This is a genomic window from Shewanella sp. P1-14-1 (assembly GCF_001401775.1).
Taxonomy (GTDB): Bacteria; Pseudomonadota; Gammaproteobacteria; order Enterobacterales; family Shewanellaceae; genus Shewanella; species Shewanella japonica.
On the sequence record NZ_LKTL01000014.1, the window covers coordinates 1 to 57,671 of the forward strand.

Genomic DNA, 57,671 nt, shown 5'->3' on the forward strand with positions numbered 1-57,671 from the left:
AGCAATCAAGATAATGGAGCGTAGCGACATTGCAGCGTAGCTGCTCAAACGTCTTCTACGTATCGAGTGATTGAGTTCGCTGCGCTCACGATGCTGCATATCAAGTAAAACTTGATATGGATTAGATGATAGCTTGAGTGTTAGTTGAGGAGTGAATCTAACTAAGATACTAGGGGTAAAATCTCAAGGTTTTGCTTTTCGTATTTGATGGATGAATCAATAACATTGAGCGACTGACTCTTTTGCTGAGCTTCGTGATACTCACTTTCAAGCTCTTCACTACTAAGAAGCTTTTTGGCATCAAACTTAAGATTACTTTTATAGACTGCTTGCAACTTGTTTTTATCAGCAGCTCTTTTACTCTTACTTTGGCGAACTAGAAAAGAATGAAAACTTTTATTTTTTACTTTTCCGATGTAGGGCTCTACAAGCCACTGAACTTTCGTTGGTGAAACTTGGTAACGATAATAGCACTTACTAAATCTGCGCTTGTACTCGCTACTTACGAGTGTATTCACTTCAAGTAACTCTTCATCTGACAGTGCTTGAATCAGACTTCTTTTCTTTCTTTTTATTACTATTTCTAGTTTTTCAATAGACACGTTATTTCCTTGGTGTTTGTGAGGAATAAATAGGATAACCCGAGATTTTCATTTTATAAACAAACTAGGAAATTAATTTAATACTACGCAATAACCTTACAGTTTAAGCAGGGTAAAATCTTGCTTAGTCGGCGCAGACTCGTGGACACCGACCGTATCAAACACATCGAATAATGCCTTAGTTAAACCATCATTCGGTAGCTTGATATATTCATTACTTCTCGTAGACGCTAGTAGATGTGTTCCGTTCTCAGCCTGATAATTCTCTATAACAAAGAATGAGCCTATCAGTGTTGGAATAATCAAGTACCAACGATTTATTGATTCATTAAATTGTGCGGTTAATCCATATTGTCTCATTAGCGATTTCAACACATTTGAGCTTGGTTCATTAATCATGTTTAGTTTCCTTGTAAGTAGTTTGTTGAGCTGTTCCGTATTTTGCGAGTATCTGAGCAGTTGTGCCGTAGAACACTGTTGTGCCGTCGTTCACGCGCTCGTAGCCGTTAGAATCGAGTCTGCTTACTGCTTTACGTGCAGCTTTACGTTTAAGTGCTTTGCGTGCTGCTCTATTCATTAGCCGACTCCGCCTGCTCGTCAGCTTCAATCAATTCAATATTTGCTTGGAACTTTGCCATTTCTATTTCTATAGCCGCATTCTTTTTTGCTTCGATTAGCTCAAGTTCGTGCTGGAATTTCTGTTGCTGTAGAAAAGCATCTTTATAAACATCTTTCGCCATTTCGATTGGCAGCTTTGCTTTGAGGTCAAAGCTGCTCACTAGAGACTCCATTGCATTGTTCTTAATGACTGTATTTCTCTTGCGTTGCTCGACTCCACGAGCCTGAGCTGCTTTTGCATTATCTTTTGTAAATGCCATACATTCTCCAAATAACAGACGGCAGAGCGCCGCCTACTAATTTATTAGTTGGTGTAAATCTGTGTAAAACGGTGTTATTTAAGCGTAATCGACGGAGTTGCAAGACTTGATTTTGTGCGCGATAGCGGAGTTAACTTGCTCAATTTTAAATGTATCGTAAAGACCAGCGTTAAGAGTTGCATAACCACCAGCATCACCGAATTCCTCTGCTAGCTGTTTATAGGAGACAAAGCGGGGTTTATGATTAGTACCGACCAACAAAAAACTTTCACCAGAATTTGTATTTGTGACACACCATTTACCCACTAGCGATTCTCGATAAGCCGCTTCTAATAGCTTTTGGTTAATCATTCTTTCCTCGAATTTTTGCTTATTTTCGACCCGAGTTCGGTAACGTTCACATGCTTTATCAAACTGAGATTTCGTACAACTTTGTCCAAGCTCTGAGTGCAGGAAATTCGATAAAAGAGAATTACCAGATAAAACAACCATCCGCGTTATCGCTGTGACATCGTAGTGCCAAACATCTTTTTTAAATGCTTTTGCATTGTTCAGCTCAATATTCATCGTAGCGCTCCAGCAATCATATCGGCAGTGGATACGTTTATAGCTGTATCAAACGTAACTCCTGACTCCTGCAAAGCTGCGGTAGCTAAGGCTGCGGCACTCTTATGACTCGGACTAGCATTGCTATTCGTTATCGGCTTACGCACAGTGACCTGCGGTTGAGTGATGGTAACGGCGTTATCAACCGCATCTCCATCTTCAATCGCTAGCATCCGAGTTAAATCAATTAACTCTCTCGCCTTCATTGTGGATATATCAATCTCAGCATATGGTGCGAAAGGAGTGTCGTTGACGAATTCGCTATCGCTTTCGTCACCGACAAATGTCACATCAAAGTCGGATACAGATTCGTACTCAGGTTCTAGCGCGTAAACGTTTCCATCAACCGAGACCATTCCTACTGTATGGAAATGGTCTAACGCGTTGGTTGTTACGACCAACTCCATTGCATCGTCGAGGTAATTGTCCATAAAATCTTTATGTGGCACTCGAACCATTTCATTTTCATAATCAATATCATTTTCCTTGTCGATAACATGACCAATAGCACTTTCGCTGACCGAGACCGCGCTAGAGTTCAACGTCGAGCCGTCAGCCATGCCTACAATGTAATAGTTGTTATTACTATCTACCTTAGACAATTTAAACCCGACCCCTGCACTCTCCAATGCGCGGTGCTTCAAACCGACACCGTGGTCGTTTAAAAAAGATATTTTATTGTTTTCAAACCGACCAACCACATTGATTAATTTTAAAGATTTTGCGGACTCGGCATCTTGAAATACTAGATTAGAATGTGTTTGTTTCATTAGTTCAGATACTCCCAAAAGCCTTGAACGTGTTCTGAATTCAGAATGTTTTCACGCTGGTTTTTAGTCAGCTTGAACTGCTCAATATATTCACTCCAGTGTACGTAAAGCGAGATTCCGTCGTAGTCCCAAATTAGAGTAACCGACTCAAGTAATTGAATCTCGGCTAGCGTATGGTCGATGCCCAGAGAATTTTTAATGGTGCTCACTAATTCCAATGCGAACACCAACTCGCCTTCACTCAGCGCAACCATTATTTCCGTTAGTTCGAAAGCATTGTCGAAAATGTCTTTCTCGACGTACGGCATTTGCTCTGAAAGCTTTCCGTATAGGTTTAGGTTTTTGTTCATTCTTTTAAGTCCAATGCAGTTATTGTGGTATCGGATAAGTCTTGCGTAATTAAGTGATTTACAAACACCGCTGCCACTTTGTTTGGCTTAGTAAGTGTTAGCAATTCCGAATCTTTGACGCTGTGATTTTTCTTGAATGCTTTCCATTCGGTGATTAATCTATGTGTTTTCACGTCTTTTAATTTGGCGCTGATTTGAGTTAGAAATCTGGATTCTTCCGCTGTAGCATCGTTGGCTAGAATTGTCATGAATTCGGAATACGTCTTTAAGCTTTCTACTTTCTGCTTTGTATTTTCGCGATGCACTTTGCTCAACTCCGCTGAAGTTTTACGAGTCTTTGTTGTCATAATTGAAATCTCTATTAGGTTATGCGGCTATGCTTTAATCACGCGCCGTTCCGTGAGCTAGTTTTTCAGGAAACACTTACTAGCAAGTGCTGCTTTTTCACAAAGCTGTCATCACACGGAGAAGTGTCAATCTTCTCTCTCTGATTACAACTCTATTTATACGTGCTTTTCTGACGTGCTTTTGCTGATTTACAGGTATAAAAAAAGCACTCATTTGAGTGCTTTGATGTTGCCCTGTCCTTGCTGTGCCTATGCGCCCGAGATGGTTTCTTTCATTTTCTTACTTGCTCTCGAGATAGTAGCGACCGAATAACCCAGTTTCGCAGCGGTCTTTCGAATGGATAATCCCTGCTCCAGCTCTACTTTAATTGCTTCATAATCAACAGTTGACTTTCTGCCCGAGTATTTCCCTTTTAGTTGAGCCTTTTGAATCCCCTCTTTTTGACGCTCCAGCATCATCTCGCGCTCAAATTGGTAAACTGAACCAAGTAGATTAAGCATTAATGAGTTCATTGGGTTTTTCTTATCGGCAGTAAATGTCATCTGCTCTTTTCTAAACTGAACATCCACACCTTTATCATTAAAAAAATCTATAAGCTCAATCAAATTCTTAATATTACGAGCCAAACGAGAAATATCATGGACTGTCACTACATCACCCTTTCGAGCGAAATCCTTTAAACTTTCAAGCTCAGCTCTGTTTGTAGCCGAACCACTTACCTTATCAATATAAGTTTTATCAGCATCAATCTGCTGACGGTCTATGTTCTGCTCTACTGTAGATATTCGAATGTAGTTAATTATCATTTAATTGCTCTCATTAGACTCTAGAGATTATGATAACACTGGTATCTTTAGGCAGAAACCACTTTATTGAATACAGTTTTTGATATGTTCGAATGCTGTCTTTAGGCTATGGTCTATTGATAACACAAAATATCCCTATCCATTTCAAATATAAAGCACCGATATAGCTCCCTTGATATTTCAATAAAAATCAAAGATAAGTTGGCTTAAATGAAAAAAAGCGTTAATATTTTGTAATTATTATTACATTCCCTTTCTAGAATCGCTATGGGGGGTTATGATTCAATGGACTGAAATCAGAAAGTAAATGTTAAGAATGGCAACTCAAGCACACGTAAACCCAATGTTAATCAGCTGGGCTAGAAATAGGTCTGGTCTAAGCGAAACTGTGCTTGCTGATAAAATGAAAGTAAAGCTCGAAAAAGTAATGGATTGGGAGCACGGAAGAGCTAAACCAACTTTTAAGCAAGCTCAGAAGCTTGCGAAATGCACTCACACTCCATTCGGTTATTTTTTTCTCCCAAAACCTCCAATTGAAAATTTTCCAATACCAGACCTTCGCACTGTTGAAGGGAGGGAACTTAGCCAGCCTAGCCCTGAGCTAAGAGATGTAATAACCCAGGTGCTTACAAAGCAAAATTGGTACAAAGATTATTTAATATCCAATGAAGCTGAACAAGTACCCTACGTTGGCAGTTTACCTATACAAACTCCAATACCTAAAGCTGCTAAAGCTATTAGAGATGCTATAGGCGTTCCTACGCCAGAACGTGGCAGCTGGGAAGAATATTATAAGGCTCTGATTGAAGGAGCTGAGGCTGCTGGTATTCTGGTTATGCGAAGCGGCATCGTTGGTAATAACACTCATAGAAAGCTTCAAGTTTCCGAGTTTAGAGGTTTTGCAATTTGTGACCCTTACGCCCCTGTTATCTTTATTAATAGTTCGGACGCACCTTCCGCTCGCTTATTCACCTTTATACATGAATTAGCTCATATTTGGCTAGGAAGTAGCGGAATATCCAATCTTGAGCGAAGTGATGCAGCCGAAGAAAAGTACTGTAATTCAGTAGCTGGGGAGTTTTTAGTTCCTGAAAATCAAATTTTGAAACTATGGTCAAAAAATGAAAGCCTAATAACAAACTTAACCATACTTGCTAGTCAGTTTCATGTAAGCAAAGTCGTTATAGCTAAACGAGCTTTTGACTCTGGAATTATTAGTTATGAGGCATACTCCGACTTCTACAAAAGCGAACTTGACAAGTTTAAAAACAAAGATGGTGGAGGTGGTAATTTCTACCGCTCTGCTGGGGCAAAGAATAGTGTCAAATTAGCTCAAGCTGTTGTAACAGAGGCTAGAAGCGGTAGATTGCTATTAAGAGATGCTGGCCGAGTTCTAGGAATCACCCCGAGTTCAATAGGAAAATTTGCGAGTACATTACCATTATGAAGTTTTTACTAGATGCTAATACCTTTATCGAAGCAAAAGGGCGCTACTACGGCATGACTATTTGCCCCGCATACTGGGAGTGGCTGCTTAAAGCTCACGAAAAAGGTGAAATCATAAGTATTGAAATGGTAAAAGATGAACTGCTAAATGGTAATGACTTATTAGAAGAATGGGTTAGAAACAACCAGCATATTTTTATGCCTGAAAGTGACTCGCAGATTCAGACTAATTTTGGTGTGGTAGTTCAGACTGTTTTTGGCATGACGCAGATGAAGCAAGGCACACATGAAGAGTTTATGTCTGGAGCCGACCCTTGGCTTATAGCTACAGCAATGACTACCGGTGCAACAATCGTCACTCAGGAAGTTTACAAAAGAGATATTAAAAAGAAGATACATATACCTAATGTCTGTGAAATTCTCGGGGTTAAGTACATGAACACGTTTGAAATGTTACATGAACTACAAGCGGAATTTGTATTGCCAGCTGCATAATTTATTGAAATATTATACGGCCTGTACGAGGTGGATAAGCTCTTTCTCAAGTTTGAAAATAAAAAAGCCGACAATTATAGTCGGCTTTTTTATTTTTGTAATGATTTGGTGTATTTCAGAAGATATATCTCGTCAAAATTGGGTAGACAATTCAAAGTTAAGCCACTGTAAAATAATTTTTTAATCAGCTTATTGTTTATATTTTTATTGAGTTAAAACTCCAAACACTGAGACATACTATAACCGATAAAAAGTTACTATCTTTTTGTATTAGATTAAACATATAATTAAAGTGCTGTACAGAACCTAAGTTAAAGTTCGGCTGGCTACTTATTGATAGTTGCAATGCCTAATGCAGCAAGCAGTGACCTCAAATACAAGCATAAGAAGTGACAGTCATAATGGTACTTGCCCACCTTCCCTATATCGCCCTTTGCCAACCTGAGTGCATTTATGAGTAAAGTTTTTATTATTGGTTTGCCACGTACTGGCACCACCAGCGTCAGTGTTGCATTATTAGATTACGGGTTTAAAGTCGCCCATATTGGGCTCACTAAACGTGCCTTTGAAGTTGCCGATGTGGTATCAGATGTACCTTGCTTTTGTGATTATCCCCAATTAGACAAGCTGTTTCCTGATGCCAAATTTGTTTATATCGATAGGCCGCTTGATAAGTGGGTATCCTCAATTCAAATGTTACTCACTAAAATGAAACCTAACTTGCTAGAAAAAACTGGCACGTTTCATCCAATATTAAAACGTAGCTTTAAACAAACTTTTGGGGATATTAACGCTGACAACTTACTCGATGAAGCACGGCTTAAAGCATGCTATCTAAGGCATCAGCAAGGTGTATTAAATTATTTTGCGCAACGTGATGATTTACTCACAATTACACTAAGCGAACCAGATAGCCTAACGCAACTACTGCGTTTTATTGGAGTAAGCGAAAATCGTATTAATGCCAGCCTTAACCACAGTTTTCCTGTGTTAAATGTCGGCACGCATGTGGCTAGTTGGGGCGAGCATAAGCACCCTAATAAGGTTAATACTAATTTGGCAGGTCCAGAACATAGAAAGTTCTTTGATTATAAAAAGCTAAGTTTGAGTCATTAATCGCTAAATAACAATTTTGTCATTATGTAACTATCGCAAGATTTGCTATAACTTAACCAGAGCTTTTATGCATTAATACAAGGTACAAGCTGCGTTAGCTACCCTTGCCTAAATGGGAATACTATGACCTCTAAGCCACTTTTCACTACACTCGTTATCACACTATTTTTATCACTCGTCAGCCCTATGTCTTTTGCTGCCAGCATATTGAAATTACCTAGCAGTGCCGAAGTCAAAGTATTGAATGGCCAGACGTTTGATGGCGGCCGTGAAGTCACTTTAGTAGAAGGCACTAACCAAATCGTGTTTCGCTACGTTATCAATTACCGCGATAGTGGCATGCAAACCCAGTTTAACTCAGACCCTGTCATTTTAACCTTTGATGCCAATAACGCTGAATATGAATTATCGCTACCTAGCATTCGCAATAAAAATGCAGCGAATAAGTTCAATAACACCCCATCAGTCACTCTGAGGAGTAATCAAAGTAATTCAGTGGCATATCAAGCCGACATTTTACGTAAAGATGGATTACAGCTAGGTCGAGATTATCAAGAAGAATTACTCACCTACAATCAAACACAACAGCTTGCCTCGGTTGCTGCATTTGCACCAACGAACACAGTACCGACTAACGTAGCGTCAGCCAGTACAGTTGCGCCAGCTCAACCACAGGTGATTACCCCAAAAACAATTGCTGAAGACCAAGCTGAAATCAGTGAAATGCTGGATTACTGGTACAACAAAGCCAATGCAGAAACCAAAGCGAAGTTTAAAGCCAAAATAAGTCAGTAACGTAACCCGCCTTCTTCGAAACCGTTAGCTTTACCCAAAAGTGAGGCTAACTGATTCTTTCTACTTTGCTTTTTTACACACTATATTCAAAAATCACTTTTAACAATTCGATAACCTTGGTTATGATAGACAGGTTCACTTTACTGGGTAAGAAATCATGTCTTTTAGCCTTAACCGGGTTTTACAATCTAAGTTCACCAAATATTCACTAGCCATAGTGTTATTGCTAGTCGGTATTATCATTCTGGCTATTTATAGCACCCTGCGTTTAAGCATGCCCTCGTTATCAGCCACGGTAGTGAGTGACGACATTTCAGCTCCACTAACCATTGAACGAGACACATTAGGCACCGCAATCATTACCGCCAGTAACCGCAAAGATGCAGCCTATGCTTTGGGGTATGCACATAGCCAAGATCGATTTTTTCAAATGGACTTATTGCGCCGAAATGCCGCTGGCGAATTGGCTGAAATATTTGGCAAAGCCGCACTTAAATTGGATAAAAACAAACGTTTTCATCAATTAAGAATGCGAGCACAAAACATTTTTGAGCAACTACCACAGCAAGATAAAGCCATGCTTAGTGCATATACCCAAGGGGTAAATCATGCATTAGCAGAACAAACTGTGCGCTCATTTGAGTACTTGCTGACACAGTCTAGCCCACGAGAATGGCATGAAACTGACAGCTTGTTAGTGATTTATAGTATGTACCTAGATTTACAAGGTAATACAATTAAACGTGATATGGCGTTAACCCAATTGCAGCAAGCCTTTGGCAACGAAATGGTCGATTTTTTAATCCAGCCAAGTCATCACCAAGCCGCCTTAGATGAAAGCCAAATACCGCTGTATCAAGGAGATATTCCCGCTCTCGAGGACGATATTTTACTGAGTGCGATAACTCAGGCGATTGAAGAACCAGTAGAAGTAGGCAGTAACAATTGGGCAGTAACGGGGCAATTAACCGATTCCGGCCGCGCAATGTTGTCCGATGACATGCATTTATCCTTTGCGGTACCCATTATTTGGTATCGTGCACAACTCAATTACCAAACAAGTGCAGCTCAAGATTCAGCAAAATCTAATCCACCTGTTTCAGATAAATCATCACACCAAATCACAGGAGTAAGCCTTCCGGGCGCACCTGCGATAGTCGTTGGTTCTAATGGCAAACTCGCTTGGGGCTTTACCAACAGTTACATCGACACGGCTGACTGGATTGAAATTAGCCCTGATACAGCAATCGATATTGAATATGAACCTATCGAACTGCCTAACGATCAAGTGAACTATACGATTCAAGTTAGTGAATTTGGTCCAGTAAAAACAGTAGCCGGTGTTAATTATGCACTATCTTGGGTGGGGCATGCTGATTACGCGGTTAACATGGCGTTATTGTCATTAGAAACCGCAGAGACTGTTGAGCAAGCCAGCGCACTTGCAACAGAAATTGGGATCCCAGCACAAAATATGTTGCTGGCAGATAATCAAGGTAATGCAGGCTGGACAATCGCAGGGGCAGTTCCCGCTCGTGACAACCCTTCGAATACAGCCCAGTCACCAAGCAATTTTCAATCTTCAAAATGGCAACTGCAACAAGCCGTTATGCCTGAGGTGATAAATCCTGATAACCAACGTATATGGACAGCAAACTCTCGCGTTTTATCTAGCGAAGAGCAATTACGCTTTGGAGATGGCGGTTATGCGCTTGGCGCTCGCGGCGTACAGATACGTGATCGCCTATTAGCAAGTTCAAACTTTAGCGAAGCCGATTTTTATCAGTTACAGCTCGATAATGAAGCACTTTTTTTAGCACCTTGGCAGCAATATTTACTGCAAATATTGAGTGAATACCCTGTTGAATATGCCGAAGACATAAAACTGATTGCCAATTGGGGCCACTGCGCTTGTGCTGATTCAGTGGGCTACACATTAGTCAGACACTTTAGAACGGCGCTAATAGATCAAACATTTGCCCCTATCGAAACAGAGCTCAAAGAAAGAGAAAGCGGCTTGTCAGTGATAAAACGATACCTTGAAACCCCAATGTGGCAAATCATCGAGCAGCAACCAGCCAGTTGGCTACCTAAAGCTCAACCTCATTGGCAGGCCTTTGCACTAAGCGCATATAACGATGCCAAACAGGCTTTATTCGCCAAGTATAGTAAGCATCAAAAGCTATCAGATCTACGCTGGGGAAAGGTCAACCAACTGCTAATCCAACACCCTTTTTCAAAACAGATCCCTCAACTCAGTCGTTGGTTAGATATGCCAAGTGTTGATGGTTTTGGTGATAGCTTTATGCCTGCAGTTCAAGGTAAATCGTTTGGTGCTTCACAGCGCTTTATTGTGCAGCCAGGTGCTGAGCAAGATGCAATTATGACCATACCTGGGGGGCAATCGGGTCATCCTTTGTCGCCTTACTACCGAAGTGGTTATCAGCAATATGTGACACATCAAAATACACCATTATTACCTACTGAGATTGAGCACACCTTGATGATTGAGCCATTAAAAGATAATCATGGTTCATTAACTGAAACCGATATAACTGAGGCTCAATCAGATACCCAAAATAGTGAAGCCGTTAAGTCAACGGCAGATTAAACCGTTAAATGACGCTGGCTGTTAAAAAAGTACGCATATCTGATTGCCACATAACTCACCGCTAGCGTAGCAATGGTTAGCTCAATCGTTGCCAGTAACTGTACTTGCTGAATATATTGACTGGCCATGCCAATGCTTTGCATCCATTCAATCATCTTAAATAACGCTGTCGCACCAATCACCATCGGGAAGGTAAAAGCCGCATAACCTGGGCTAAATGGGAGCTGCAGTAATTTGAAAAAAGCTAAGTAAATAATCGCTGTCATCAGTACGCCAATACCAAATAGTAAAGCAACAATAAGTGGTGATGGTGATGCTGTTACCGTTAAATATCCCGCTAACGATAAACTGGCAGGCGCGGCCAAAATGGCAATTGTTGGTTTCGCAGCATCTGGGACTTCATGGGTGAACATTAAGCGATAAATCATCATCGGCAGCATTACCGCATAAGCCAACATACCAAATATTAAGGCAGAGTTTGCCAATAAACTAAGCGCCCCTGTACCTGAAAACGATACGTCAGCAACGATAATTCCAACGGGTGGCACAAACCAACTTGGTACCATGTGGTGGAGCTCAAAATCCTTTGCGCGATGATAGATAAAGGTGACTAAAAAGACGACATGTAACCCAAGACCCACAAGCCATAAACTATCACCTAAAATCAGTGAGTAATGCCCCAACGCATTTGATACGACCATCAAGGCCATCGCAAAAGTTGGCACAACGCTGCCGACCACAGGATGAGCTAAATCAGCTTTAAGGGTGTCAGAATGAATTAAATATTTTACGGTCAACACCAGCAGCAACACACTGGCTAGCAAGGCGCCAAGTAACTGGCCATATCCTTGTATGTCTGCAAAATTTTCCCAGCACCAACCTAAACTCGCAATGCCAAGTGCAAGACCAGCCATAGGTGTTGGTGCTGCAAGCAATTTAACTTTGGTTGTTTGTAACATAATCACCTCAATGTCGTTGACCTACTTGCTCAAAAACCATTGGAGCAAACGAGCTGTCTTTTCAATTAAGTTGATCTTACGCTTGCTAAACGTTTATTTACATCTAACATTTTAAAACCTAGGTTAAGATATACTTAACGGTTAAGGTAACCGTTTATAATAAGGTTTATAAACCACTAAGGCTCACGTTATGTCAGCACATATCTCGTTTAAACAGCTCAATGTTTTCAATGCGATTACTCAGCACAAAACGCTCACCGCTGCTGCTGAAACATTATTTGTCTCAAAAGCAGCTGTCAGTTTGTCGTTAGCCGAACTAGAAAAACAACTCGGCCACCCGTTATTTGACCGAGTAAATAATCGCTTAATCTTGAATCAAGAAGGTAAAAAATTACTCCCCTTGGCCGATGAGTTAATTAACCGCCTACAACACATCAATCATGTGTTTGACCAAGACCAAGGCTTATCAGGCGTTTTACGGGTCGGAAGCAGTGACACCATAGGTAATCATTTATCGCCGAGTATATTAAGCGGATTTAAGCAAATAACACCTCAGCAAACCCAAAGTTTATTTGTCTCAAACTCTGCACATATTTGCCAAAAACTCATTGATTATGAACTCGATATTGGTCTTATTGAAGGTAAGCCACATCACCCTGACATCATTGCGGTGCCTTTTAGTGGCGATGCCATGTGTATTATTTGTGCTCCATCGCACCCATTTGCAGCAAAAGAACATGTTGCATTATCAGAACTTGAAAACAGTGAGTGGGTACTCAGAGAGCAAGGCTCAGGCTCTAGGGACAGTTTTATTCAAAACTTAGCCCCACACATTAAACAATGGCATCAAAGTATTGAACTTAATACCACAGAGGCACTGATCAATTCCGTGGCTGCAGGACTTGGGTTTGGCTGCTTATCGAATATCGCAGCCCAGCATGCATTAAAAAGCCAACGCGTCAGCAAGGTGAATGTCCCGATTGAAATGCCAAGAGAGTTTTGGGTATTACTTCACAAAGACAAATATCAGAGCCCGCTACTCAAACACTTTATTGAATATTGTGTCAATTGGGGCAAGTAACAACAAAAATAGAGTCATTGATATAAGGCTTTACCCTCTATGGAATAGGCTGAAAAGTATGGTTTTAGGCGAATGGTGATAGCGGTAGAGAGTCAAGAATAGAACTGCTGTTTTCAGTAAGTTATCGAAAAATAATATCCACTAAGGCAGCCCCAAACAGCAGTGTCATTGCTAAGCCCATCGTTAAAATGACTTTCTCTATCAATGATTGCTTAGGTTTATTTATTAATACAAAAATGGTGCGGTATAAGGTACTTGGAATCGCAATAAATAAACCGAATATAATCGGTAGCATTCCCACCATTGCCACAAATAATGCATTATCACTCGAAGATAATTGGGTATATAACATCATCCAAATTAATGATACTAAGAATATTATTGCCCCAATTGAAATAGAAAAAAGTGCCATCGTTAAACTCCCTTTTACTGACTACTATGCTTAATTTGTCGCTGTATGAGTTACATCCATGTCTTAATACACGCTACAAACTCATTTAAAATGAAAACGCCTTAGTGTAAAAACCGTTAATCTTATGCAAGATGAAATAGGTATGACGTTATTTATTGCCCATAAGCTATTTCACCTTGTTAGATTAAAGACTAGTGCTCAAGTGCTTTGTTAAAAGCTTTTATAAAAACATCATAATCTTCATATTGCGGCATATGACCTAACCCTTCAAGCTCAAACAATACTGAACCTTTAACTAGGTCGTTAGCCTGCTTACCCAGCGCTTTATATTCACCCAACGTCTTTGTTACCCCATCTTTAAGCCAACCTCTACCAGGGCCTGTGGTATCTCTAGTACCAATAATCAAAAATGTTTGACTGGTCACTTGTGAAAGCCTATCCACAATATTTTCAGAAAAAATCGGCCCGTAAGTTAATGCGTTATTCCAAGCAACCGCTTCCCAATCAGCCCCAGCTAGCATTCCTTTTAAAGGCACTAAGAGTTGTTCATATTCACTAGACCACTTGCCATCATAATAATTTTTTTTCTGGTAGTTTCTAGCCTTGTCTAACGTCTTTGCGAGTTCTCTTTTATAAAAAAAGTTTACGTCTTTAAATTGCGCATACTGACCATAATCCTCTAAACCAATTGGGTTTATCAAGATAAGCTTTTTCACTAATGTAGGGTAATTAACGGCAAACGTTGTCGCTAACATCCCTCCCATGGAATGGCCTACAAGTGTTATTTCTTCAACCCCTAAATGATCCAATATTAACTTCGTATTTAAGGCAAGCTGACCAAAACTATACTGATAAAACGCTGGTTTAGTTGATTTACCAAATCCAATTTGGTCTGGTATCACGACTCTATAGCCCTTCTCTAATAGGTCTTTAGCCACTCTTTCCCAGTAATAACCAGAAAAGTTTTTGCCATGTAATAACACAGCAACTTTCTTTGCACTCTTATTGCCTGTATCCATATAGCGCATTTGCAAATCTTGATTCTGAGAGTTGAAATCAAAAGTATTGACTTCAAATGGATACTCGAACCCATCAAGCTCTTTGTTATATGTCACTTGAGTGGCGGCATAAGCCTGTAAAGACACAGAAAAAGCAAACAGCATAGTAAGAAGGTACTTCATCATTTTAAACGCTTCCTTTATATGGTTTATAAGTAGGGGAATGCTATTTTTACATCATTTTCATACAATTTCAGAAAAAATGAGCTGTACAAGGTTAACTAACAACACGGCTAAAAAAAGGTGAATTTTCACCTATCAGCAACTTATCAATGTTGCTCACTTTAATGCCTAGTCTCGCCTTTTAGCAATGCAAATCAGCGTAAAAATTTAGCGAACGAGAACAAAACTCTGCCTCACGAGACTGCTTTATGGCAACTTATCACCTCATAATTTCGCACTGGTATAACAGTATTAAACAGACAAAGGTGTGAATTAGCTCAGTCTCAGAAGGATTAGGGGTTGGCAGCTTATTTACTATTACGGTTAAATTCACATTAGAAAGCCAAAGTGTCAGTAAGATAAACGTCCCGCTTGAAATGCCAAGAAAGTGTTAGGTATTGATCCACAAATATAAATACCCCCTTTGCTGAAGACATTTACGAGATTTTGTGTGGATTGGAAAAGAATGATTATTAGCTAATAATCTGATTTAAATTAAATCAACAATAAAGTTAAGAGATTGAATTAACGAAATAAATCATGATAAAAGGCCAAGCTAAAAGGCAAAAAATAGACTTTTACTCTAAAGGGAAAAGAACCGATAAGTATTATTATCAAACCCATATTTTAGTTAAAGGCTTATCTCAAATAGAAGTTATAGCTGAAAAAGCTTAAATCCAACTCCCCAGTTCAACGCAAATTAAAAGCCTCAACACTTTGTCGGCTGGTGCTTTAATTGGGGGAATACTAACAAGTTTCCATTTATCTAAACCAATAAAATCTAAAAGCCCGGATATGATAATATTTGAGCATTAACAAACTCCTCCTTTCTTAATCACCATCTCTAACTCCATAAGGAATAGGTTATCCCAAAGCATATTATTATCTTCGATGGCGTGTGCAACCTTTGCAATGGTACGGTTAGCTTTATCATTCAACGTGACCATAAAGATGTGTTTTTGTTCACCCCGATGCAAAGCCAAACAGCACAATCGCTAATCGCCAAACATCAGTTGGAGGGAGTCAGTAATGATTCATTTATTCTAATCAAAGGTGATAAGTTTTTTTTACGCAGTGATGCAGCGTTAGAGATAACAAAAGATCTATCTGGATTTTGGTATTTATGTAGGGGGTTTAGCGTGTTACCCAAGATAATTCGGGATTACGCCTATCGTTTAGTTGCCAAAAATCGATACCGCCTATTTGGTAAAAAACAGGCGTGTATGGTACCAACAGCTGCGTTACAGCATAAGTTTTTAGACCAATAGTTTACTGGCTATTACTGACTCTCTGTTGCTTTTACCGTTAACCGTTCTTGGTTTGATAATCGAATTTGAATACCATCAACTGTGGTGATGCGCTGGGCTTCAATGTCTTTTTTGCGAACTTGATAGCTAGCAGACATGGCTTCAACTGGAGAGGAAATTGTGACTTCAACGATGGTGTTATCGTCATACCAAGTCCAGCCCCAATATCCAGCAGAGGCCAACATGGATACCGCAATCATGGCGTAAATAACAACACGGCTGAAAAAAGGTGAATTTTCACCTGCCAGCAACTTATCATTGTTGCTCACTTTAGTGCCTCGACCACTGCGAATATAGGCAAAAGCCCCCGCTATAACTAATAACGTGACTAGTATTTTTGTCAGCACATCATCTTCCAATCAACATAACCTAGCTTTGATTATACTGTGTTTTGATTAATTTAACGTTATCTAGCACACAGCAATCAGTAATAAGCAAAAGCAGTGACCTCAAGCAAGGTTGACTCAATTAACGCTAAAGCATAAATCAAGACCTTGATAACGCCATTTCAATAAGCTGTTGTATTTGTTCAGGCTGATCTAGGCTTGCGTCATGGCCGCAGTGATCTACACGCAACAATTCAGTGTGATAAAATTTGGCTAATGCTTCACTACATTTAGGGTTGGCTAACTTATCTTGATTCGCCACAATAATACTCACTTTACAGTGACCAAACCAAGAACACTGATAGCGAGCAGCTGCATATATCTGCCTTGCGCCATTAAGTACACGGGTATGTAATTGACTACGCATGTTTCCCCAATCTTTAATGACTTTTTCATCATGGGCTTTAGTGACTGTGGTGTAGTTAAGCACGCAGGATTCTACAAAACTTAACTCTTTTGCTTTATGGCGATGCCAAATAGCATCCACTAACGGCATTAACTGAAAGCGCTGATACCACGGGGATAAGTTAGCTGCACTTGAATTAATCAATACAGCATGACGTACTTGTTTGTGACGTTGTCTTGCCATTTCTAATGCGATCATGCCACCCATCGACACGCCAACGACCACTAACTCTCGACTATAATCTGGGTTCTTAGCTAAGCCTTTATCTATTTGGTGCCAGATATCATCGCAATAATCTCGGATATTTAACGGACTATTTCTATCAGCAAGTTCCCCATTGCCAGTGGCATCAGGTGTCAGCAAATTAATGCCCGCTTGACGTAATTGCGTATCAAAGCCATACCAATGACGACTATCTCGCATTAACCCTCGCAGTAAAACCCACGTTGCCATCGACTACCTCAGTGTGAAATTTAACCTACCAACAAACTATAGTGACACTAATATATCGCTTAACGTTTTTTAGACCAATGCCTTTGTGCATCAGTTTGTAAACCTAAATATTGCTCGGCGCTGATTCCTTCAAGAGTCTGAGAAAAAGCCGCTTCAATCAAAAATTGCATCAATACAACATGACGGCGCAATATCCTGTGGTGACGGTGGGGTTTCTGCGGATTAAAATAACCCGAAAAATTAAATATTTGCCGTGGATTCTTTTTTACCCAAGCCCAGGAGCCCATCTCTAATGTCAATGGCACAAAAGGGACTTTACTGGGATGAGTTTTGGCAAGGTAATCCCAAATGTCACCGTGTGTCTGATAATAGTGACTTTGCGGTGCAACTTTATAATGCCCATGATGCGGATAACCACGGTCGAATAATTGCTTTAAGTGGTAGATATAGCCCATGCCTTCAAAGGGCCTGCGAGTATGAGCATAAGGGAACCAAATATGATCTGCTAAGCCAAAACCAGAGTGCGCATCTAGCGCGATGACACTGGTACTGGTGCCCTGTAACTCGCGCACATAATCCACTAATACTTGAGTTTCTGCCTCCATGCCATTTTGACCACGATACCAAGGCAACTTGCTACTGATGCGGTGTCCGCCGGCTAGGAAGGTGACTTTTTCTTCAGCATCGATGGGAGCATTACGCATCAAGTCAACATGATTACCATTACTGCGTGAGCCTTGTAAAAAGCCCACAGGGTTAGCCACTGGTACAAAAGCTAACCGCACTTGCTTTAACAAGATTTGTAAGTGCTTATCCCACGCTAATCGATTCAATAAACTGTCTAAAAATGACAATACGACTTGGGCGCCAATGCGCTCTACCCCATGAATACCACCAACAAACAACACTGTCGGGCAAGGTGACTCTTGATGTCCAAGCTCAATGGCGGTAATTGAAAGCGGCTTTCCTCGATAATGGGTATCAAATAATGATTGGTGACGAAATAGCCCTTGGTGTTTAGCAATCAGCCGCTGCAAAGTGTCTATTTCAAAAGAATGCTCAAACGAAAACTTTCCCATGCTCTATGCCTAATTAACTTACTTTTGTCACCTTGGCATAAGGTTATTGAGGCAGTAATACAACTTGATGACAAACACTGGTAATGCGTTGAATGTTTTATCGTTAAATGACTCATATCAGCGAGCAAAGTTACATTTCCCCCATACTCAGCTATAGTTGATTGCCATAACAAATTAAATTCACTAAATATTTTCATTTATTTTTTGCAACAGAATTTTCCAAAAGGACTCAACATGAAGATGGATTTTGAAAAAATTCAAATGCTGTATAGCCTTGAAAAAAGCTTATTAAAAACTGAGCTTAAACATCAACGCAAAGCCGCTTTTTTACTGGCCATTGCCATGTCTTTTTTTGCCTTAACCGTATTAGCGCTAAATGTCGCTATTTATCTGAGCATTGCTGACCTGGGCATATATGCACAAAAAGCATGGTGGTTAGTGGCCTTGAACGGCACATTTACAGTTATTCCTGGATTATTGCTTCTTGCCCATTCAAATCATCAACCTGATGCCGCTGCTATGGAAATTAGGGATGCACTTGCTGAGAGTCTCAAAACAGAACTCACGAACACTGCTGAAGATGTCACCATTACGGTAGAGCGAATGCAGCGCATTGGCAAAGATATTAAAGCCTTTAGTGAAGGAGGAATCGCCGCATTAGTTCCTATTGTTAAGCTGGCTTCTGAAGTGGTCTCAAGTAAAAAAGCCGATGCGCCAAAGTAACACCTTTAGCGCATACGACTAACGACAATATGCACATGCGCTTAGTAAGCGGCAATATCATGATAGCTTTAAGGGCTCATGAGCTTGCCGTTTATTGATGATGCTGGCGCGAATATGATCATAAGCATAATTGTAAACATAGGCATAGACTGTGATGAACAAGGTCACACTGATATCTAGCCAAAAAGCCTCTATCAGGCTAATTTTTAAAATATAGGCCATCACAGGAATGGTTAGTATCAATAAACCACTTTCAAACAAGGCAATTTGTATTACGCGCTGTTTTACGGTTCTCTTTTCACGAGCTCCAGTAAAGAAACGGTCAAACCCAAGATTAAATACAAAATTCCAGCCCATGGCGATTGTCGCAATAGCTATCATTGTTCCTGAAAGGGAAGCCAATTCATGTTCAGTAAACAACATCAATCCAATCACTGAACCAACAATGGCCAAAAACTCAAACAACACCGCATGAAACACACGCTCTAACGTAGACATATTAACCTCTGCTGATGCTATAGATTCGACTCTATAGCTGAAAACAAGCAAGATTATGGCAAGCTTAATCCATCAACAAAAGTTAACAGCCATCACGAATAGTGATACCTTAATAGGGTTGAGATAAAGATTGAGAGCGGGCAATGTATAGTTTCGAGCAACTAAGAATATTTATTACAGTATGTGAAACAGGGTCATTTTCAGCTGCCGCAAGAAAACTTAACCGAGCTCAATCAGGCATTAGCCAAGCGATCGCCAATTTAGAAATTAGTATCAATCAAACCTTATTTGACCGAAGTAGCAATATTCCAGAGCTGACATCTGAAGGTGAAGCCCTTTTACCTGTCGTAAAGGCATTGATGCTGCAACAACTCCATTTAGAACAAAAAATTGCCTCGCTTGAGCAGCAACATGAACATGAGCTAGTTATCGCCATTGAAGAAAGTCTAATTAGCCCTGCACTGCTGGGGCAACTGGCATTGCTTGCTGATGAGTTTCCTATCACCAATATAGAAATCATTGCTGAATCGACATTAGATATCGGCACACTCATTGAGGAAGGTAGCGCTCATATCGGCATTGTTTACGCGGATGGTAAAATCCACCATCAAGCTGACTTTACTACGGTGGGTTATACACGTTTTATCACGGTGGCGGCGCCTGAGCATCCGTTATCAAACATGCACGGCATTAAAGATATAGACCTTCGCCATCATCGTCAGGTAGTCCTTCGTGCTACTCAAGGGCAAGAGCTTTGGTTTAGCAATGGTATTAGCTCGCAACATTGGTATGCCAGCAATCACAACATCATTAATGAATTAACTCAGCAAGGCATTGGTTGGTCGATATTACCTGAGGAGATGGTGCAAAGCGCCATTGAACAAGGAAGGCTTATCAAACTCGATATTGATTACGAACCCAACGGCTGGATAAACACTGTCGATTGCCTGTCTAGTCGACGCCATCCATTAGGCCCAGTTTATGAACGTGCTATGGTGCTGATTAAGGACTATATGAACCAGCAAAACTTACACAATAACTTCCAAATTAACCACTAACTAAATAAACAATAATAGGAGAATCGCATTAGGCACATCGATTATCCGCTACCGGCTTTTTAAGTAACTTACGCTGCAATGTACGGCGATGCATCCCCAATACTCTGGCAGTTTCTGACACATTACCATTATTATTCGCCAGCACTTGCTGAATATGCTCCCACTCTAATCGCTTCGGACTTAATGGTTGATCTGTAAATTCAGCTTGAACCTCTGGTTCGACTTCTGCTGCAAGCGCATTTAGCAAGGTTTGCGTATCTACGGGTTTAGCTAAGTAATTATCCGCCCCTAACCTTATTGCCTCAACCGCTGTGGCAATACTGGCATATCCAGTAAGAAGTACCATTTTGACCTTTGGCAAGTACTGACGTAACGGTTTAATCAGGGTTAAGCCATTGTGATCAGCAATTTTCATATCAAGTAAAATATGGCTCGGCATAAACTGCCTCGCCATGAGTAACCCATTACTTGCATCATGACATTGAACGCATTCAAATCCCTGTTTAGTTAATCGCCTTGCCAAAGTTGATGATAATGCTTGGTCATCTTCAATAATCAGTAATTTGTTCATACTGCACACCACCTTATAAATTATTATTGGTCACAGGCAAGGTCACTGATGCAATCGTTCCGCCCTCTTGATGCTGACACAAACTAAACTGACCGCCCAAACGCTCAAAACTGGCATGGCTCAATAACACCCCTATTCCCATTCCTTTTGGATCGCTTACGACATTCTGTCCTAGTTCAGCCAACTGCTGTGCCCCCATTCCTTTGCCAAAGTCGCGAATATTAACGCACACCTCTTGTGGAGAAGAGCTCACAACAGTCAGCATCACTTTAGCAAGATTGATATTTTCAACACTCGCACGAGCTGCGTTGTCGATTAAGGCTAAAAAAGCAGGCAGTACACTGGCATCAGTATTGATTGTGGCTGAATGGAGCAATTCACTTTGCTCAATCACCAATTGCGTTTCTGGCATCAGTAATTGCACTCTATCGCGTAAATCTTCAACAAAATGATGAATAGGTGTGGCAACACGTTTTTGCTCTCTTATCGATTCTGTTGCATGACGCAAATCAGCCAATGTCGCCTCACATCGAAGTAAGGCTTGTTGCATATCAGGTTCGATATCAGTTGCGACACCTTCTTCAGCTAATTCATCAACAAGTAAGCGTAACGTAGCCAGAGGCGTAGCCATTTGGTGTGCGATTTGAGCAGAGGCTGTGCCGAGTGCAAGCAACTTTTCTTGTCTAAGTTGCGCCTCTCGCAAGTAGCTGAGCTGGGCATTTTTTTGCCTGACTCGCTTAGCGATATAACCGACAGTAATTGTGAGCACCAAGGCTGAAATAACAAAATTAAACCACATTCCAAGGTAATGTGAACTCATGTCCATACCATGATGACGGATACGGTTTTCAGGCATAGTAAACATCATCAAGGTATATAACCCAGTAGAGAGGAACGTCAATACCCACGGTGCCCAGCGAGAAAGGGTGACAGCACCTATAGCAATGGGTAATAGCAATAATGATACAAACGCATTCGTCGCACCACCTGTATAAAACAGCCAGATAGCCCAGAACAATGTATCTAACAGTAAGGTACTAAATAAAATGGAAGGTGTATTAATACATTGGAATCGATATCGAAAGCAAGCAACGACATAAATGAACTCGACTAAAAGTACATAGCTCAACTCTTTGGGCGGCCAAGTTAAATCGAATAACTCTGTGCCGAAAAAAATCAGCCCTAATTTCAATAACCAATTAATGAGTCTAAGTAGTGCGAGTTGCTCTTTGTTCCTTTCAAAGCCACTTGTTTTTTCAAACATCAATACTTCGATACCTTTGAATAGCATAGATAAGTACCAAAGATTTAATCACGAACCCAAAAATAAAAACGCTACTCAGTCGACTTTTATGCCTCATCAATTTAAAAAATCGTTACCTAACACCACAAAAACAACAAATATGTAATTTACATAACATACACAGGCAAGAGAAATAATTAAACTGACCGAAATCAAAGAATATTTTTTAATCAATTTTTATAATAAAAACCAATACTAAGCGTTAAAAACCAATTATCAGAATCGATTTTTATCAATTCTTTCTCAAGGTAATTTTTACGCAGTCGATAAAAACTTAACGTTTCTTTACCCCGAAACAAGCTTGCAAATATTGCATGCTAAACACCGCTCAGCACGTTTTTACAATTAGCTCCCCTGCTAAAGCCCACTCACAAGCAAAACAAACTAAACAACTAATTTTATTGGACTTTTAACCACTTAACATGTCACAAACAATTGTACTCACAATGCTTAAACTATATAATAACGCAATTAACCTTGTGCAACATGTCACTTACATGGCAATGCAATCCATCAAGAATATGAAGTTTGTTTATGACTAAATTATCTAAGTTTACCTTTACCATCGTCAGCTTTATTTGCATGCTGTACGTATTATTGGTGCTAAGTTTTAATCATGGATTGCAAGGTATTCATAGCAATATTTTCCATCATAAAATTACTCAAATCCCATTGAGTGAAGCCAGTAACCTACCCACTCATTGGCAAAAGTTATTATTTATTGATAACAATTTGGTTCAATCAGGCCAGTATTACTACGCCGTATTATCTAAAAAATCAGATGTACTAGAAGTCGTCAAAATTAAAGATGTACTGAGTGAGATGATGATGTTCAGCAATATTCCATTATTGTTATTGGCTTTTTTAGCTTATTTGATTCCCTTTTATATAAAATCACGTTCCGATCGTAAAAACAGTGCATCATTGAGTTTTATTAACAACGAAACCAATAAATTACTCAAAAGTTACAATATCGCTCCGCCTGAAAATGACGGACAAAATACCCTCTCGCATATCAGTGTGGCTCTTAATGAATTAAACAAGCACGTTAAGCAGCAAACCACTCAGAATTTATTAGGAATATACCAAGATAAATTAACAGGGCTAATAGACCGTCACGCCTATCTAGAACACCTTGAGAAGCAATTAGCACTGGCAGAAAAAAAGCAGAAGAAACAAGCCCTACTATTTATCGATCTTGATGGTTTTAAACAGGTTAATGACTCTTTTGGTCACAGCTTTGGTGATGAAATCTTAATTCAGGTCGCTCAGCGTTTAGCCACGGTTGTTCGCAATCAAGGCTTAAGTCAAATCAGTGAAACCGTAAAACTCGAGCTCAATTTATCACGACTTGGCGGTGATGAGTTTTCCATTTTTATCGAAGACTTTGAAGATGAAAATCGTGCCATTGATGTTGCCCAAAATGTATTACATGAGATTGAACGTGACTTTGTACTCGGTAATAAGGTGATTAAAATTGGCGCCAGTATCGGTATTGCTACATACCCTGATAGTGCTTCTAGCCCTAACACCCTATTACAAATGGCTGATGTTGCCATGTACCGTGCTAAAACGGATGGCCGAGGTATTTTTAGAGTTTACTCGCCAGAAATGGGTAATAAAATTAGACGTTACCATTACTTGATTGAAGAGCTGCGCCTTGCTATTGCCAGTCAAAGTTTTACTTTGTCGTTCCAACCGATTGTGAATGTGGATGATTTCAGCATTGATTACTTCGAGTCACTAGCTCGTTGGAATCATCCTGTTGAAGGCCCGATCTCACCTGCCGAATTCATTCCTATCGCTGAAGACTCTAACCTCATTATTGAGTTAGGTAATTGGATCTTGTTTGAAGCCTGCCGCCAAATGTCCGCGTGGCATAATGCAGGCATGAATAAAGTCAAAATGTCTGTCAACATTTCTGGGATTCAATTAAAACATTTACCCGTTTATGAATGGGTGATGGACACGTTAGCGAAAACAGGCTTACCTCCAACCGCTCTTCTATTGGAAATCACTGAGTCTTGTTTGATTCATGCTTCAGAAAAAATCATTGATGATTTAGAACGCCTTCGCCAACAAGGCGTGCAGATAGCCATTGATGACTTCGGTACCGGCTTTAGCTCATTATCTGCGTTAGGTAATCTCCCCGTAGATATTATTAAGATTGATAAACTATTTATCGATCAAGCGACTATCAACCCAAAATATGAAAAGATCCTTAATTCCATTAGTGACTTAGGCAAGCAATTAGATTTAAAAATAGTTGCAGAAGGTGTCGAGGTCGCATCGCAATTTGAACTAGTTAAAAATCTAGGCATTCATTGCGTGCAAGGATTTTTAATTAGCCGACCAGAATCATCTTACAATGTCGGCTCCAAGGTTATTCGCAATAATTTAAATCATATTGCGCTCACAGGAACTGGAGTTTGTACTCCTAAATCACCTACAGAAGCGGCCTAAGCCACTTTATTTAGTAATTCCTGCACAACAACCTAAACTCACTTTATCGTCCCACAGCCTTACTTGAGGCTGTGGTAACTTGCTTTAACACTTCACTAGCGCTTTAAAACAACCTCTCTACTGATTTTTTTACTGACCAAGTCTGCTAGATTAATCACTAGCACAACAACGATACACCATAAATCCATCTTCAAGGAGGAGAGGAACCATGAGTTTTACAGCCAGCCCCGCTAAAAAAAGAAAAGGCATCTATAAATTTGTGGTCCATGAAGATGTGGTATTCCACGCAACCACAATTAAGCAAGCATTCAGCCAAAAAGACACGTTTTTAGAGATCAATACCGCTGGCGATATCACTGTAAAGGGAAGCCGTGAAAAGGGTTATGCTTGGGATGGTTGCACACCAAAAGTGAATTGTTTTGATTTATGCTTACTGGGTGTACCAGATGGTCGAAAACTGGTTAATACAGGTAAACCTATCACCTATTACGCTTCGATGGTTCATGACGTTTTGTGCCAGTACCGGCATGAGATTCCGATTACTCGAAAACAAGCTGATGACGTGTTTTTGTATTATTTGGGGGACTTTCAGCTTAGATACCTTTATTACGGATTCGTCAGATTATTTAGCATATTTTCTGATATGAGCGAACGTCTCAAAGCGCTCATCAGCAATAAAACGTAAAATGACTTCTAGTGCGAACAAATACAAAAAAGGACTGCAATTGCAGTCCTTTTTGTTTTTCTTACCGAGGTTATTCAGTCACAGGTTTACGCTTATTATGGGCAATGATTAACCCAATTAAACAAACGATACCGGTGGCAATCCCGACAGGTTGACTTAATGATTGTGGTAAACCAAAACCAATACCCGCAGTCATAATATAAGATACGGTGACACAAGTACCGACAATCGCAGGCAAGCTCACAATCCAGTGGAAAGTTCCACGGTCAAATAAGTACTTAGTCGCCAACCATAAAACACTGGTAGAAAGCAGCATATTTGAGAAGGCGAAGTAACGCCAAATCAGCGAGAAGTCAATCTTAGTCATGAAGTAAGCAATCACTAAAATTGGCAATGCCACAAGTAAACGGTTACGTATACTTTGCGGGATTTTAAATGCATCAATAATGGTTAATCGTAATGAACGGAATGCTGTATCACCAGACGTGATAGGGAAAATAGCAACAGCAATAATTGCCATAATACCACCCGCAACACCTAAGTAGCTGGTTGCAACTTGATTAACAACAAGTCCAGGACCACCAGCATCCAGAATACTCTTAAGCTCTGCATAACCACCAGGGAAAGCCGCAATACCAGCAGTTGCCCATACACAAGCAACAATACCTTCTGACATCATTGCACCGTAGTAAACTGGGCGCACGTATTTTTCGTTGGTTAAACAACGCGCCATGATAGGGGCTTGAGTCGAGTGGAAACCACTAATTGCACCACAAGTAATGGTCACAAACAGCAATGGCCATACAGGTAGTCCATCTGGGTTTGGCTCTAATAAATCATTGTTGTAATGGCTATGGTCAAAGTAAGCGAAAATATCGCCCATTTCTGGTAACTGAGGAGCACTAATTAATAACGCCACCGCAATAGATGTCGTCATCACAATCATTAATAAACCAAATAACGGGTAAAGTTTAGTAATGATTTTATCGATAGGCAGTAAGGTCGCTAAGAAGTAGTAACCTAAAATCACTAATACCCAAAAGACGTTATTGGCTAAAATAGTGCCTTCAAAGTAATCAAGGTTACTTAATAATCCTGCTGGGCTCATAATAAATACGACACCCACGAAGAACAATAACATTGCCGTGAATATCAGCATGACACCTTTAAAGTAGACATTAAAATAATGTCCAGCAATTTCAGGTAAACTCTTACCATCTTCTTTGATACTTAATACACCAGAGAAGTAGTCATGAACCGCCCCACCAATGATATTACCCAGTACAATCCAAACAAGTGCGATTGGGCCATATAAGGCACCTAAGATGGGACCAAAAATTGGACCAACACCTGCAACGTTCAAGAATTGAATTAAGTACGCTTTAACAGGGTGAACTTCAACATAGTCGACACCATCTTCAAAACGTTGTTGTGGGGTTTTTGCGTTGGGATTAATGCCTGCTTGGCGTTCTACAAAAGGGCTGTAAAACTTGTAAGCGAGGATCAATAACGCAATACAAAGGAGGAAAATTAGCATTTTATTGAGCCATCCGTAACTGTGTAGGGTATTAGAATAGCTTTGAGTGTCATGCACTACGTGCCATTGGTCAAGTAGCTAGACCTTATACTAAAGTAGGGGTTGTCAGGCTATATGCCTTATCCGAAGGCGAATGTTAGTCAATTGTAAATTCATCAAACCTTAAATATATTACCAAACTAGCCAATGCTAGGCACATGCACTAGCCACAAGGCTTTTACTAGCAAAAGTGCCATACCCGCCTCGTCTAGCACGATTGCAAGTGCCAAAAATGTTAATTAAATTTTCTTTCAAAACAGTTAATTCTGTCACACTCGGTTAGGGCGAAAATACGTACAACTAATGTCCAAAAATTAGATCAAGCTCTAATAAAAAATGATTAATCCAGCGCCGTATTATTTCAAAATGAACTAACTCACCCGCTAAACGATTATCTCATCAGTGATAACAGCAAACTGGATACACTAGCGATTTGACGCTTAATCAAAGTCGAGCGATTTGACGCTTAATCAAAGTCGAGCGATTTGACGCTTAATCAAAGTCGAGCGATTTTCGCTTAACGCTTTCTTCCGCACTATCAAGCTCAACATTGTCACTCTAAACCTTACCAGATTGTGAATATGCAGAAACTTTCCTGATTAACAGTTAAAGAACCGTTCAAAAGCACAAACCTACCTTACCAATTTAACTTCCAAAGCAAAATAAGCAATCACTTATATAGTTATTCTAAAATGATATAAGAACCAGCTATGTAAATAACAAGGCTATAAAAAATATACACCCCCTTAAAAATCAGAAACCTAGCACGTAAAAACAATATAAAACCTATTCAATCCACTTTGAATTATAACCAATTTGCGTTATTTAGATATAAATAAGTTTTACAAATTGGTAACAAGATCATATAACCAGTAATACCTAATGCTTCAAATAGTGTATTACATTACTGAGGTCATTTTATGTATTAGGTAGCAACAACTTATTCAGTTGTATTCGCTTTCATACAATGATCTGATCTAACTGCTGAGATAAAGTAAGAGATTTTACTGAATAAGTTGTTAACTCAAATGGGGAAACGACCTAAGGTACAAAAATGATAAAACATCATAAAAAGCATAAACTTGCCATTACCCTGGCGACAGCACTTATTAGCACTTTCAGCTGCGGTTTTGTTCACACTGAAACCATCAACATTAACAACCCTAGCTTTGAAAATAGCTTTGATGGCTGGACCGATATCGATCCTTCATCCGTCTCTGGTGTGGCTTATCAAGGCAGTAAATCAGCAAAAATGTCTGGAAATAACGGCAGGGTTGAACAAAACGTCACTGTCGATGCTAATAGTAACTATACCCTTACAGCGTACGTGTCTGGTGGCGGAAAGCTAGGGGTTTCAGGCAGCGGTGTCAGTGAATCAACTACGGTAAGCACAAGTGAATGGCAACAAGTCAGTGTGTCATTTAATAGTGGCTCAGCAAATACTATCACTATTTATGGAGAGTATTTTGGTAGTGAAGGTCGCTTTGACTCATTTGGATTAGAAAAAACATCAAACAGCACAGAGCCTACAGAACCCACAGAGCCAATCACACCAGTCACCTGCACAGGTAGCAGTGCGTTAACCATTGCCTCAGCAACCGATAATGGTAGCAACGATGGCCATGGACCTGCGAATACCATCGACAATAATTTTGACACCGAATCACGCTGGTCATCCAATGGTGAGGGCAAAACCATTATTTATGATTTAGGTGTCCAATCAGAAGTTAAATCTGTCTCTGTAGCATGGTTTAAAGGTAATGAACGCTCATCTTACTTTGATATTGAAACATCATCAGATGGCAATAACTGGATTTCCGTCTTAGCTTCAGGGGAGTCTAGCGGAAGTAATTCTGGCCTTGAAGAATATGATGTTACTGATACAAGCGCGCAGTATGTCCAAATCATAGGCTACGGCAACTCTTCAAATACATGGAACAGCATTGTTGAAACCAAAATCAATGGTTGTTCTGATGGCAGTGCGCCAACTGAGCCTACAGAACCCAGCAACCCTGTAGGAAGTTTAGACCCTGACTTACCACCTTCAGGTAACTTCGAGTTAGTGGATTGGACATTGGGTGTGCCTGTTGATGAAAACAACGATGGTAAGTCAGACACCATTAAAGAAATTGAATTATCCAGTGGATATACTCGAAGCCCATACTTTTACACCGCAGCAGATGGCGGCATGGTGTTCAGATGCCCTATTGATGCACCAAAAACCTCTACCAACACCAGTTATGCTCGTACTGAGTTACGTGAAATGCTACGCCGCGGAGATACCAGTTATAGCACTCAAGGTGTCGGAGGCAATAACTGGGTGTTCAGCAGCGCTCCTTCATCAGATCAAAGCGAAGCAGGTGGTGTCGACGGTACATTAGAAGCAACGCTTGCCGTCAACCATGTCACCACCACCGGAGATAGTAGCCAAGTTGGACGTGTGATTGTTGGGCAGATCCATGCTAACGATGACGAACCTCTTCGCCTTTATTACCGTAAGTTGCCATCGAATAGCAAAGGCTCAATTTACATTGCCCATGAACCCATTACTGGATCTGAGCAATACTACGAAATGATTGGTTCTCGTAGCAGCTCAGCTTCAAACCCAGCTGATGGTATCAGCCTTGATGAAAAGTTCAGTTACCGAGTCAAAGTGGTGGGTAATATCTTAACCGTAACAATTATGCGCGAAGGTAAAGCTGATGTTGTTGAAGAAGTCGATATGAGTGCTAGCTCTTACGATGCTGGCAATCAATACATGTACTTCAAAGCGGGTGTTTATAACCAAAACAATACTGGTGACGCAGATGATTATGTTCAAGCGACATTTTATAGTTTGAGCAATAAGCATGATGGATATGCCTATTAATCAATAACAGATTGAAAGCTGACTCATTAGCATATAAGCAAGAGGAAACTCATTTAAACAATTCAAACGGTCTGCTCTACCTGACTTAGGTTGATTGTTTTACTATTGATTTTATTGAGTCCAGCGGTCTACGTTGTATCTGACTTAAAAGCCAACAAAAAATCATTTGTTGGCTTTTATTACATTCACGCCTCAAGAAAACGCAAAAAGACGATGTTTGATATACACTTATTGGTAACATCAACATTGGTGTCTGCATCAACAATACTCAAACGTTCAGCTTGGTCAACGTTTTAGCCGATCCACATCGCAAAAGGAAATAATTTCACCAGGCGAGATTACTAACATTTTCTCAACATGATAAAGTAAAATGTAACAGCCGCACACAATGCGCCATGAAGTAATTCGTGCATATATAGACTGTCGGAGATGAAATATTGAGAACACATTTACCTTTTTTAATGCCTCTAGTGATTTTGTCACCAATGACTTATGCCGCAGGCTCCCTCGATGATTTAGATTTAGAGTCACTGATGGCGATGGACATTCAAGTGACATCGGCAATGAAACGATCTCAATCCGCATTTGACACTGCCACCTCAATTTATGTCCTCAGTAAAGAACGAATTACCCACTCTGGCGCAACCTCTATTCCAGAAGCATTAAAAATGGTACCCGGCCTAGTTGTACGTCAACTTGATAACAATCAGTGGGCAATATCAGCGCGCGGAGTTGCATCAAGATTCTCCAGTAAAATGTTAGTGATGATTGATGGTCAAAGCCTTTACACGCCACAGTTTTCTGCGGTGTACTGGGAAACACTAAACGTACCGCTTTATGATATTGAACGCATTGAAGTCATTCGTGGCCAAGGTGGACAGCTTTGGAGCAGTAACGCCAACAATGGTGTGATTAATATCATTACCAAAAACAGTTTAGATACACGAGGCTTATATGCTGATGCCGCCAGTGGCAGCCAAGTTAATATTGATGCAAATATCCGTTATGGCAATGACATCAGTGATATAGGCAGCTATCGGGTTTATGGTCATGTAAAAGATGGTGACGCATCTGAAAAAGGCTTGGTACTAGAGCCTAATGATGTCACTCAGCAGTACTCGTTTGGTGGGAGGATGGATTTTTCAACCAGCGACCATTGGTCAGGTTTCGTGCAAGGCGATATAACTGAATCAAAATTGGGGCAAAATTATCGTGGTGTGATTGATGACACTAACCGAAACATCACTTTTACCGACAAACTAGAGCGAACAGACTCACGGGTCATGGCGCGACTTGAAAACAGAATGTCGGACTCAGCGAATCAAATGCTACAAGTATCCTGGCTTAATCAATCTGGCTCGCAAACCTACCTACAAGAAGAGTTCGAATCATTTGATGTCGACTATCAGATGAACTTTATTTATCAAGCATTACAACTCGATTGGGGTTTAAATTACCGCTACAGTACCATTTCTTTTGAAGACAGTTTATTCCTGCATAGCGACAAAGAGTTCGATAACCTGCAGCAATATGGTGGCTTTATACAAGCTCAGTTTGCTCTTATTCCAGAGGAGCTTGACCTTGTTCTCGGCACAAGAGCCGAGCACAATGACTTAACTGATTGGGAATACCAACCATTAGCAAGGTTATTATGGAAACCGCAGGAAAACCAAGTGTTATGGAGCGCAGTATCTCAAAGCGTTCGTATTCCATCTTTAATTGAATTTAATGACAATTACGCGATTAATGGTCAAAAAGTCAGTGAGGTTTTACCTTTTTCTACAGGCATAGAAGCGATTGATGAATACCATATTAAAACCTATTTAAACGGTAACGATGACGTTGAAGCTGAAACATCGTTATCCTACGAGTTAGGTTATCGATTATCACAGCAATCATGGAACCTTGATGTCTCGCTGTATCATACCGAGACTGAAGATGTTGCCGTTATAGATATCAACCCTAATGTTGAACAGTTTTACCCGGCCCTTGCCCTATTTCAATCGGGCCAGCTACAGCAAGCATTACAAGCCTTAACGCAAACGACAATTCAATTTGATATTGTGTCGACTGCCGATCTAACTACCCAAGGTGGTGATATCGTTTTATCTTGGGTACCTGCAGATATGTTTAACGCTGAACTTGGTTATAGCTATAACACCTTTGAGTACGACCTTCCTGAAAATACGTTTCCGGCCATTGGCAGAGACTCTACGACTCGACAGATTTTTGCTAAAGCCGATGTTCACCTATTTGACAGCCATAATATCTTTGCCACTGTCAGAGTAGAAAATAGCGATGCATACCTTACGGAAAACTACACCTTGTTAGATTTAACTTGGAATTGGGCAGTAAGTCAGCATTGGGGAGTCTCAGTCACTGGGAAGAATTTATTTGCTGGTAGTCATCTTGAATATGCAAACCGACAAGAAACCTACACAATCCCCAACTACATAGATGAAAGTGTGCTGTTCAAAGTCACAGCTAATTTTTAAATGAATTAATGCATAAAATCACTCAGCTTCTGCATGTATTACTATTCTCATTTTTGCTATTCACTAGCCAAAGTGCAGTTGCTGCTGAGCAAGAATACGCACTTAAAGCGGGCTTTTTATATAATTTTGCCCGTTACGGTGAATGGCATGACAGCGCATTAAGTCCTGATAAATTTGTCATATGTAGCCCAGATGCATCATTTACAGAAACCGCCAAGTCAGTATTAAACCAACGCTCAGTCGATAAACGCCCGATAACTATTCGACATATTCAATTTGAATTAGAACAAGTGAATCAATGCCAATTACTTTTCATTTCATCTGCGTCGCTTTCTGATTGGTTAAGCTGGCAAAAACAGCAAGACTATATTGCTGAAAACACAATGGTTGTGGGCGAATCAAAGGGGTTAATTGAGGCTGGCGGACATATTCGTTTTTTCATTGCTAGCGGTAAAGTTAGGTTTGAAGTCTCCCCGCAGCAATTACAGCAATCCGGCATCACTATGAGTTCTAAAGTATTGCGACTTGGTCGCGTGCTGGAAAGGTGATGTGATGACTAAATTATTCTCAATGAACACCATCAGCAAAAAATTACTCATGATTTTAATGGGGGTGTCTTTCGCCTCCATTATCACAGTCACTTTTGTGTTCAGTGCTTACGAATTAACAACCGCAAAACGAGAACAAATTGATGGGCTAAGTACATTAGCTAAGATGATGTCTCCTAATATTACTGCGGCGGTATTATTTGATGATCAAGATGCCATCAATGAATTAATTACCCCTATCTTGCTTCGTGGTGACATTGTTTCAGTGACAGTGACAGATAATCAAGGCAACGTCATTGCTTTTGTCAGCCAAGAAACCGATGACTCCAATAGCATACTCAGCACTGCGCTAAATGTGACACAAATTAGTAATGCGCTGACCTTAGATGGACAAGAATATGGCCAAATTCAAATATTAGCCGATGACAGCTACATCAACACCCGAGTGAAGTTTTACGGTCAATTTATTATTATTTTATTGATATTCGCACTCGGGATCAGTTTTTCAATATCGTTAATTTTACGTCGACGCTTTTTAAGCCCTATTTTACATCTAGCCACCATTGCAGAGCGAGTGTCTGACTCAAACGACTATAGCTTACGAGCGAAGGAGCTATCCGATGACGAGGTCGGAAAATTAAGCTCGCACTTTAACGACATGCTTGAAACCATTGAACAACGGGACAAACGCCTAGAAAGCCAAGTAAAAAGTCGCACTGAAGAACTTGAAAGCGCCAATGAAAAGTTACACCAATATGCTTATCAAGATGGCTTAACAGACCTACCTAATCGACGTTATTTTTATGAGAAACTTCAGTCCTTAATTGACACTGACAATATGATTTTCGCATTAATCTTTATTGACCTTGATGGCTTTAAAGAGATTAACGATACCCTTGGTCATGACTATGGCGACTTACTATTACAGCAAGTCGCTAAGCGCTTGAAAAACTGTGTAAGAGTCCATGACACTGTCGCTCGCCTAGGTGGCGATGAATTCACATTAATTGTTGAAGGCATCAATGATCAGCGCCGCGCTAGCGAAATTGCAGAAGTCATTAAAAACAGCTTAGTGCAGCCAATCACCATTAAAGATGAGCAGGTTTATATTACCAGCAGTATCGGATTAACCTTCTATCCAAGCGATGGGGAAACCATAGAAGATGTGGTCAAACATGCCGATCAAGCCATGTATTTATCAAAAAATAAAGGCCGTAATCGTTATGAGTTTTTCTCATTCGCCATGGAAGAACAAGCTCTTGGTAAAAGACGATTAACTGAGGAGTTAAGGCAAGCTGTAAAAGAAGAGCAATTCCTATTAATGTATCAGCCTATTCTTGATATTAATGGCTCTGTAGTCAAAAAAGTCGAAGCCTTAATCCGCTGGCAGCACCCTGAACTCGGCACAATAGAACCCGATGATTTTATTCCTCTAGCTGAAGAGAACGGTTTAATTGTCGACATAGGCAATTGGGTGCGTAAGCAAGTCATTGCCGATGCAATTGAGTTTTATCAAACCAGTGGGAACGTCATTCAAATTAGTGTCAATACATCCCCTATTGAAATAGATCGTTCTGGCACATGGATTGACCAATGGATTTTAGACTGTAACAAGTCCAAGCTTCCCCATGGCTCGTTTCTCATTGAAGTCACTGAAAATACCTTAATGACACCGGACTCATCAATAAAGCAGCAATTAAAACTGCTCAATAACAACGGCATCAAAGTCGCTATTGACGATTTTGGCATAGGTTATTCGTCGTTAGCCTATTTACAAGAACTCGATATCGACATCATTAAAATTGATCGTTCATTTATCACCAACATCACCACCAATGAGAGCAGTGCAGCCCTAGTCAGAGCAATCACGACAATGGCACATAACATAGGTGTTAAAGTCGTCGCCGAGGGCATTGAAACACCTGCTCAGCAACAGTTATTAAAACAGCTGTCATGTGATTATCTACAAGGGTTTATGTTTTCAAAACCGCTCACTAAAGCAGAGTTTTACCGCCTCTATGTAAAAGGCAATGAAGATATCGCTTCAACTAGCAATAACCTTTCATCCCATTAAATAGTTTCCCAGCCATCACAGTAGTGGGGACGTTAATTGACAAACCACAGTGTCATCACGGTATACACTGGGATCCCAATCATCACATTAAACGGAAACGTAATCCCCAAAGAGGCACTAATGGATAAACTATGATTTGCTTGTGGCAATGCGACTCGCATCGCCGCGGGTACGGCAATATATGACGCGCTTGCCCCCAAGACTGCAATTAAAATCGCCCCGCCACTTGAAAGCCCCATCAAAACTCCTAAACCACAACCTAACACACCGCCAATGAGCGGCATTACCATGCTATAGGCTAAAATAAAGCTTCCAGCTCGCTTAATATCTTCTAAACGACTTGCTGCAACCATGCCCATTTCCAGTAAAAACAATGCCAACACACCATTAAATAAACTAAAAAATACTGGTGTAATTGATTTAATCTCATCGGCAGCCACAAACCCAATCACTAAACTGCCCACCATCAATACTATCCCTTGATTGAAAAACATTTCATGTAATAAGGCTTTACTAGCGTGTTTATCATTTTCCTCTTGGACTATTGATTTTTTCTGCCTAAACAAACTCGGTTTTGCCAGCATAATACCCACCACAATTGCAGGCATTTCAAGTAGGACGACAAATAACGGGATGTAAGCTTCATAGCGTATTTGCTGACTTTCTAAATACGCCACGGCGACAGCATATGTGCCAACACTCACCGAGCCATAATGTGCAGCGATTGATGCGGCGTCATGGCGTTCAAACAAACCGATATAATACAAAATAGCAAAGGCAATAAACGGTAGTATCAAGCCAAAAGCTAATATGTATAAAGACTGAGTAAATAATGTCCATGACGCATGCTCAGCCAATGCCACGCCCCCTTTTAACCCAATGGCAATCATTAAAAACAGCATTAAGGCTTGATAGAAACTTTTAGGGAAAGCGATTTTGGTTCCTGACAAAACAGCAAAAACACCCAACAGAAAAAAACCAATGTTAATTAACATAATTCGTTTTTATCCTTTATAACGGACTGAGCTACATCAGGTGTTTTTAGCTTATCTCGGTCTAAATATGCAGTAAAAAAACTCAATAGAAACAAGCCAAATCCAGCAGCCATTAACCCTAGACCAGCAGCGTCTGTTTTTGCGACCCAAGCACCAAGCAACATCATTAACACTGCCACCACCATACAAAACACCCATTGCCTATCCATCATGTCCACCTCTGCTCAATGATATTTATGACGGCATTATGACAACAGACACGAATAGATAAAAATTGATATTACCTATAGGTTAAATAGACTATTATCTATATTAGATTTTAAAGTAAGCTCACAAAGCAAATTGAATCGAAAAGTAATCGTTCACATCTAAGAGTCGTTAACATGCAATCAAGATTACATGCCCACATTGGCACCATCAGGCAATTAGAAATTCTGTTAGCTGTTCATGATAAAGGTGGCATAAACGAAGCCGCTAAAGCATTATTTCTGACTCAGCCAACCGTCTCAATTCAAATGAAAAAGCTTGCTGATGCTGTCGGTGAACCCATTTACCGCTTATCAAATAGAAAGCTTGTCTTTACCGATGTTGGCCTAGAAATGGTCAAAACAGCGGTAGAAGTATTAGACAGTTTTGCCAGACTCGATATGTCGTTAGGTAATTTACGTGAATGTAAAACGGGGACGCTACGTATTGCCGTTGTCACGACATCCAAATATTTTATTCCGCATTTGTTGGGCCCTTTTTGCGAGCAGTTTCCTGAAATTGATATTCAATTAAATGTGGGTAACCGTGAACAAACCATTGAGCGTTTAAAGCAAGGTATTGATGACTTTTACGTATTCAGTCACCCACCAATCGATGCTGACTTTAACAGTATTGAGTTATTACAAAACCCACTGGTCGCCATTGCACATCAAGATCATCCATTAGCAAAACAGCCACACGTTAGCTTAACGCAATTATGCCAAGCCCCCTTTTTAATTCGAGAAACAGGTTCGGGTACGCGTCATGCTATTGAAGGGTTCTTTAAGGAGCATGATGTGACTCCCAATGTAAAGATGACCATTGAAAGTAATGAAGCAATTAAACATTGTGTGATGGCAAAGCTAGGTATTTCTATATTGTCTGCCCATACCCTGACATACGGCGGACAACATGGCTTGGTTCGTCTTCCTGTCAGCGCTTTACCCATTAATGCAAAATGGTTTTTTGTTTGGTCTAAATCAAAAAGACAAACCTTAATCGCGGATCAATTCTTAAATCATGTGCAAACCAACGGCAAACAATTACTTGAAGATGAGCTTCAACGAAACGGCATTGATACGTAATCGAGTTAATGCCGTTAATTGACACTGTAACCTTTACCTTCTAAACACGCCGCTCGTGCTTGATAAAAGTTATCTTCTCCAACAGTACTAGCTGCTTGTGCTTGCTGCTCAGCAGCTTGCTGTTGTTCGGCTTGTTGGATTGATGCGCGGCGGCTTTGTCTTCTTGCCGCCACTGCGCCTATTGCAGCACCGTTTTGTGCGGCATTGCTGCGGTCATCGTCTCCTAGTTCAGCAATCATCGCCCCTGTTGCTGCCCCAGCTATCGCACCACGCATACCCGACCCTCGCTCAGCTGTTGGTTCAACTACTTGAGCCGCTTGTGTCGTCGAGGCGGCTGCATTTGGCTCAAAGCCTGTTTGAATCGTCGCCCAAGTATCACAGCTGGCTTCATCCGCCGCTTGCTGTTCTGTGCTTTGGTTTTGCTGAGGAAATACATATTGGGCGGCCATACTGTGATTTACCGTTGATAAGTTAATCGCGGTGGCAAACGCAAAAGTCGACAATATTCCCGCAAGTGTAGTCAGCGACTTTTTGTAAGTAATAGGCATCTTATTTCCTTTTTGCGACGTATTTGATGAACAAATAATCACCTATTTATCACTGCAATAGTTATCAATTTACGCCAGATGAGCAATAACTATCTCAATAATCAATAAAGGAACAGAATCAGAATCAGCGAAAGAGGAAGAAAATAAATTTAAGTACAAGAAAAGACAGACATAAAAAAACGAACCTTAGTTCGTTTTCAACTTAATCCTTTCATAATTACACCCGTTAACAGAAAACCAATGCCGACCCCGCTGCAACATTTCTTATGGCAAGTATTTTTTTCCCGTGTACAAGGCAACATACATAATCTAGGCGTTTACACACACTTTCTTGTAATCTAGCTTTGATTTTATCAAGATCAATACTTTGTTCTTTATATCGATAAAACTTGTGTAAGTAGATTATTGCTAAACGTTTTTTGGAAACGGTTCCGACATGCACTTTATCAAGAGAACGAAAGTAATAAGATAAATACCTTCTCTTGCGCGCCGCTTGGTAAAAGCGTGCAGAATCAATATCACCTTCCCTGAATGCTAGAATAATGTCTTTTAATAAACCTATATCAGCCAATGCTCTTGCTATTCGGTGCCCAACACCAGGTAATCGATAACTGGCAATACAGCTTTTAAAGCTGGCTTTATGATTAGCATCAGGTTTGTATAAAGGATCATAAATGATGGTCAAAGGCGTTTTGCACTCACTCGCATTAAGATAGGACATATTGCCTTTTTGCAGTTGAAAATGCTTCTCCAGTTTTGGATCCCAAGGCGCTGCAGGCTGCCAATAGGTACTCACCGGCATTAACAGTAACGCTTTATCCAACTTTAGCTTGTCGGCATGAAAGGCGGTAGCAAAGCCACCTTTACTCACGCCATAGCCTATTCTTTTCGGGAATTGCTGCAGCGCGATTGACAATTTTTGAAGAAATTGCGCGAAAATAAAAGAATCAAAATAATGATCGTCCCCACCAATATGATTAAAGGCGATAATATTCATTTTCCGCTTGCTAAAAAATTGAAAGCTCCAAGCCTGCTTATCGGCATCAACTTGCTCTTATGTTAAAGCTTGGCAGTTAGGTGGGAAAGTCACCATCACGGGTTCATTCGTATCAAAAATATGATACTGCACTAGTACATTATCAACTTGTAAACGAACAGTTTGATGCTCAATAAGCATGGTGTTATTCCCAACTCAGCACACATCATCTCTATGAAAAAAACGAAGGAACAATATAATTTGTTGGCATGCTACAAGAGTAATTTGAGAATTAAAGCGTTATTATCTTTAATGTTAACCGAGGGTAAAATGTGTAAAAAAGCAGCGTAGGTAAAACAGTTTTTTGTTAAGTAGAGTAAAATTAAGCTCAATAAACAATCACATCTTATTAAGCTTAAAGACGCAAGCAATTAATTGAAATTAACATTTTAAAGTCTGCTTTTATGGCTTTTCTAAATATGGCTTTTTCTAGCCCAATGACGAAATAAGCCTAGCGATTATTAAGTCACTAGACTCATCAAATTGTTTATCCCTCTTTGCACCAAGCAATAAAAAAGCGAATAACGCCTAAGGCTAAAAATACCTGTACGAACATATTAAGTGAGGCGGTAATATCGAAGCTCGGGGTGAGATACAATGCACTCATGGTTAATACAACTAATAAATTCGCTCCAATCACTTTTTGAACCGCTAATTCAGGCGTTGAACATACCCGCCAAATAATCAGTAAATTTATAAAATAGAATGCTGCAAGCTGCCAGATTTCAGTCAGTGCAGGCATGATGAACGTATATTGTAGTAGCACTAACGTGCCTGATACACACATCCCTACCAAGGCTTGATTAACAATGAACTTTGGCATCGCAACAAGGTTTATGGCTAATACTGCCGCTAACATGGGGAACATATAGCCATTTGGCAGCGGCAAATATATCCATAAAGCAAAACTGGCCATTAGCGACACCATCACAATCGCCGAGTCTTTAAGCCGTATTGATAATGGTGTTGGATTATTCCATTGCTTAATAACATGTTGCCAATGACTCGTAACTTTAATCTTTTCGACTGCATCAAAAGAATGATTCAGTTGGCCTGCTGACTTGTGTAGCTCACGCCTTGCCTCTTGAATTAAACTAACCGTGTCACTGATTTCAATTAGCTGTTCATTCAATTCAATAATCACAGCTTCATTCGCAAGTTCACTAAGTAGAGTGCTCCCCTGTTGATGTTCAGAGTCAGATGGAAGCGATGTGTTATTCACTAATGGCGCCGCTTTGTCTAACCAAGCTTGTAATTTAACAATGGCTTCATAGCTAGCAAGAGTCAGTTTTCTCCAGTGCTTACGCTGTTGTGACAGCTGATAGCTACCTGCAGCAGGTAAATCTAAAATTAAACTGTGAGACTTAATATTATTCGACATTGCCAATAATCTTGCTTGATAGTCAGCTAATGTTTCTTGGGTGTAGGCTCTTTTACCACTGACACATTCGGTCAACTCCACCACCAAATCATGTAGACCCTTTGATGTACTTTTGTGCTGCTCGTAAAACTCTACCTCTGAATTCATTGGCCATAAAAATTGATATACCAATGAAAATACAACAACCCCTAGTATGGTTTCTTGTAGCCTTAAAAAGATAATCTTGACTGATATTGCATCATCAAAGCTGCCCATAAAGCTTATTAGTGCACAGACAATAAATGCGATTCTGAAAAAATAACCATTCTTACGGTCATAAGACATCGCAGTAAATATGCCAGCCAGCAGTATAAAACTGCCAATAAACAGGAATCGATCTTGAGCAAAAAAAGCAACCAAACCAATCGCCATACTGGCACCAACAAACGTACCTAAAATACGGTTATGCGCAGCTTTAATGGAGTGGCTAAATGACTCATTTGACGCTAAGGTCACTACTGTGATGGCCGCCCAATAGGGTTTGTCCCAGCCAAAAAATATTGCCAGTACAATTGCGCTGGTAAAGGCTAACGAAACCTTAATCGCTTCTTTCATTGCGCGACTTAACATTTTTTCATCCCCAATTTCAGTGAGTATCACAACCCACTCATGCAGCTCAATTCATCGATATAAACGGTTCGGTTAACCTGAAATTAAACACCGGTATATATTTGTACAGATGCCGTTGTCCCCACTCGCAGTTGCACACTCTCAGGCACTTGCTCTAGATGCACTTTGACAGGAATGCGCTGTGCGAGACGGATCCACTGAAAGTTAGGGTTCACGTTTGGTAATAATGTATTACCCGTGCTGCCATCTGATTTAGCGATACCGTAACCAATACTTTCTACTTGAGCATTAATAGGGCTATTTGGATTCATCATTAAGGTGACTTGAGCCTTGTCTCCAATATTGACGCCTTGTAAGTCCGTTTCTTTAAAGAAGCCTTCAATCCAAAAACTATTTTGATCAATCAAGGCTACAACAGGATTATTTGCCACAACCTGGGCCCCCTGTCTTAAATTCAGATTAGTAATAAAGCCATCGGTAGGTGCTGTGACATGGGTATAGGCCATATTGAGTTCAGCTTGCTCTACAACAGCATCTGCAGCGGCCAAATTAGCCTGTGCGGTTTGCACAGCATTTTGAAAGTTATTTAAATCAAGTTCTGAAACTGTTCCGTGCTTACGACTTTCAAGCGCCATAGCTCGGTGATTCTCATTTTTAGCTTTATCTAATAAAGCCATAGCCTGCAACTGTTTTGCTTTAGCATTGCTTAACTCTGCACGGTAAAGGCTAGGATCAATCTCAAACAGCAATTGCCCTTTCTTTACTTGGCTATTATCTTCCACTAATACCTGAGTCACAGGTCCCGTCACTCGCGGGGTTATCTGAATAATATGAGCTCTTACCTGACCATCTCGAGTCCACGGATTAGCACTGTAATCTTGGTATTGGCTTAACACTGCAACGGCAGCAATCGCAACCATCACCAGCGTAGTAATTATACGAAACATAACAAACTCCAAAAATCTGATGAATTAGGTAAATGCAATAAATCTGCTTAATAACACGGTGATAATCGCCACCAGACAAAGCTCGACTAAAGCAGGCATAACGATCACTCTTTGCCAACCGAGTTTGTTTGCAATAAACACCAACGCGACGGTTATAAAATAAGCCAACATCACAGTAATGAGCAGGGGCGGAAAATACACTTCTCCAATAGCAAATTCATGAGGCATCTGAGTCACCAATAAGGTTATATACGAAAGAGCAAAAACAGAGGACACAATGTCATTTCACTCATTAATGGCATTATTTTATGGGAGTATGGGACATTGCCGTAATCGCTTTGGGAGGACTTGACCCTTCAAGCTAAACGATGACCTTCTGCTGCTTATTAGTGAGGGATGCGTAACCTGATGTAACCAGTCTTTAAACAAGCTGCTTAACACCGCATTCACCCAGTTCACAAACCGATAAAGAATAGTCCGTTCACGGCATAGTGATAGCCAAACAGTATCATTTAGTCTCAAGCTTGATTACACTACAACGATGAGTAAAAACTTAATTAACTTTGTGTTTAATCTCGTAAAAAATAGCACAGCATCAACTTGTGTACTTAATTGATAAAGGAGCCAATAATCAATGAATTTTAGCTTAGAGCAGTTACGCGCTTTCGTTGCAGTATATGAGCAGCGCTCCTTTAGCAAAGCAGCTGTCAAACTTGAAAAACATCGCACCACTGTCGGTCAAGTTATCACTAACCTTGAAGATCAGGTTGCAGTAGAGTTATTTCATCGAATTGGTAGAAGTGTTGAAGCCACTGAAGATGGTGAGTTACTTTATCAATACGCTAAAACCACGGTACAACAAGCACTGACCTTTGATAAAGTCGCCTTGAGTTTATCTTATGGCGGGCTTGAATCTATCACTATTGCGTATTGCAGTTTTTTACCCCAAGGGATATTAGCTGGAATACGTAAAAGTCTTGATATCGAATTTCCAAATATGAAAGTCCACTTTGTTGTTCGAACCAAACCGGAAATTAAGAAAGGCATTGAAAATGGGACTATCCATGTTGCGATAGTCAACGTTTATAGCAGTAAAATCGTTAATAGCATCGACTTTACGTTTTTAAAAAATTTACAGTTTCTTCTCTATGCTGGTAAAGAACACCCACTAGCAACAACCCCAAAGAATAAAGCCTTATCTGTGATGAGATCATCACGACAGCTCGTGCTCAAGTCGATGATTGATGACGACATGAAAGAAAAAGTGGTTTTATCAGCCGATTATGAAGCCATTGATCAAATGGCATTGGTAATAAAATTTGTGCAACAGAATATTGGCTGGGCAGTGTTACCGAGTTCAGTCATCAACTCTCAACTTTTTAAAGAGAACCTCGTAACCTTTGAATGCGATGAAATACAAGACCATTTGAACGTCCCGATTGCAATGTGGTCCCCCCCCTCAAAACAAGTGGCACCGATTAAAAAGAATATCGTTAAGGTATTCGCCAATTACCAAGGTTAAGCTTTTCAGCACCATTTCTAGCACCATTTCTAGCACCAGCTTATTTTCGGATAAGCTGCAGTCTTTTTTTATCTAAATCCACTCTTTTTTTGTCATCTTCAATATTTATCTGGCTTTTTTTATATCTCTTAATGGATATATTTGAGTAAAAACTCTAAATATGTATTTTCGGCGACCTTACCAAGGTTAGAGACTTTATCTCTTATAATCATTAGCTTAAAAATCACTTCCAGTTGTTCAGCAAATTTACCAATAATTTATAGAGGGTTTGACCCTTCATATAAGATTAAACATGTTTAATTTATCCCCCTAACATTGTTGCCGAAACCACGCCCCTCACTTACAAGTTCAGTTCTTCGGTGAATTGGTTTGAGTTTCAACTAAATCAGTGAACATTCACTAAAGAACTATTAATTTTTAAGGCAGCAAATACTATGAGCATTATCGAACAACTATTTGCCATATCTCCTTATATCGCTTTATTTATAACACTCGCTCTAGGTTACCTCATTGGTAAAATCACTATCGGCCGCTTTGTGCTAGGTGGTGTGGCAGGAACCTTGATCATGGGAGTACTAATTGGCCAATTCGGAGTTCAAATAGATCCTGGTGTAAAAACCATCTTTTTCGCGTTATTTATCTACGCCGTCGGTTATCAAGGCGGGCCACAATTTTTCAGTGCGCTCAACTTTAGAACCATTAATATCCTCCTATCAGCAGTTGTCATGACTGTAACAGGCTTATTGTGTGTACTTGCTGCAGCAATGATGTTTGATCTTGATAGTGGCACCGCCGCAGGTCTTGCTGCAGGTGGTCTCACTCAATCAGCCATCATTGGTACCGCTGGTGATGCAATATCTCAGTTAGGTAATGTCACTGAAGAAGCCAAACAAATGATGCAGACCAATGTGGCTGTAGGTTATGCCGTTACCTACATTTTTGGTTCTTTAGGTCCAATTTTGATGGTGTCATGGTTAATTCCTACCTTTATGAAATGGGATATCCGTGGTGAAGCAATCAAACTAGCTGAATCAATGTCAGGGGGTAAACCTGAACTGGCACCTGGTGAGTTTAACGCCATCACTGATTTAGTTTCACGTGCTTATAAAGTTGATGAGAATAATCCATTTATTGGCAGAACGATTCAGCAAATCAATAAAGACATGCTTGCTATTGCTATCGAAATGATTGCTCGAGATGGCAGCGACATAGAGCTCGACAAAGCGGTTTCAATCAAGGCCGGTGACATAGTGATTGTTACGGGTCGCCGTGAAGCGATTGCGGGTCATATGGGTGCAGCCACTAGTGAAGTCGCTATTCCGACAGGCACAGTGTTAATCGAAGAAAATCGTCAACTGATTGCTAAAGATGCCAAATTGGTCGGTAAAACAATTGCGCAAATAAAAGCACAAGCCAATATCGATACATACCGTGGTGTGTATATCACCGATATTATCCGTGGTGGTCATTCACAAGTTATCAGTGCTGATTTCGTCGTAGCGAAAGACGACATCATCCAACTAACTGGTAACGCAAAAGACATTAACCGTGTTGAAAAATCTATCGGTAAACGTTTGGGTTCAGCCTTTGCTACAGACTTTATTTTCTTTGGTCTAGGTATGGTTGCAGGTCTGTTAATTGGCCTAATCAGCTTCGAAATTGCTGGCATTCCGGTCACCATCGGTTCTGGTGCAGGTTGTTTAATCTCAGGTTTATTCGTGGGTTGGTTACGTAGTCGTAAACCAGCAATAGGCTCTCTGCCTTTAGGTGCGTCTAACTTCTTACGTGATTTTGGTTTAGCAGTCTTTGTCGGTATTGTCGGCCTACAAGCGGGGCCAGAAGCCATTAATACCATTAAAGAGCATGGATTAACTTTATTGTTCTTGGGTATGGCGGTAACCATTATTCCGCAAATCATTTCATTCTTTATTTCTTACTACGTATTGAAAATTAAGAACCCAATTGAAGCATTAGCTTGTGTATCTGGTGGCAGAAGCGCAAACCCAGCATTCGCAGCCTTACTTGAAAAAGCAGGTAACGCAACACCGGTTTTTGCTTTCACCGTGACCTATGCCATTGCCAATGTATTGCTCACCCTTTGGGGCCCAATCATTGTCGGCATCATTTCAACTCAATAGTTTCTACTCATTAATTTCTACTCAATAGCATGAATTCGGCGAGTGAGTTCAACTCAACTTACTCGCCAACAGATTAATTTTATTAAATATAAACAGGTAAACATTATGAATAACCAACACACTGATACAGCAATGGCTATCGACTTCACCCAATTCGCTAACTTAAGCCCATTTGAACTAAAAGATAAGTTAATTGAAGTGGCACAAACAGTACCAGATCGCACCTTATTAGATGCAGGTCGTGGTAACCCAAACTTCCTAGCAACCCTGCCGCGTAAAGCATTTTTACGTTTAGGCGACTTTGCATTAGAAGAATCAGAGCGCAGCTACTCTTACTTAAATGAAGGCTTTGGTGGTATCCCTGATGGCGAAGGCGTTGTTGAACGTTTCGATACGTTTGCGAAAGCGAATCAAGGCAAAGAAGGCGTTGAGTTTTTACAAAAAGCCATCAGCTACGCAAAAGATCGTTTAGGCATTGAAAAGCAGTCTTTCTTACACGAATTTGTAAACGCATTTTTAGCCTGTAATTACCCTGTCCCTTCACGCATGCTAACCAACATCGAGAAAGTCGTAAAACAGTACATCGGTGAAGAAATGTATGGCGATATGCCAATGACCACTAACTTTGACCTGTTTGCTACCGAAGGTGGCACAGCATCAATGACTTATACTTTTGCGACAATGGCTAACAATGGCTTACTTAAGAAAGGCGATAAAATTGCGTTAATCACGCCAATCTTTACGCCTTACTTAGAGATCCCAGAGCTAGCTGAGTACGACCTTGAAATTGTTGAGATCCGTCTAGACGAAACCACTTGGCAGTTACCACAGTCAGAAATTGAAAAATTAGCGGATACTGACATCAAACTATTATGTGTTGTTAACCCAGCTAACCCAGCATCAGTTAAGTTTTCAAACGATACACTTAACCGTTTAACTGACTTTGTAAACACCCAACGTAGCGACTTATTCATCATTACTGATGACGTATATAGCACTTTTGCCGACAACTTTGTGTCTTTGTTTGCCAAACTGCCATACAACACTTTATGTGTTTACTCATTCTCAAAATACTTTGGTGCAACCGGCTGGCGCTTAGGCACCATTGGTATTCATCACAGCAATGTCTTTGATGATGCTATGCGCGCCTTACCTGAAGCACATCAACTAGAGTTGGATAACCGTTACAAAACAATCACGCCAGATCCACGTAGCATCAAATTCATCGATCGTATCGTTGCAGATAGCCGCGCGGTCGCGCTAAACCACACTGCCGGTTTAGCATTACCACAGCAAGTGCAAATGGCGTTATTCTCTCTAAACTGTTTAATGGACTTAGAAGATAACTACAAAGCGGCTTGTAAACGTATTATTCGTGAACGTTACATCACACTCTATAAAAACATGGGTGTTGAAGTTGAAGATAACGAAGATCGTGTTGATTACTACACCTTACTTGAGCTAGATACTTTAGGTGGCAAGCTCTATGGTGACGCGTTTGTCACCTGGTTTAAAGAACACGGTAAAGGTAAAGACTTCCTATTCCGTTTAGCCCATAAAACTGGCGTGATTTTACTACCAGGTAAAGGCTTTGATGTTGTTCATCCATCTGTACGTGTTTCTCTAGCTAACTTAACTCACTATGAATATGAGTTAATTGGCCGTGAAACTCGCTCAGTATTAGATGACTACTTCACTGAGTACCAAGCCGCTCAAGCTTAATTGATTTAATAGCTTAATTGATTTAATAAGTTAATCTATTAGCATGACGATAAAACGCCAATCATAAGATTGGCGTTTTATTACGTTTATTCATGCAGGTTTTGCCATGCACTCAGCGCTAAAGTTGGTGGTTTATGTGCAACTTAAACACTTCAAGATCACAGACTACTGTGTCTATTATTGATATATCCATACTAATATTGATATATCCATACTAAGCGACTATAAGCTAACGATGAATTAGCATCTTAAAAGCTAAAACTTATAACACGTAAAAAGCTCAGTCAGCACATCAGGCTGTGTATTAAGCTCGGTTCAAGCGATAACTGCATCAAACAACTCAATAAAAGTAGGTCATAAATGAAAGGCATTATTTCAATTCAATCTCATGTGGTATTTGGCCATGCTGGCAATAGCTCTGCAGTATTTCCGCTGCAACGCATGGGAATGGAAGTCTGGCCTATTCATACCGTACAATTTTCGAATCACACCCAGTATTCACAAGGGTGGAAAGGACGCGCTTTTTCAGCAGATGATATCAATCAGCTAGTCACTGGTATCGACAATATAGGCAAAATAGCAGACTGTCAGGCGGTATTATCAGGTTACCAAGGTAGCGCAGAACAATGCCAAGCTATTATTAACACGGTCAATACTGTCAAACAGCAAAATCCTACTGCACTTTATGTGTGCGATCCTGTGATGGGCGATCCTGAAAAGGGCTGCATTCTCGCAGATGGTATTACCGAACAATTGATAAATGAAGTGATGCCGATTGCAGATGTGATTGTGCCGAATCAATTTGAGTTAACTCAGTTTACCCAAATGGAAATCAACAACCTTGAGCAAGCCAAAGCCGCTTGTCAAAAAGCGTTATCGATGGGGCCTAAAATGGTGTTGGTAAAACATCTGCACTCTGTTGCTGATGACACTTTTACCATGATGCTCGCTACTGAATTAGGTTGTTATATTACCCAGCGCCCACAACTTGAATTTGATAAACAACCTGTTGGTGTCGGTGACTTAATCTCCGCTTTATTCACTGGTGGATTATTAAATGGCATGAGCGAAGTCGATGCATTTGAGCATGCAACTAATGCCTGTTACGGCGTATTAAAAGAGACTCACCAAAGACAAGAATGGGAACTGCAAACCATTGCTGCGCAAAATGAATTAGTTAATCCGAGCGAGAAGTTTCGCGCTAAAGCGGTATAAATAATGGCATAAAAAAGCAGGAATCTAATCGATTCCTGCAAACTAGGTGGGGGAGTGTCAACAACGACAGCTCACCTAAACTGCCGTTGGTTAGATGTTTACAACTTAGTAGTTAGCTTGGAATGTCAGCCATAATTTATCGGTATCATTTGAGAAATCATAACCTTCGTCAGCACCACTGAAGCTTGCATATTTAACGCCTAGGCTATAATGCTTCGCAAATGGGTATGTAGCAGCAACGCCCCACTCTGTACCCATATCGATATCACCATAATCAGACTCAAACTGGTGGTATTTAGCTAAAAGTTTAAGGCCGGCAATTTTACCCGTTACAATCACATGGGTATCAACTAAACCATTATCCCAGTTACCTTTACCGCCAAATAAAAACTTATCAGTCCAACCGTTAAAGGCATGTAATGTTGCTAATGGTGTAATAAAGCCAGCTTTGCCACTGTCAGAACCAAGTACTTCGTAGCCAATTTTTGCGCCAAAAGCATCAAAATCAATACCGGCACCTAATTTGTAATAATCAGCACTGTAACTGACTGGGTTATCACCGCCTTCAGACTGCTGAGCATATTCAGCTTCATAGCTCACTTTCAGTGCATCTAACTTAATATTACCCGTTGCACGAACACCAAAGGTATCAGTTGAGAATGCAGCAACATCTGTATTATCAATCAAATAGCCGTAACCACTTAAATTAACAAACTCGAGTCCTTTGTAATTGATATTGATTAAGCTGGTTTCGTTCTCGTGTTCTTCTTTACCTGAGCCTTCTGGGAAAATACGATTCACATTGGCCACATACGCATAATAGGCAGTGAGGTTTTCAATCGCCGTATTTTTAACAGATACCGCATCGTAAGTTTGTTCATTTTGACGGAAGCCAACCCCACCAACAAAACGCTGATTATCTAATAAAATGCGTTGACGGCCTAATTTAGCTAAGGTTTCAGCAGGCCCTTTGTAACCAATAAAGCCTTGGTTTATTTGAGTATATTTGTAATCACCAATTAAAGGTTCATTATCGGTTGAACGCACATCGTCAACTTCTGCTAAAGCAAATAGATTATAAATATCACCGGTTTGATAAGTTAAACGAGTACGTAATGTGGTTTGATTTTGCTGGTCAACATTCGCCACATCGACATCTTCATAGCGAAGTCTAAACTGCACATTCACTGAAGAGTCATCGATAAATGCTTTTTTTAATGGATCGACGCTTTCTGATTCAGCGTAAGCTGCAGATGTCGCTAATCCGGCAAGAACAGCTAATGTGAGGGTAGTTAATTTCATTTATTGTAATCCTTATATTTCATCATCTCGAGTGATGTTATATAGGTGAAATAAACTATAAATATTGATCTAAAACAATGTTACAAAAAGGCTACAATTACGTATCAATAATTGTGAGCAAGATCATTAACTAATACTAATTTAGCATACCTCGAAATAGGTATTTTCAGTGATACCTCATATATAATTTGCTAAATAACCAATATCGATTTTAGCTTTATGCTAACAAAATATGTAATCCGCATATAAACAGCCAAAAAAAAGCCTGAAATAAAAATTTCAGGCTTTATCATTTTCGATGAAGTTAACAACCCGTAACGGTTAAATCATAAAACGCAGGCTCTGCAGCATTCGCTGTCACGCTATAGCGTAAGTTACAATTACTATTGATATCGTATCCTTGTGGGAAAATGTACACACCAGAGTTGGGTACATCATAGATCCCCCAATCTTGAGTAAATGCTTCCGCTGGACTGGCTAACTCAGCAAAGTCCCCTTCTACAGCTTTAGGAATATTCACTTTAGATGCAGTAATGTAGCCAACTGTCGTTGCGATTTTTACGCCGTTAACCTCAACTTCACCTGACTCCAGACTTGTTTGCGAGTCGATAGCCGCTTTTGAATAAACCAGTGAATTCGCTGATTGTAAACTCGCTTGTAAGCTTTGTAAGTTGGCAGTCACTGCGTCTGTTTTCAGATTTAAAAACTTAGGTGCAGCCACAACGGCTAACACACCTAAAATAATAATGACGACCACAAGTTCTATTAACGTAAAGCCACGTTGTGAATAACTGCTTCTCATAATACTTCTCAAATAACATGATATTTCAATAGGTTTAAAACAAGCCAAACCCTATCAAAATCAATAAGATTAATAATAGCCGCAGCATATATGAAGTCCGTACACTCAGCCACTACATACGTAACAAAAAGGTTTTAAATTGTTGGTGGAATTACACTTTTGTTACACAAGTCGTACTTTTAAGCCATCAAACATCCAGCGTATTACAGTAGCTCTTGTTGAATTAACTTCAGCAAAAAGGTTTCACGCTCAATGGATAAGCCTTTCTTGTCACTATTGGCAATCGTATCAAGGTTATGTTGAATGGCTTGATCAATGTCCATCCAGACAGGCTTCATGCCATTATTAATTTCATGCTGCTCAAATTGGGTATCACCTAACTCTTGCTCTATTTCGCAGGTATAACAATAAGACAGCATATGCATGAGGTTTGCCCCATTCCTAGCCCAAGGGCGGTACTCTTCATATAAACCAAACTCGTTAATATTTCGAATATCACGCGCGCCCGTTTCCTCACTCAACTCACGGACCAAGCCTTGCTCAATATCTTCGTGATCATCAACACCACCGCCTGGCAATGAGTAATCATGATATCGGGCGGTATACAACATCAGTATTTTCTGACCTTGTAGCACAATCGCTCTAGCCGCTCGTCGAGTTAGCATGACGTTATTTGTATCGTTCACAAATTCAATGGGGGTATCTGGATGATGAGTGGTTTTTAAATGGCGCATAAGCAAGTAACGAGAATCACAATAGTTGAAAAGGCGCATCATACGCCAATTTTGTGATCCACTGATAGTTTTTGCTGATCTTTCAACCTATGCGGACTTTTGTCCTCACAGCTTAAGTTCTCGCCACTTATTATCGAGTTAATTAAAAAAAGGGGAAATACAATGACCGCACACATCAATGGCAAACTGGGTGATTTTGCCGAAACCATTATTATGCCGGGCGATCCGCTACGCGCTAAATACATCGCTGAAACCTTCTTAGACAATGCAGTCGAAGTGACCAACATTAGAAACATGTTGGGTTATACCGGTTTTTATAACGGCCAAAGAATTTCAGTCATGGGACACGGGATGGGGATCCCGTCGATGGTGCTGTATGCCCATGAATTAGTAAATGACTTTGGCGTAAAGCGCATTATTCGAGTAGGCAGTTTAGGTGCGACGCAACATGATGTAAAAATTAACGACGTTATTTTAGCCCAAGCAGCAGGCACCGACTCACCAACCAACGCAAAACGCAGTAGTGGTTATCAAATGGCTACATCGGCAACGTTCAGCCTATTAAACAAAGCCTACACTATTGCTCAACAAGAACAGATTAACGTTAAGGTGGGCAATATTTTCACTGGCGATCTGTATTACGATCCAGACGAAGATATGATCCCAGCACTTGAACGTTTTGGTGTATTAGGCATCGATATGGAGGTCGCAGGCCTTTACGGGTTAGCCCATCAACACGGAATTGAATCATTAGCGATTTTGACTGTATCAGACCACTGCTTAACGGGCGAAGAAACCACCGCCGAAGCAAGACAATTAACCTTTAACCAAATGATAAAGCTGGCATTAGAAACAGCAAGTCAATAAAACAACATTAGGGTTGTTACAGCATAAAGGGCACCAATTATGAAAAATAAAATATCCTTAACTCTGCTCAGTTTCTTAGCCAACTTTGTGATGGCAGGTTTTGCTACGCAATTTGGCATGCTAATCGAGCCAATTGCCAATAAGTTTTCCGCTAACATCAATGAAGTAGCTTCTATTTTTTCATTACTCAATGGCGGCGCATTAGCAGGTACCATTGCCGCTTTCTTTTTGATTGAAAAAATCGGCGTCAAACGCATCACACTGATCAGTTACGTATCTATCGCATTAAGTGCTGCAGCGCTGCATTTCACCAGTTCACTATCCGTTGTCATGATTGCCATGACAGTGATTGGTTTGTGTGGAGGTGTTGGGCTATGTATCGCGGGCACCATTGTGGTATCAGTCTGGAAAGATAAAATTCAAAGCACCATGCTTGTAGTACAAGATGCCACCTTCAATGTTGCAGGTGTCATCTTCCCAATGATAACCACATACGCCCTAACCAATGCACTCTCTTGGAGTTACAGTTATTTAGCTGTGGGTATCGTTGCACTTGCTACAGCTGCTATTGCGCTGCTAACCAATTTTGACCTCTGTGAGTCTACATCTGCTACCGATGAAGCTGAAGAAAAGTCAGAATGGAACCTTGGCATTATTAGTGGTGGTGTAGGCTTGTTTCTGGGTATGCTGAGCCTCTATACCTTCCTCACTTGGGCACCGACATTTGTGTCGCAAAAATTTACTATCCCATTTGAAGAAGCTGGCAATATTATTACTCAGTACTGGTCAGCAGCATTAATCGGTGCGTTAGTCTCAACAGCCATTGTATCGCGAGTTAAAATTCAGCACTTTATTATGGGAATGATCTCCCTTGCGTTAGTGATTACCAGCTTAATTGTAACGACAACTAACTTAGAGTGGATTGGCTACTTAACCTATGGCTACGGTTTTGCTTGTGCGGCGCTGTATAATGCTTTCATTGCTTACGGCGTATCATTCGTCAAACAAGCAAGTAGCAAAAATGTGTCTTATATCTTAATCAGTGGTAGTGCTGGCGCAATGTTCAGCCCAGCGATTAGTTCAATGTTTGAAAGCATCATTGGCCTGCAAACTGTGATGTATGCTATCCCTGTTATTTATGCATTGATTATTATGATGTTAATTGCTTCTCGTCGCCAACAAGCGTCATTAGCAACAGCATAAGCGGAAAATAAATCGTCAAAAAAGCCTCTGATATCAAAATGATAAAGAGGCTTTTATATAAACCGTTAATGTAATCGTTTTATTGTGCTATGAAAGCTTTCAGTCCAGCTAAGTCTTGAATAATAATGCCTTCTTTTTCACGCTTGATCAGTGCTAAATCTTCCAGCTTTTTAACTGCTCTTCGATATACTCTGTCAGTGGTAGCAAAGCGCTCAGCCTCTAAGTAACACCGATTAAATCCTTCAACGGGCTGGTCATGCAGATACTGATGATATAAATCGTAGGCAATATTGTAGGCAATGGGATACAGCATTCTTCGAGTCAAAATATCCACGGTATCTTGGTAGTCTATTGCAATTGCGCTGGCAAAAAATAATGCAAACTGTGGGGTTTTAACTAATGCCTCATGTAACTTATCGCCATTAATAGTTGATATAGATAATGGTTCTTCAGCAATTATATCCAACTGACAAAGATATTGAGTAAAAAACTCCATTTCGCCAAATATTTGCGAATCACATGTCATGGTACCGAGTTGGAAACTACGACCATTTCTGGCGGTATACCCCATAGAAATTCTGCCACTTGGAACATAAATCAGCTCATTCACCTGCTGACCTTGCTCCATTAATTTATAGTGACGCTCTACCGTTTTCGTTTCTGTAATACATTGCCTCATGATCTTCTCAATCGAATCATGATGCTGCTGCCACTGATCTCGAAACCTTCCCTTCGCAAGCGGTTTTAATTGCATATCAACGTCTATATAAGCTCATTTTCTCTCGATTATAACGGCTATTTGATAGCTTACGTAATCTCACTGCCATTCAACCCCAATAAATAGCTTAAATTCGCTAAGAAACGAAACCACACAATTCAAGCCTCACCACTTCACTCTTTACACCGCTCACACTTTTATATAAATTAAATGAAATATAACACATTGATAAATAACAATAATTGATACAATTACACACAAGTGTTACCAAACAGTAATAGTCAATCTTGTTATTTAAATCAGTAAACAAACAAGGATGTAAGATATGAAACGATGTCACTCTCAGCCACTCAAACTGACCGCAGCGATTGCTATTAGCCTTGTGGCTTTTTCTGCTCAAGCTAATGATACGCTAGCATCAGCTAACAACAGTTTTCATCACGATACGAGTGCTTCCTATATCACTGATACAGACAACAGCGACAACGCTTATCTATTTGCCAGTTATCGTTATTATTTTGATGCCGTGAGCACTGATTTAGGTCCTTGGGCCCTAAATACCTTTTTGGCTCAATCTTCAAACTTCGGCGTAAACTACCTTAAATCAGATCTAGCCGAGACCAGCAGTTATCAAGTCGATGGCACTTATGTTTTTGAATCAAACTGGTTCATTGGCGCAAATTATCAGCAAATCAATGATGACGATGACTCCTTTGCTTGGCCATATAATTACGACGAGTCACTTTATGGTCTTAAGCTAGGTTATTACTTTAACGAAAGCTCGCAAATCTCCATTTTTTACCAAAACCAAAGTGGATCAGATAGTTATCAACACACAAGTGGCAGTGGTCAGAATTTCCAAATCGGCTTATTAGCAGCTAATTTTGATAACCAATCCGATACCTTCGGTATAGAGACTCAAAGTTATATCCCAATGGAATCAATTAATGGGGTGAATTTGTTTGCACGTTGGCAGTACATCGATGCGAGTCAATATTACTATTATCGACTCGCGCAAGATGGTTTTTTGCCAGAACGCTACTTCACCACTGACATTGATAATACCTTCAACCACATTTTTCTAGCCGCTGATTTTTACATCAATAAGTCGTGGTCAATAGGCGCGCAATACGATTGGCAAGATATTGATATCAAGCAATTTAATAGCAGCAGCTTCACCCCTGAGGGGGATACAATTGAAGTCTCTGACAGTGTCAATAATTACGGTCTTAACACGGCTTACTGGTGGCAGATATCACCCCATTTTTCTGCCAAATTTAGTGCAAGTAAGCTATTTAATGACAATGACGATAACCAAGACTCCTTGCTATTTGGCCTAGAATTAAATGCAAGATTTTAAACCCAGTAAGTTAATGCTCTTCGGCCAATGAGTTGCTTAGTGTCATCGCCATGACTTTGATGGCGATGACCACTTAACAACAAAAAACTAACATTTATCCACTTTCTCCTTCGTTTCTACACATTTGCTGCACATTTCATCGCTACGATAGACCTTAATACATGAGCAAACGCTAACTTACCCTTTGCATTACATAGGAAATCGTTGCGATGAAACTGACAGTTAATTCAAATAATATAAATGCCAACCTAATACTGCACTGGCTATCTTTATTACTTATCTGCACATTAACTGCTTGTGGCGGTAGTGACAGTAATAGTGATGCAGAGATTGCAGATGAAACCCAAGAAACGGTCACAATCCCCAATGACAATTCAGGTAATGATAACACTGGTGATGACTCTGACAGCTCTGGTGCTGATGATGAAGGTGCTGGTTCAACTGATGGGGTGCTTTGCGACTATGTAAATAGCACCTATAACGAATCTGAATCAGTTTATAACACCAGTAACGCCGAATGGTCATGCGAGGGAGGTGAACGCTTATTAGAAGCAAACGGGATCCCTGACCATGATGTCGGCACTTTCCCCAATGCCAACAACCCAAATATGATTTTCGAGCAAGATATCTCAGCTAATTTCAGCTTAACACCTGTCGAAACTAACACTGCCACCGTTCTAGGCGGCCCAAGAGGCACCCTAGGTTATGTACTCAATGGAGTAAAAATTGATGCCAGTACAGCGGGTACTTGTGATGATTCTGGAAATAACTGTAGCTTAGTAGGCAACGAGGGTAATTGGAATATTGAGGCATTAGGCCAAAGCAACTTTAACTTTGGTACCGACGATAATAACGCCCACGTTCAACCTGGAGGCGAATACCATTATCACGGAATGCCAGAAGGCTTTATCGAACTTCAGCAAGGCGGTAACGACAAAATGACCCTCATAGGTTGGGCTGCTGATGGGTTTCCTATATATGCTCGATATGGTTACAGCGATGCCAATGACGCCAGTTCAGAGCTCAAAGCCATACAAGGGAGTTATCAGCTAGTCACCACGGTGAGTGAAAGCAGGCCTTCGACCGAGATTTATCCACTCGGGACCTTTGCTCAAGATTGGGAATATATAGCAGGTTTCGGTGACTTAGATGAATGCAATGGACGAGTTGGAGTCACACCTGAATTCCCTAATGGCATTTACCACTATTACGCCACCGACAGTTACCCGTACTTTCAGCGTTGTGTCAAAGGCGAGGTTTAGTCTCTATTTATCTGGTTGAAGCCAATAACACGATTACACTTACATCAATTAAGAGTATACCCAAGATGATGTTATTAAAAATTATCACGATATTAATAATCTGTATTCTAATGTGTGCCAACGCACTCGCACATATGATGGTTGCGCAGCACGGCACCATCAATATTGTTGATAAAGGCGCCTTTATGGTGCTGTCCTTACCCGTATCTGCCTTTGAAGGTTTAGATATGGACAATGATGGCAAAGCATCCTCTGCCGAACTTACGCGATACAAAAACCAAGCAACTGAATTAATACATGAAAATGTGCAGCTTAGTGACTCAAAAGCCAAGCTACAATTGCAAGGGTTAATCATTTCATTAGCATCTCATGGCAATCCCCAAAAGCCGTCATCACACTTAATTGTAATGGGTAAATACCCCCTAGATAACACCAATGACGAATTAACGTTTACCAATCGCTTATTTGGTCGTCACTTGTCTGAGCAACAAATGGATATGACGATTACCCGGCAACATGATAAGCAAAAACAGACCTTTACTATCGATAAAGATCAGTCGTCTAAAACCTTACTTAATGCCTCTGCAGACTAATTTTTCAAAACAAAAAGGCGAACCATCACTAGGATGATTCGCCTCTTATTTTCTTAATGAATAACCTCGTTAATAACCTAGTTAATAATCTTAGTTATTAAACTCGGTTAACCTGTATTAGTCAGCTAAACGAACAACATCGACATCTAAAGACGTAGTAGTCCACTCACTATCCACTTCACCTTGTAAAGTCAGCTTGGTTTCTGGAGTCGCATGAATACCACTCCATTTGTCATCATCAATTTCGACAATGATTTCGCCACTGTCATCTTTAAATCGATACTCTTCATCACCTAAAGACTCGACGATAAACCCTGTTAGTATGGCTGGAGCATCGTCTTTTGCCTCTAATGCAGAAGCAACCGTATGAGCAGAGCCAGCAACTGGTCCACTGAAT

58 protein-coding genes (1 of these 58 running past the window's edge) are annotated in these 57,671 nt (G+C 40.3%); 26 read left to right on the forward strand and 32 right to left on the reverse strand.

The features are described 5' to 3' along the window. Window positions 1-161: 161 nt before the first annotated feature. The 9 genes from AN944_RS11365 to AN944_RS11405 all read right to left on the reverse strand — a co-directional run bounded on the left by AN944_RS11365 (window position 162) and on the right by AN944_RS11405 (window position 4,360). Entirely contained in the window at window positions 162-602 is a 441-nt protein-coding gene (locus AN944_RS11365; protein WP_055024740.1) for a hypothetical protein, read from the reverse strand. A 96-nt stretch (window positions 603-698) separates the two neighbouring features. After that, window positions 699-1,001, reverse strand: a complete 303-nt coding sequence (locus AN944_RS11370) for a hypothetical protein (protein ID WP_055024741.1) — start codon at window positions 999-1,001, stop codon at window positions 699-701. Then, a complete protein-coding gene (locus tag AN944_RS11375; RefSeq protein ID WP_055024742.1) occupies window positions 994-1,179 on the reverse strand; it encodes a hypothetical protein in 186 nt (61 codons plus the stop codon). The genes AN944_RS11370 and AN944_RS11375 overlap by 8 nt, the downstream gene beginning before the upstream one ends. Continuing rightward, a complete protein-coding gene (locus AN944_RS11380; RefSeq protein WP_055024743.1) occupies window positions 1,172-1,480 on the reverse strand; it encodes a hypothetical protein in 309 nt (102 codons plus the stop codon). The genes AN944_RS11375 and AN944_RS11380 overlap by 8 nt, the downstream gene beginning before the upstream one ends. Window positions 1,481-1,558: 78 nt before the next feature. Then, window positions 1,559-2,047: a hypothetical protein gene (locus AN944_RS11385; protein WP_055024744.1), complete on the reverse strand. Its 489-nt coding sequence runs from the start codon at window positions 2,045-2,047 to the stop codon at window positions 1,559-1,561. Then, window positions 2,044-2,628, reverse strand: coding sequence for a hypothetical protein (locus AN944_RS11390; protein ID WP_144430180.1), 585 nt, complete (start codon window positions 2,626-2,628; stop codon window positions 2,044-2,046). Before AN944_RS11390 ends, AN944_RS11385 begins: the two co-directional genes overlap by 4 nt. A gap of 227 nt (window positions 2,629-2,855) precedes the next feature. Beyond that, window positions 2,856-3,206: a hypothetical protein gene (locus AN944_RS11395; RefSeq protein ID WP_055024746.1), complete on the reverse strand. Its 351-nt coding sequence runs from the start codon at window positions 3,204-3,206 to the stop codon at window positions 2,856-2,858. Continuing rightward, on the reverse strand, window positions 3,203-3,553 hold the full coding sequence (locus tag AN944_RS11400; RefSeq protein WP_055024747.1) for a hypothetical protein: 351 nt from the start codon (window positions 3,551-3,553) through the stop codon (window positions 3,203-3,205). The genes AN944_RS11395 and AN944_RS11400 overlap by 4 nt, the downstream gene beginning before the upstream one ends. A gap of 249 nt (window positions 3,554-3,802) precedes the next feature. Continuing rightward, the gene (locus AN944_RS11405) at window positions 3,803-4,360 is read right to left on the reverse strand and encodes a recombinase family protein (protein WP_055024748.1); all 558 of its coding nucleotides are present in this window, start codon (window positions 4,358-4,360) and stop codon (window positions 3,803-3,805) included. 316 nt (window positions 4,361-4,676) lie between these two features. Between AN944_RS11405 and AN944_RS11410 the strand changes: the two genes are divergently transcribed. From AN944_RS11410 to AN944_RS11430, 5 genes are all read left to right on the forward strand, one after another. Beyond that, complete coding sequence (locus AN944_RS11410; protein ID WP_055024854.1) at window positions 4,677-5,807, forward strand: ImmA/IrrE family metallo-endopeptidase; 1,131 nt, start codon at window positions 4,677-4,679, stop codon at window positions 5,805-5,807. Then, window positions 5,804-6,301 carry a DUF4411 family protein gene (locus AN944_RS11415; RefSeq protein WP_055024749.1) on the forward strand — a complete coding sequence of 166 codons (498 nt, stop codon included), beginning with the start codon at window positions 5,804-5,806 and terminating at the stop codon, window positions 6,299-6,301. Before AN944_RS11410 ends, AN944_RS11415 begins: the two co-directional genes overlap by 4 nt. Window positions 6,302-6,754: 453 nt before the next feature. After that, window positions 6,755-7,417, forward strand: coding sequence for a sulfotransferase family protein (locus tag AN944_RS11420; RefSeq protein WP_055024750.1), 663 nt, complete (start codon window positions 6,755-6,757; stop codon window positions 7,415-7,417). Window positions 7,418-7,540: 123 nt separating this feature from the next. After that, window positions 7,541-8,212 carry a DUF2057 domain-containing protein gene (locus AN944_RS11425; RefSeq protein WP_055024751.1) on the forward strand — a complete coding sequence of 224 codons (672 nt, stop codon included), beginning with the start codon at window positions 7,541-7,543 and terminating at the stop codon, window positions 8,210-8,212. Between the two features lie 157 nt (window positions 8,213-8,369). After that, entirely contained in the window at window positions 8,370-10,823 is a 2,454-nt protein-coding gene (locus tag AN944_RS11430; RefSeq protein WP_082419995.1) for a penicillin acylase family protein, read from the forward strand. On the opposite strand, the gene AN944_RS11435 is transcribed toward AN944_RS11430, so the two are convergent. Continuing rightward, window positions 10,820-11,782 carry a TDT family transporter gene (locus AN944_RS11435; RefSeq protein WP_055024752.1) on the reverse strand — a complete coding sequence of 321 codons (963 nt, stop codon included), beginning with the start codon at window positions 11,780-11,782 and terminating at the stop codon, window positions 10,820-10,822. The genes AN944_RS11430 and AN944_RS11435 overlap by 4 nt on opposite strands. Before the next feature lie 190 nt (window positions 11,783-11,972). On the opposite strand from AN944_RS11435, the gene AN944_RS11440 reads away from it, so the two are divergent. Next, window positions 11,973-12,863 (forward strand): LysR substrate-binding domain-containing protein, encoded by an 891-nt coding sequence (locus AN944_RS11440; protein WP_055024753.1) that lies wholly within the window; start codon window positions 11,973-11,975, stop codon window positions 12,861-12,863. Between the two features lie 121 nt (window positions 12,864-12,984). On the opposite strand, the gene AN944_RS11445 is transcribed toward AN944_RS11440, so the two are convergent. Together AN944_RS11445 and AN944_RS11450 are read right to left on the reverse strand one after the other, a co-directional pair. After that, a complete protein-coding gene (locus AN944_RS11445) occupies window positions 12,985-13,275 on the reverse strand; it encodes a hypothetical protein (protein WP_055024754.1) in 291 nt (96 codons plus the stop codon). A 191-nt stretch (window positions 13,276-13,466) separates the two neighbouring features. Continuing rightward, entirely contained in the window at window positions 13,467-14,459 is a 993-nt protein-coding gene (locus AN944_RS11450) for an alpha/beta fold hydrolase (protein WP_055024755.1), read from the reverse strand. A gap of 576 nt (window positions 14,460-15,035) precedes the next feature. Between AN944_RS11450 and AN944_RS21970 the strand changes: the two genes are divergently transcribed. Both AN944_RS21970 and AN944_RS11455 read left to right on the forward strand, forming a co-directional pair. Continuing rightward, entirely contained in the window at window positions 15,036-15,170 is a 135-nt protein-coding gene (locus AN944_RS21970) for a hypothetical protein (protein ID WP_268788272.1), read from the forward strand. A gap of 209 nt (window positions 15,171-15,379) precedes the next feature. Further along, window positions 15,380-15,763 carry a thiol-disulfide oxidoreductase DCC family protein gene (locus AN944_RS11455; protein WP_268788276.1) on the forward strand — a complete coding sequence of 128 codons (384 nt, stop codon included), beginning with the start codon at window positions 15,380-15,382 and terminating at the stop codon, window positions 15,761-15,763. Window positions 15,764-15,774: 11 nt separating this feature from the next. On the opposite strand, the gene AN944_RS11460 is transcribed toward AN944_RS11455, so the two are convergent. The 3 genes from AN944_RS11460 to AN944_RS11470 all read right to left on the reverse strand — a co-directional run bounded on the left by AN944_RS11460 (window position 15,775) and on the right by AN944_RS11470 (window position 18,126). Then, window positions 15,775-16,149: a hypothetical protein gene (locus AN944_RS11460; RefSeq protein ID WP_055024855.1), complete on the reverse strand. Its 375-nt coding sequence runs from the start codon at window positions 16,147-16,149 to the stop codon at window positions 15,775-15,777. Window positions 16,150-16,288: 139 nt separating this feature from the next. Beyond that, complete coding sequence (locus tag AN944_RS11465) at window positions 16,289-17,047, reverse strand: alpha/beta fold hydrolase (protein WP_055024757.1); 759 nt, start codon at window positions 17,045-17,047, stop codon at window positions 16,289-16,291. 59 nt (window positions 17,048-17,106) lie between these two features. Beyond that, window positions 17,107-18,126, reverse strand: coding sequence for a M14 family zinc carboxypeptidase (locus AN944_RS11470; RefSeq protein WP_055024758.1), 1,020 nt, complete (start codon window positions 18,124-18,126; stop codon window positions 17,107-17,109). A 234-nt stretch (window positions 18,127-18,360) separates the two neighbouring features. Here AN944_RS11470 and AN944_RS11475 point away from each other — a divergent pair, with 234 nt between their 5' ends. After that, a complete protein-coding gene (locus AN944_RS11475; protein WP_055024759.1) occupies window positions 18,361-18,849 on the forward strand; it encodes a hypothetical protein in 489 nt (162 codons plus the stop codon). Between the two features lie 57 nt (window positions 18,850-18,906). Here AN944_RS11475 and AN944_RS11480 read toward each other — a convergent pair whose 3' ends face one another. Beyond that, entirely contained in the window at window positions 18,907-19,347 is a 441-nt protein-coding gene (locus AN944_RS11480) for a PACE efflux transporter (RefSeq protein WP_055024760.1), read from the reverse strand. Between the two features lie 143 nt (window positions 19,348-19,490). On the opposite strand from AN944_RS11480, the gene AN944_RS11485 reads away from it, so the two are divergent. Beyond that, entirely contained in the window at window positions 19,491-20,405 is a 915-nt protein-coding gene (locus tag AN944_RS11485; protein ID WP_055024761.1) for a LysR family transcriptional regulator, read from the forward strand. 28 nt (window positions 20,406-20,433) lie between these two features. Here AN944_RS11485 and AN944_RS11490 read toward each other — a convergent pair whose 3' ends face one another. Both AN944_RS11490 and AN944_RS11495 read right to left on the reverse strand, forming a co-directional pair. After that, the gene (locus AN944_RS11490; protein WP_055024762.1) at window positions 20,434-20,976 is read right to left on the reverse strand and encodes a response regulator transcription factor; all 543 of its coding nucleotides are present in this window, start codon (window positions 20,974-20,976) and stop codon (window positions 20,434-20,436) included. A gap of 13 nt (window positions 20,977-20,989) precedes the next feature. Then, entirely contained in the window at window positions 20,990-22,240 is a 1,251-nt protein-coding gene (locus AN944_RS11495; RefSeq protein WP_055024856.1) for a sensor histidine kinase KdpD, read from the reverse strand. Window positions 22,241-22,813: 573 nt separating this feature from the next. Between AN944_RS11495 and AN944_RS11500 the strand changes: the two genes are divergently transcribed. After that, on the forward strand, window positions 22,814-24,742 hold the full coding sequence (locus AN944_RS11500) for a bifunctional diguanylate cyclase/phosphodiesterase (protein WP_055024763.1): 1,929 nt from the start codon (window positions 22,814-22,816) through the stop codon (window positions 24,740-24,742). A gap of 208 nt (window positions 24,743-24,950) precedes the next feature. Then, a complete protein-coding gene (locus tag AN944_RS11505; RefSeq protein ID WP_055024764.1) occupies window positions 24,951-25,427 on the forward strand; it encodes a hypothetical protein in 477 nt (158 codons plus the stop codon). Between the two features lie 70 nt (window positions 25,428-25,497). On the opposite strand, the gene AN944_RS11510 is transcribed toward AN944_RS11505, so the two are convergent. Beyond that, on the reverse strand, window positions 25,498-26,964 hold the full coding sequence (locus AN944_RS11510) for a carbon starvation protein A (protein WP_055024765.1): 1,467 nt from the start codon (window positions 26,962-26,964) through the stop codon (window positions 25,498-25,500). 1,093 nt (window positions 26,965-28,057) lie between these two features. Between AN944_RS11510 and AN944_RS11515 the strand changes: the two genes are divergently transcribed. From AN944_RS11515 to AN944_RS11530, 4 genes are all read left to right on the forward strand, one after another. Beyond that, window positions 28,058-29,872: a polysaccharide lyase family 7 protein gene (locus tag AN944_RS11515; RefSeq protein WP_055024766.1), complete on the forward strand. Its 1,815-nt coding sequence runs from the start codon at window positions 28,058-28,060 to the stop codon at window positions 29,870-29,872. 461 nt (window positions 29,873-30,333) lie between these two features. Continuing rightward, window positions 30,334-32,367, forward strand: a complete 2,034-nt coding sequence (locus AN944_RS11520) for a TonB-dependent siderophore receptor (protein WP_055024767.1) — start codon at window positions 30,334-30,336, stop codon at window positions 32,365-32,367. Between the two features lie 8 nt (window positions 32,368-32,375). Beyond that, the gene (locus AN944_RS11525) at window positions 32,376-32,915 is read left to right on the forward strand and encodes a YfiR family protein (RefSeq protein ID WP_055024768.1); all 540 of its coding nucleotides are present in this window, start codon (window positions 32,376-32,378) and stop codon (window positions 32,913-32,915) included. 4 nt (window positions 32,916-32,919) lie between these two features. Beyond that, window positions 32,920-34,989 (forward strand): bifunctional diguanylate cyclase/phosphodiesterase, encoded by a 2,070-nt coding sequence (locus AN944_RS11530; RefSeq protein ID WP_055024769.1) that lies wholly within the window; start codon window positions 32,920-32,922, stop codon window positions 34,987-34,989. Window positions 34,990-35,021: 32 nt separating this feature from the next. Here the strand turns inward: AN944_RS11530 and AN944_RS11535 are convergent, their stop codons facing one another. Next, window positions 35,022-35,984 (reverse strand): sodium-dependent bicarbonate transport family permease, encoded by a 963-nt coding sequence (locus tag AN944_RS11535; RefSeq protein ID WP_055024770.1) that lies wholly within the window; start codon window positions 35,982-35,984, stop codon window positions 35,022-35,024. Further along, window positions 35,978-36,193 (reverse strand): hypothetical protein, encoded by a 216-nt coding sequence (locus AN944_RS11540; protein ID WP_055024771.1) that lies wholly within the window; start codon window positions 36,191-36,193, stop codon window positions 35,978-35,980. Before AN944_RS11540 ends, AN944_RS11535 begins: the two co-directional genes overlap by 7 nt. Window positions 36,194-36,367: 174 nt before the next feature. On the opposite strand from AN944_RS11540, the gene AN944_RS11545 reads away from it, so the two are divergent. Beyond that, a complete protein-coding gene (locus AN944_RS11545) occupies window positions 36,368-37,315 on the forward strand; it encodes a LysR family transcriptional regulator (protein ID WP_055024772.1) in 948 nt (315 codons plus the stop codon). A gap of 14 nt (window positions 37,316-37,329) precedes the next feature. On the opposite strand, the gene AN944_RS11550 is transcribed toward AN944_RS11545, so the two are convergent. The 6 genes from AN944_RS11550 to AN944_RS11570 form a co-directional block, all read right to left on the reverse strand. Then, on the reverse strand, window positions 37,330-37,863 hold the full coding sequence (locus AN944_RS11550) for a hypothetical protein (protein ID WP_055024773.1): 534 nt from the start codon (window positions 37,861-37,863) through the stop codon (window positions 37,330-37,332). 226 nt (window positions 37,864-38,089) lie between these two features. Beyond that, window positions 38,090-38,860: a hypothetical protein gene (locus tag AN944_RS11555; RefSeq protein WP_055024774.1), complete on the reverse strand. Its 771-nt coding sequence runs from the start codon at window positions 38,858-38,860 to the stop codon at window positions 38,090-38,092. Between the two features lie 57 nt (window positions 38,861-38,917). After that, on the reverse strand, window positions 38,918-39,040 hold the full coding sequence (locus AN944_RS21975; RefSeq protein WP_268788273.1) for a hypothetical protein: 123 nt from the start codon (window positions 39,038-39,040) through the stop codon (window positions 38,918-38,920). Between the two features lie 346 nt (window positions 39,041-39,386). After that, complete coding sequence (locus AN944_RS11560) at window positions 39,387-40,889, reverse strand: FUSC family protein (protein ID WP_055024775.1); 1,503 nt, start codon at window positions 40,887-40,889, stop codon at window positions 39,387-39,389. 83 nt (window positions 40,890-40,972) lie between these two features. After that, complete coding sequence (locus AN944_RS11565) at window positions 40,973-41,836, reverse strand: HlyD family secretion protein (RefSeq protein WP_055024776.1); 864 nt, start codon at window positions 41,834-41,836, stop codon at window positions 40,973-40,975. Window positions 41,837-41,860: 24 nt separating this feature from the next. Then, complete coding sequence (locus AN944_RS11570; protein WP_055024777.1) at window positions 41,861-42,064, reverse strand: DUF1656 domain-containing protein; 204 nt, start codon at window positions 42,062-42,064, stop codon at window positions 41,861-41,863. Between the two features lie 406 nt (window positions 42,065-42,470). Between AN944_RS11570 and AN944_RS11575 the strand changes: the two genes are divergently transcribed. From AN944_RS11575 to pdxY, 4 genes are all read left to right on the forward strand, one after another. After that, complete coding sequence (locus AN944_RS11575; RefSeq protein ID WP_055024778.1) at window positions 42,471-43,358, forward strand: LysR family transcriptional regulator; 888 nt, start codon at window positions 42,471-42,473, stop codon at window positions 43,356-43,358. Between the two features lie 434 nt (window positions 43,359-43,792). Next, on the forward strand, window positions 43,793-45,496 hold the full coding sequence (aspT, locus tag AN944_RS11580) for an aspartate-alanine antiporter (RefSeq protein ID WP_055024779.1): 1,704 nt from the start codon (window positions 43,793-43,795) through the stop codon (window positions 45,494-45,496). 105 nt (window positions 45,497-45,601) lie between these two features. Further along, window positions 45,602-47,218: a bifunctional aspartate transaminase/aspartate 4-decarboxylase gene (locus tag AN944_RS11585; RefSeq protein WP_055024780.1), complete on the forward strand. Its 1,617-nt coding sequence runs from the start codon at window positions 45,602-45,604 to the stop codon at window positions 47,216-47,218. A 360-nt stretch (window positions 47,219-47,578) separates the two neighbouring features. Further along, entirely contained in the window at window positions 47,579-48,433 is an 855-nt protein-coding gene (pdxY, locus tag AN944_RS11590) for a pyridoxal kinase PdxY (protein WP_055024781.1), read from the forward strand. 105 nt (window positions 48,434-48,538) lie between these two features. Here the strand turns inward: pdxY and AN944_RS11595 are convergent, their stop codons facing one another. The 3 genes from AN944_RS11595 to AN944_RS11605 form a co-directional block, all read right to left on the reverse strand. Then, window positions 48,539-49,735, reverse strand: a complete 1,197-nt coding sequence (locus AN944_RS11595; RefSeq protein WP_055024782.1) for an alginate export family protein — start codon at window positions 49,733-49,735, stop codon at window positions 48,539-48,541. Between the two features lie 304 nt (window positions 49,736-50,039). Continuing rightward, a complete protein-coding gene (locus tag AN944_RS11600) occupies window positions 50,040-50,537 on the reverse strand; it encodes a type II secretion system protein (RefSeq protein ID WP_055024783.1) in 498 nt (165 codons plus the stop codon). A 203-nt stretch (window positions 50,538-50,740) separates the two neighbouring features. Next, window positions 50,741-51,271 (reverse strand): NUDIX hydrolase, encoded by a 531-nt coding sequence (locus AN944_RS11605; protein ID WP_055024857.1) that lies wholly within the window; start codon window positions 51,269-51,271, stop codon window positions 50,741-50,743. A gap of 162 nt (window positions 51,272-51,433) precedes the next feature. Here AN944_RS11605 and deoD point away from each other — a divergent pair, with 162 nt between their 5' ends. Both deoD and tsgA read left to right on the forward strand, forming a co-directional pair. Beyond that, the gene (gene deoD, locus AN944_RS11610; RefSeq protein ID WP_055024784.1) at window positions 51,434-52,138 is read left to right on the forward strand and encodes a purine-nucleoside phosphorylase; all 705 of its coding nucleotides are present in this window, start codon (window positions 51,434-51,436) and stop codon (window positions 52,136-52,138) included. Between the two features lie 39 nt (window positions 52,139-52,177). Continuing rightward, on the forward strand, window positions 52,178-53,341 hold the full coding sequence (tsgA, locus tag AN944_RS11615; protein ID WP_144430181.1) for an MFS transporter TsgA: 1,164 nt from the start codon (window positions 52,178-52,180) through the stop codon (window positions 53,339-53,341). 79 nt (window positions 53,342-53,420) lie between these two features. Here tsgA and AN944_RS11620 read toward each other — a convergent pair whose 3' ends face one another. Continuing rightward, window positions 53,421-54,095, reverse strand: coding sequence for a Crp/Fnr family transcriptional regulator (locus tag AN944_RS11620; protein ID WP_055024786.1), 675 nt, complete (start codon window positions 54,093-54,095; stop codon window positions 53,421-53,423). Between the two features lie 289 nt (window positions 54,096-54,384). On the opposite strand from AN944_RS11620, the gene AN944_RS11625 reads away from it, so the two are divergent. The 3 genes from AN944_RS11625 to AN944_RS11635 all read left to right on the forward strand — a co-directional run bounded on the left by AN944_RS11625 (window position 54,385) and on the right by AN944_RS11635 (window position 57,274). Beyond that, window positions 54,385-55,419 carry a putative porin gene (locus AN944_RS11625; protein ID WP_055024787.1) on the forward strand — a complete coding sequence of 345 codons (1,035 nt, stop codon included), beginning with the start codon at window positions 54,385-54,387 and terminating at the stop codon, window positions 55,417-55,419. Between the two features lie 209 nt (window positions 55,420-55,628). Next, on the forward strand, window positions 55,629-56,681 hold the full coding sequence (locus AN944_RS11630; protein WP_055024788.1) for a YHYH protein: 1,053 nt from the start codon (window positions 55,629-55,631) through the stop codon (window positions 56,679-56,681). 65 nt (window positions 56,682-56,746) lie between these two features. Continuing rightward, complete coding sequence (locus tag AN944_RS11635; protein ID WP_055024789.1) at window positions 56,747-57,274, forward strand: hypothetical protein; 528 nt, start codon at window positions 56,747-56,749, stop codon at window positions 57,272-57,274. Between the two features lie 117 nt (window positions 57,275-57,391). Here the strand turns inward: AN944_RS11635 and AN944_RS11640 are convergent, their stop codons facing one another. Further along, window positions 57,392-57,671, reverse strand: the 3' portion of a protein-coding gene (locus tag AN944_RS11640) for a YgiW/YdeI family stress tolerance OB fold protein (RefSeq protein ID WP_055024790.1). Its footprint extends 119 nt past the window's final position; only the last 280 of its 399 coding nucleotides appear in the window; its start codon lies beyond the right edge, outside the window; it ends in the stop codon at window positions 57,392-57,394.

Coding starts and splice junctions, on each gene's coding strand:
- AN944_RS11370 (WP_055024741.1), bottom strand. CDS start 1,001: ATGATTAATGAACCAAGCTCAAATGTGTTGAAATCGCTAATGAGACAA.
- AN944_RS11375 (WP_055024742.1), bottom strand. CDS start 1,179: ATGAATAGAGCAGCACGCAAAGCACTTAAACGTAAAGCTGCACGTAAA.
- AN944_RS11380 (WP_055024743.1), bottom strand. CDS start 1,480: ATGGCATTTACAAAAGATAATGCAAAAGCAGCTCAGGCTCGTGGAGTC.
- AN944_RS11385 (WP_055024744.1), bottom strand. CDS start 2,047: ATGAATATTGAGCTGAACAATGCAAAAGCATTTAAAAAAGATGTTTGG.
- AN944_RS11395 (WP_055024746.1), bottom strand. CDS start 3,206: ATGAACAAAAACCTAAACCTATACGGAAAGCTTTCAGAGCAAATGCCG.
- AN944_RS11400 (WP_055024747.1), bottom strand. CDS start 3,553: ATGACAACAAAGACTCGTAAAACTTCAGCGGAGTTGAGCAAAGTGCAT.
- AN944_RS11405 (WP_055024748.1), bottom strand. CDS start 4,360: ATGATAATTAACTACATTCGAATATCTACAGTAGAGCAGAACATAGAC.
- AN944_RS11410 (WP_055024854.1), top strand. CDS start 4,677: ATGGCAACTCAAGCACACGTAAACCCAATGTTAATCAGCTGGGCTAGA.
- AN944_RS11415 (WP_055024749.1), top strand. CDS start 5,804: ATGAAGTTTTTACTAGATGCTAATACCTTTATCGAAGCAAAAGGGCGC.
- AN944_RS11420 (WP_055024750.1), top strand. CDS start 6,755: ATGAGTAAAGTTTTTATTATTGGTTTGCCACGTACTGGCACCACCAGC.
- AN944_RS11425 (WP_055024751.1), top strand. CDS start 7,541: ATGACCTCTAAGCCACTTTTCACTACACTCGTTATCACACTATTTTTA.
- AN944_RS11430 (WP_082419995.1), top strand. CDS start 8,370: ATGTCTTTTAGCCTTAACCGGGTTTTACAATCTAAGTTCACCAAATAT.
- AN944_RS11435 (WP_055024752.1), bottom strand. CDS start 11,782: ATGTTACAAACAACCAAAGTTAAATTGCTTGCAGCACCAACACCTATG.
- AN944_RS11440 (WP_055024753.1), top strand. CDS start 11,973: ATGTCAGCACATATCTCGTTTAAACAGCTCAATGTTTTCAATGCGATT.
- AN944_RS11445 (WP_055024754.1), bottom strand. CDS start 13,275: ATGGCACTTTTTTCTATTTCAATTGGGGCAATAATATTCTTAGTATCA.
- AN944_RS11450 (WP_055024755.1), bottom strand. CDS start 14,459: ATGATGAAGTACCTTCTTACTATGCTGTTTGCTTTTTCTGTGTCTTTA.
- AN944_RS21970 (WP_268788272.1), top strand. CDS start 15,036: ATGATAAAAGGCCAAGCTAAAAGGCAAAAAATAGACTTTTACTCTAAA.
- AN944_RS11465 (WP_055024757.1), bottom strand. CDS start 17,047: ATGGCAACGTGGGTTTTACTGCGAGGGTTAATGCGAGATAGTCGTCAT.
- AN944_RS11470 (WP_055024758.1), bottom strand. CDS start 18,126: ATGGGAAAGTTTTCGTTTGAGCATTCTTTTGAAATAGACACTTTGCAG.
- AN944_RS11475 (WP_055024759.1), top strand. CDS start 18,361: ATGAAGATGGATTTTGAAAAAATTCAAATGCTGTATAGCCTTGAAAAA.
- AN944_RS11480 (WP_055024760.1), bottom strand. CDS start 19,347: ATGTCTACGTTAGAGCGTGTGTTTCATGCGGTGTTGTTTGAGTTTTTG.
- AN944_RS11485 (WP_055024761.1), top strand. CDS start 19,491: ATGTATAGTTTCGAGCAACTAAGAATATTTATTACAGTATGTGAAACA.
- AN944_RS11490 (WP_055024762.1), bottom strand. CDS start 20,976: ATGAACAAATTACTGATTATTGAAGATGACCAAGCATTATCATCAACT.
- AN944_RS11495 (WP_055024856.1), bottom strand. CDS start 22,240: ATGTTTGAAAAAACAAGTGGCTTTGAAAGGAACAAAGAGCAACTCGCA.
- AN944_RS11500 (WP_055024763.1), top strand. CDS start 22,814: ATGACTAAATTATCTAAGTTTACCTTTACCATCGTCAGCTTTATTTGC.
- AN944_RS11505 (WP_055024764.1), top strand. CDS start 24,951: ATGAGTTTTACAGCCAGCCCCGCTAAAAAAAGAAAAGGCATCTATAAA.
- AN944_RS11510 (WP_055024765.1), bottom strand. CDS start 26,964: ATGCTAATTTTCCTCCTTTGTATTGCGTTATTGATCCTCGCTTACAAG.
- AN944_RS11515 (WP_055024766.1), top strand. CDS start 28,058: ATGATAAAACATCATAAAAAGCATAAACTTGCCATTACCCTGGCGACA.
- AN944_RS11520 (WP_055024767.1), top strand. CDS start 30,334: ATGCCTCTAGTGATTTTGTCACCAATGACTTATGCCGCAGGCTCCCTC.
- AN944_RS11525 (WP_055024768.1), top strand. CDS start 32,376: ATGCATAAAATCACTCAGCTTCTGCATGTATTACTATTCTCATTTTTG.
- AN944_RS11530 (WP_055024769.1), top strand. CDS start 32,920: ATGACTAAATTATTCTCAATGAACACCATCAGCAAAAAATTACTCATG.
- AN944_RS11535 (WP_055024770.1), bottom strand. CDS start 35,984: ATGTTAATTAACATTGGTTTTTTTCTGTTGGGTGTTTTTGCTGTTTTG.
- AN944_RS11540 (WP_055024771.1), bottom strand. CDS start 36,193: ATGGATAGGCAATGGGTGTTTTGTATGGTGGTGGCAGTGTTAATGATG.
- AN944_RS11545 (WP_055024772.1), top strand. CDS start 36,368: ATGCAATCAAGATTACATGCCCACATTGGCACCATCAGGCAATTAGAA.
- AN944_RS11550 (WP_055024773.1), bottom strand. CDS start 37,863: ATGCCTATTACTTACAAAAAGTCGCTGACTACACTTGCGGGAATATTG.
- AN944_RS11555 (WP_055024774.1), bottom strand. CDS start 38,860: ATGAATATTATCGCCTTTAATCATATTGGTGGGGACGATCATTATTTT.
- AN944_RS21975 (WP_268788273.1), bottom strand. CDS start 39,040: ATGCTTATTGAGCATCAAACTGTTCGTTTACAAGTTGATAATGTACTA.
- AN944_RS11560 (WP_055024775.1), bottom strand. CDS start 40,889: ATGTTAAGTCGCGCAATGAAAGAAGCGATTAAGGTTTCGTTAGCCTTT.
- AN944_RS11565 (WP_055024776.1), bottom strand. CDS start 41,836: ATGTTTCGTATAATTACTACGCTGGTGATGGTTGCGATTGCTGCCGTT.
- AN944_RS11570 (WP_055024777.1), bottom strand. CDS start 42,064: ATGCCTCATGAATTTGCTATTGGAGAAGTGTATTTTCCGCCCCTGCTC.
- AN944_RS11575 (WP_055024778.1), top strand. CDS start 42,471: ATGAATTTTAGCTTAGAGCAGTTACGCGCTTTCGTTGCAGTATATGAG.
- aspT (WP_055024779.1), top strand. CDS start 43,793: ATGAGCATTATCGAACAACTATTTGCCATATCTCCTTATATCGCTTTA.
- AN944_RS11585 (WP_055024780.1), top strand. CDS start 45,602: ATGAATAACCAACACACTGATACAGCAATGGCTATCGACTTCACCCAA.
- pdxY (WP_055024781.1), top strand. CDS start 47,579: ATGAAAGGCATTATTTCAATTCAATCTCATGTGGTATTTGGCCATGCT.
- AN944_RS11595 (WP_055024782.1), bottom strand. CDS start 49,735: ATGAAATTAACTACCCTCACATTAGCTGTTCTTGCCGGATTAGCGACA.
- AN944_RS11600 (WP_055024783.1), bottom strand. CDS start 50,537: ATGAGAAGCAGTTATTCACAACGTGGCTTTACGTTAATAGAACTTGTG.
- AN944_RS11605 (WP_055024857.1), bottom strand. CDS start 51,271: ATGCGCCATTTAAAAACCACTCATCATCCAGATACCCCCATTGAATTT.
- deoD (WP_055024784.1), top strand. CDS start 51,434: ATGACCGCACACATCAATGGCAAACTGGGTGATTTTGCCGAAACCATT.
- tsgA (WP_144430181.1), top strand. CDS start 52,178: ATGAAAAATAAAATATCCTTAACTCTGCTCAGTTTCTTAGCCAACTTT.
- AN944_RS11620 (WP_055024786.1), bottom strand. CDS start 54,095: ATGCAATTAAAACCGCTTGCGAAGGGAAGGTTTCGAGATCAGTGGCAG.
- AN944_RS11625 (WP_055024787.1), top strand. CDS start 54,385: ATGAAACGATGTCACTCTCAGCCACTCAAACTGACCGCAGCGATTGCT.
- AN944_RS11630 (WP_055024788.1), top strand. CDS start 55,629: ATGAAACTGACAGTTAATTCAAATAATATAAATGCCAACCTAATACTG.
- AN944_RS11635 (WP_055024789.1), top strand. CDS start 56,747: ATGATGTTATTAAAAATTATCACGATATTAATAATCTGTATTCTAATG.